The sequence below is a fragment of the Enterococcus sp. C102(2024) genome, assembly GCF_040888205.1.
GTDB classification, from domain to species: domain Bacteria; phylum Bacillota; class Bacilli; order Lactobacillales; family Enterococcaceae; genus Enterococcus; species Enterococcus faecalis.
Window position 1 is genome coordinate 173,015 of the sequence record NZ_JBFOHH010000002.1, and the last position, 57,671, is coordinate 230,685.

A 57,671-nucleotide genomic window follows, 5' to 3' on the forward strand; every position below is an offset into this window, starting at 1 on the left:
CCATTCTGGCAATCGCTCTTGTCGAACAGTTTGGCGTTTCCCTGAATAATTTTGTTGTCGCTGTTTTTGTTTGGTTTGGCTTTGTTTTGCCAATTCTCTGACATGTTCAATTGCTTTTTCTGGTGAATGAATGCCACTTTGTCCCCATTCATTCGCAATTCGATTCACATACTCCGCTTTTAAAGTCGGTTGTTGTTGAATGTTGTAAACATAGTTAATCAAAATATTAATCACACTAGTCGGTAAGCCTGATTTGGCAACCAAATATTTCACTAATGAACGTTCTTGTGGTGTCGTATAGCCGCCTCGACTATTTTTTAAAGCTTCTAAATATTGAATAGGCGGATTCTTTTCACTATCCATAATCATTTGAATATCCAGTTCAGAAAAACCATTCATTTTTAATGTGTTATATCGATACGTTTGTTGCTCTTCCACCGTCAATTGTGCTTGCTTGTTTGTCACTACGTTTGTTGGTTGTGGTTTTTTATCAGGATCAAACGCTTGATGAATCGTTCGCACTAATTCCTTAGGCAAAATTCGACTTGTATAATAGTCAAATGATTTCGAAGCAAAGTCTACCATATCTAACTCATTGATGCCATATAATTGATGAAAAACATAGACTTCTTCTTGAAAACTAGCCTCATCTTCAGGCAGTTGTAAACCTAAACGGTGCAAACCTTCCACAAAATAGTGCCAATCAAAAGAATCCGTTGATACAGAAATTTTCTTCGATTTTTCTTTTTGAGAAAAAGTTTCTTGAATCGTTGTCAATCGGTTCGCTTCGGAAACAATTTGTTCTTCTTTAAAGGCATAAACCTCTTGAAAGCTAGCGGAAACATTTTGATAGCCCTCTGTTTTAGTAGGATGCGGTTGGAACTTTTGCACTAATTGATCAAATTTCCGTTGTCCAACCCGGTTAAATAACACTAAAGCTAACACTTCATCTTTAAAAAAACGAGCGGCTGTTTCAGGTGCTTTTAAATAATATAAATAACAATCTCCTAATTCCCGATCTGTTTTTTTATACGTTTCTAGCAACCCAATGCCTTCTAATTTGTAGCAAGCTTCTTCTAATTGTTGACAACTCAAGTCCAGCAAACTAATTAAATCTGCATGAAACAGCGAGCCATTCTCCTCTGAGTCTGTTGTTTCAGATAACAAAAGCCAATATAAACTAAACGCATTGGCGCCGACAATTGGTTGATATAAAAAGGTTAAAACCTCTTTCTCTTGATCAGAAAGCGGTGAATCAATAACCGCTTGAAAAATATTTTTTGGTTGGATTCTTTGCCGATTTCCTTTCAAAGAAAGACCTCCTTTTTAATTTTCTGAGTCAGGAGAAGAAGATTTTGCTTTGTCGACAATGTCCTGTAACTCTTTCAAAAACACGCTCATATCTTTGAATTGTCGATAAACACTCGCAAAGCGGATGTAGGCAATTTCATCTAGATTGACTAAATCTTCCATCACATATTCACCGATAAGCGTTGTAGAGACTTCATTTTCCCCTAAACTACGCACTCGATTTTCAACATTATCGACAATTTGAACCATTTGTTCCATAGCAACGGGTCTTTTTTCCGCAGAGCGAATGAGCCCACGCAAAATTTTATCACGATTAAATTCTTCACGATCCCCATTTTTCTTGATTACAAGTAATGGCGCCGCTTCAATTCTTTCAAATGTAGTGAACCGATAACTGCAATTTTCACATTCACGACGACGGCGAATTGCACGTCCATCATCTGCTTGACGGCTATCAATAACACGGGAATTATTATGATGACATCTTGGACAACGCATAACGTTCACCTCTTCTATTCTGTATAATTTTTGTTGCCTATATTATAACATGAAATTGCGCTATTACTAGGTCTTTAGAACTGGTTCTTAGTTGAATCTTTGCCATTCTTTAATAAAAACAAAGACTTTCACTGTTTTTTCTGAAATTTTCAAAACATTTTACGCCATTTAAAAAATATTCACTTCTTTCCAGTTTGTTCCTCTAGCCACTTCTTCACTTGTTGTTCCGTTTCTTCTCTAGTTCCTTGGTTATCAAACACGATATCTGCTCGTTCTTTTTTCATTTCAATCGGCCATTGGCTAGCAATTCGTTGTTGCGCTTCTTCTTCTGTTAATTGGTTTCGGGCCATCAGACGCTCTTTTTGAATCTTTTCTGGTACATATACCACAGCAACTTGATCCATAATCGCCTCATAATGAGCTTCATAAAGCAGAGGAATATCAACAATAACCAGGGAGGCTTTCTTTTTAGCTTCTTCAATTTGACGTAAAATTTCTTTTCTTAAAAAAGGTTTCAGCGTTTCATTTAACAGCTCTCTTTTTTGAGGACTAGCGAAAATTAATTGTCCTAATTTTTTCCGATCCAATTCACCAGTTGTTAATACTATTTCTGGTCCGAAAGTTTCAACGATTGCGGCTAAGGCTGGTTGCCCTTTTGCAACAATTTCGCGGGCGATAATGTCGCCGTCAACAATTGGATAACCTGCTTTTTTAAAAAGAGCAACAACCGTACTTTTACCTGTCGCAATCCCTCCTGTAATGCCTAAAACTTTTGTCATTTCAATCGACGACCTTTCAATTGTTGGCATTGTGGACAATAATGCGTACCACGTTGTGCCACTTTTGTTTTAACAATTGGCGTACCACAACGATTGCAAGGTAAGCCTGTTTGCCCATAGACATTCAACGCTACTTGAAAAGTCCCTGCTTCTCCTAACGCGTTTAGATAGGTGCGGATGGTGGTTCCACCTGCTTCAACAGCGCGTGCCAAGACGTCAATGATTGCTTGATACAACGTAGCAACTTCCGCAGGTTTTAAGGAATCTGCTGGTTGCTCTGGATGGATTTGCGCTTGCCAAAGTGCTTCATCTACATAAATATTCCCCAAGCCCGTCACTAGCTTTTGATCTAACAGCAATGGCTTAATTGCTTTATGATGCTTTTTCAAGCCTTGTTGAAAAGTAGCTAATTGGAAAACGTCTGGTGTTGGCTCTGGCCCCAAAGCTAAAATCCCTTTATATTGATGACCTTGATTCTTAGGAACCAATGTCATACGCCCAAATTTCCGTACATCTAAATAACGTAATTGCGTGCCATCTGTAAAAGTAAACATTACATGGGTATGTTTGGCAATTTCATCATCAGCCTGATGAAACTCATATTTTCCTTCCATCCGTAAGTGAGAAATCATATCATTATCAGACAATTTAAAAATCAGAAATTTTCCTCTTCGCTCAATCCCTTCAATCGTTTGACCAGCTAATTGACCTTGAAATACATCAACTTCTGGTGATTCAATAATTCTTGGCCAAAAAACAATGACTTCTTGAATGGTTTTTCCTACAACAAGTTTTTCAAGTCCTTTTCGCACTGTTTCTACTTCTGGTAATTCTGGCATTATTTTTGCTCCTTTATATAAAGAGGTCTGAACGCTTAGATATCAACGTCCAGATCCTACTTATCCTTATTTTATTCATCGTTCTTAATGGGTAAGCTATTATTTTGCTTCATACCACGTTTTTCCCCAACTGCTATCGGTGATAAGTGGCACATGTAAGGAAACTGCGTGCTCCATCACTTCTTTGACGAGTTGATTTAATTGTTCTAATTCTGATTCTGGTACTTCAAAAACTAATTCATCGTGCACTTGTAATAACATTGTTGCTTGTAATTTTTCTTCTTTTAAACGACGCGCCATTTCAATCATCGCAATTTTTAAAATATCTGCGGCACTTCCCTGAATCGGTGTATTAATCGCTGTACGTTCAGCGAACGAACGTAGATTAAAGTTTCTTGAATTAATATCACTTAAATAACGACGGCGATGATACAATGTTTCCACATAGCCTTTGTCTTTGGCATCGCGGACAATCTCTTCCATGTACTGTTTCACGCCTGGATATTTTTCAAAATAGGTGTCAATATATTGTTGCGCTTGCTTTCTAGTAATGCCTAAGTTTTGGGACAAGCCATAATCACTGATACCATAGACAATTCCAAAATTCACCGCTTTAGCTTGACGACGCATGTTAGGTGTGACATCTTCTGCTTTTTCAACACCGAAAACTCGCATTGCAGTGCTGGCATGGATATCTTGTCCTTCCACAAACGCTTCTTTTAAATGCTCATCATTAGAAATATGTGCGAGCACACGTAACTCAATTTGAGAGTAATCAGAAGAGAAAATCAACCAATTATCCTCTCTTGGTACGAACGCTTCTCTAATTTTTCGGCCTTCTTCTAAACGGATAGGAATGTTTTGTAAATTGGGATCTACTGAGCTTAATCGTCCTGTTTGGGTCAGTGTTTGTACATACCGAGTATGAATTTTATTATCTGGCTGAATTACTTTTAAGAGTCCTTCAACATAGGTCGATTGAATTTTGGCAATTTGACGATAAGTTAAAATATCTGCCACAATTGGTGCTTGTTCTTTTAGTTGTTCTAAAACATCCACCGCTGTTGAATAACCAGTTTTCGTCTTTTTGATCACAGGTAAGCCCATTTTTTCAAATAAAATAACGCCTAATTGTTTAGGTGAGTTCAAATTAAATTCTTCGCCAGCTTCTGCATAGATTTTTTCTTCGATTTCTTTCAGACGTTCTGAAAATTCTACCTGCATTTCTTTTAAGCGCGTGGCATCAACACGAATTCCAGTTATTTCCATATCGCCTAAAATACGAGAAAGTGGTAATTCCATTTTATAGAATAAATCAGCTTGATTCTTTTCTGTTAATTCGCTATCTAATTTGCTTGTTAAAAATTGAATTGCTTTAATCTTACGTGCTAAGTGACCAAAGAAAACTTCTTCGTCCTCTGGCAAGCCTTTTTTGGCCCCTTTTCCATAAATGGCTTCATCAGATTGAATCGCATCATATCCGTAATGTTGTGCTACGCCTTCAATATCCGCGTTATTGTCATTGGTATCAAGTAAATAAGCAGCCAATAAAACATCAAAGGCAATCCCTGTCATTTTTCCTACATAGCGATTTAACGCAACATATGTCCGTTTTGCATCGTAGACATTTTTTTTACATGTCTCATCCATCAACCAGTCGATAAATGGCTGACTTTCAAAAACAGCTAAATTATTCGTGGTATAAATCTTCTTGTTATTGCCCCAAGCAAGGCCGACAATCGGTGACGTATGATAGTTATCTTCCATCATCTCAACATAAAGAGCCATATCGTCTGTAAACATTTCATTGGTTAACTGATCTTCGACTACTTCAAATAAAATATCTTCCATTTCAACAGGTTCTTCTGTAATGTCCAACTTAGCTAAAAATTGTTTAAAGTCCATTTCTTTATAAAAAGGAACCAATTTTTCTAAGTTTTTTCCTTCATATGCCAAGTCTTCCACATTGACTTCGACTGGTGCATTGACTTCAATTGTCGCTAAACGTTTAGAAAGAAAGGCTTGCTCTTTATCATTAATCAAGTTTTCTTTCATTTTGCTTTTTTTCATTTCATCAATATTCTCATAAACCCCTTCAACTGAGCCATATTGTTTTAACAGCTTAATCGCGGTTTTCTCACCGATTTTCGTTACACCTGGAATATTATCCGACGTGTCGCCAGCCAACCCTTTCATATCAATAATTTGCTTAGGCGTTAACCCATCATATTTTTCAGCAATATGCTCAGGCGTATATGATTCAATATCGCTAACTCCTTTAACAGTGATATCTACTTTGACAGTGTCCGTCGCTAATTGTGTCAAATCTCGGTCCCCTGATAACACGACAACATCAAATTCATCTTTATCAACTTTGTTGGCTAATGTACCAATAATATCATCTGCTTCATAGTTAGGTAGTTCATAATATTTTACGCCTAAACCTTCTAAAAGTTCACGAATATACGGCATTTGTTCTTTAAATTCCCCCGGTGTTTTTGAACGTCCGGCTTTATATTCTGAATAAAATTCTGTTCTGAATGTGGTTTTCCCTGCATCAAAAGCGACTAAAACATGAGTAGGCATTTCTTTTTGCATTACATTTTCAAACATATTGTTAAATGCATAAATAGCATTTGTATGCAAGCCGTTCTTATTTTTGAATCGTTCTAATGAGTTATGTAGCGCAAAAAATGCACGAAAGGCTACACTGTTTCCATCAACGAGTAATAATTTTTTTTTGGTCATTTTTTTCCCCTCATCTTTAGCAAACTAGTTTCCTTTCTATTTTAACAAAAAACTACAGAATTTGCAGTAGACGGCGATTGCAGAATGAAAGAAAAAGGTATTTGACATAGTTCCTTAGTGACAACTATATCAAATACCAAAATCAATCAGCAATACACGCTGGATCTTCACAAGTATGAAAATCTTTTTACGGCAAAACATTTCCCGCTGCACGATAAATATCGTACCAATCTTCGCGACTAATCACAATGTCTGCTGCTTTAGCAATTTCTTCAATTCTACCAAGATTCATACTTCCTGCGATGACTTGCATATTAGCAGGGTGGCGCAGAATCCAGCTGCTGGCTAAACCAGTTGGCGTTGTTTGATATTTTTCAGCCAATTCGCTTAATTTTTGATTTAACTCAGGGAATTTTTCATTTCCAATAAAGACACCTTCAAAATAACCATATTGGTACGGTGACCATGCTTGAATAGTCATTTGTTTCAACCGTGAATAATCTAAAATACCATGATCATAATCAATGCTTCCTGATATTTCCATATTTGTTTGTAAGCCTTGATCCACCATGCCAGTATGCTTGATGCCAAATTGTAATTGATTAGCTAATAATGGTTGTTTAACAGCTGTTTTTAAAAGTTCAATTTGTCCTGGCGTTTGGTTACTTACACCAAAATAGCGAACTTTCCCTTGTTTTTCTAATAAATGAAAAGCTTCAGCTACTTCTTCTGGTTCCACTAAAGTATCTGGACGATGCAACAATAATGCATCGACTGAATCTACACCTAAACGCTGTAAACTCCCTTCGACCGCTTCTAAAATATGTGCTTTCGAAAAGTCAAAAAAGCCTTGACGAATTCCACATTTTGTTTGTATAAAAATATCTTCACGACGAATGGTACTTTCTTTTAAGGCCTTACCAAAAATGGTTTCGCAGTCGCCGCCACCATAAATGTCGGCGTGATCAAAAAATGTAATGCCATGATCATAAGCAGTTTCAATTACCTGTTGAGGATTTTCAGCACCATTTAAGCGCATACATCCTAAGATAACCGAAGAAACTGTTTCATCACTTGTACCAAATTGCAGTTGTTTCATTTTAATATCCTCCTCATCCATTCCTCTTACTTCTTCATTTTAACACTATTTAGACAAAATTGGACTTCTTACGGTAGATTCGCTTCGACTTTTTCAAAAAAAGCAGGAGATAATTCCTCTGGCAAATAAACCACTGTCTTAGAAGAAAGCGCTACGTTCATCTGAAACAAATGATTGACAATTAAGAGGTGTGCTTGGTGAAGTTGATACGTTGGTTTTCCATGAATAATTGTAATATTCTTTTTTTCACTGAAATAGCTTTTTATAGATTGCCCCAACGCTTGTTCCTTTTCTGGAGGAAAGTCCGTCAATAGGCAAATAATATATTTTTTTTCATATAAAATCGGGTCAAATAAATCTAGGATGTGATAAAAATAGCAACTCGTCAATTCCCTTTCTTTTACTGAAGTAAAGACTGGATACAGGCGTTTTAAAAGCCTAATTAGTTTCTGTAATCTGTGCCAAGTTTGCTGATAACGTACAGCGAGTGTTTGTTCCTGTTTATGAGCTGGCAACCATGCTTGTCCGTCTAATAAACTATTCATATGCGTACTTAAAAATCGACATAAATGAATTTCTTGATAGTTAAAATGATGTTGTGTAAAATTTCTCCTAATTTCTTTCATAATAAAAATAGCTGTTTTTAAGCATAAACTTTCTATTTTCATTTGCTCATGAATAAAATACTTTCGCGCTCTCTTGCCAAAACAACCACCAAAATGTGCTTCAAGAATCACAAATAACGCTTTTTGTTCTTTAAGAGACATAAAAGAAGTGCTCAACACTTCCACACGAAATAAATAAAAAAAAGCACTTGTTTGTTGAAATAAATTAGCATTTGGTACTGAAATTTCATGCCCGCCTCGGTATCGTCTCTCCCAAATATAAATTAGCCAACTAAGATGATTCTGTTGTGCTACATTTAAATCCAACTCAAAAAAGGTAATGATTTTCCGAGTCATTTCTCTGTTTTCTTCCAGACAGCTTTCTTGAAAAAACAAATAAAAACAAAGGATTAACTGTCGAATTTGCCATTCATTGCCAGTTAAATCGTAATGTTTTTGACGTACAATAATATCAAAATTAACTAGCCAACGTCGAATATTAGAAAGTTTCTTCCGAAGAGTTGATTCCTGTAATCCCAATACCTGGGTCAATTGCGCATAATTGATTCGCTCTTCAATTAGACAACGTAAAATATAAAATTCGGGAATAAAATAACAAAATTTTTGTCTAAATCGAGCCAAGCCACAAACGCATAATTCACGATATTTTACAATTCCTTTGGTCGTTGTATAAATCTTACAAAGCCCTTCTATCTTAAACGTTTTCTGCTTTTTTTCAAAACGTTGAATGTAACAATGGATGGTTTTGTCGCTCACCTTTAGTTTTTCTGCAGCCATCAAAACAGAAAATGTCTGCTCTTGTTGCAGTAAATCCAACAATTCCAACATATTTTTATGTTCAAAAGACAATAATTCCTTGAAATCCATATATCGTCCCCTTTCACTCCCTTGTTATAAGAATACGTCAAATAAGGCAAAAATTTTTTTAAGAAGAAAAAAATAGAGAACAAAAAGTATTGATTACTTTCCGCTCTCTACAATTATATCGAATTATTTTTTTGAAATATGCAGTGTCATAGCATTTGCTGCTACAATAATTGTACTTAATGACATCAAGACAGCACCTACAGCTGGATTTAAAACAATCCCAATTGGTGCAAGAACCCCAGCCGCTAAAGGAATGGCGACAATATTGTACCCAGCTCCCCACCAAAGATTTTGGATCATTTTACGTCGTGTTTGTTTGGCTAAATCTAAGAACCTTAAAATATCTTTAGGATCACTATCCGTCAGTACAACATCTGCCGAATCAATTGCTACATCTGTACCAGCGCCTATCGCAATGCCGATTGAAGCACGGGCTAAACTTGGTGCATCATTAATACCGTCTCCTACCATCATGACCTGATGCCCTTCAGTAAGATATTGTTGTACAATTTTTTCTTTATCTTCTGGTAAGAGCTCTGCGTAGTATTCCTTCATTCCTAAATAATTAGCAACTGCACTGGCAGCTGTTTGATTATCCCCTGTTAACATGACTGGCGTAATTCCTTGCGCTTGTAACTCTGCAATAAATGTTTTAGCTTCTGGTTTGACTTTATCTCCTAAAGCAAGCAGTGCGACTAATTGACCAGCGATGATTAAATAGCTCAAGGTGTTTCCTTGCTCTTGATAGTTTGTTTTAATTGTTTCATCGAAGGTTAACTGTAACCGTGCAACTTCTTTTTCATTGACTATTTTGACTTCTTGGTTTTGAACAGTAGCAACCAGTCCTACGCCTGATAAAGCTTGCAGATTATGGGCTTCATAAGGTTGAACGGCTTGTTTATTTAAATAGTTCATGATCCCAATTGCCAACGGATGGTTTGCATTTTTTTCTAATGCTCCAATATATTTAAGTGCTTCTTCTCTAGTGAATTGCTTACTCATTAATTCTAAGCCAGTAACTGTAAATTGTCCTTCTGTTAAAGTACCAGTTTTATCCAGCAACACATATTCAACCTTATTGGCTTGTTCTAATGCGTTCCGATTTTTTAAAAGTAAGCCATTTTTAGCAGCAATGGAGGTACTTCTAGCAATCACTAAAGGAATTGCTAAGCCTAACGCATGGGGACAGGCAATAATAAAAACTGTAACCATTCGTTCAAATGCTAGCGACAAATCTTTCGTTACGAGTAACCAACCGATAAATGCTAACACACCTACGAATAAGGCAATATAGAATAACCACTTGGCTACACGGTCTGAAATGGATTCTAGTTTTGATTTTTCCGATTGCGCTTGTTTAACCATCTCCATAACTTTTGACAGGTAACTATTTTCACCCGTGCCAGTTACCGAAATTTCAATCATTCCGTTGCCATTGACAGCTCCACCAATCACGGAGTCGCCAATGTTTTTTTCTACTGTTTTTGATTCCCCTGTAACCATCGATTCGTCGACTGTTGTGCTTCCTTTCAAAATTTTACCGTCTGTCGGAATTTTATCTCCCGAACGAACAATCAAGCGATCGCCTTCTTGAACATCTTGCAAAGGAATTTCTTCTTCCCCATGTTCAGTCATTCGTTTGACTGTGTCAGGTAACAGTTCAGCCATTTTTTTCAAGGCATCACCAGCATTAGAAATAGCATTCATTTCAATCCAATGGCCTAAAAGCATAATAACAATCAGAGTGGCTAATTCCCAGAAAAAGTCCATCACGTGGGCCTGATTCGTAAAATGATTCATGTAAAACGCATATAAGCTGTAAAAATATGATACCGAAATCCCCATCGCAATTAACGTCATCATTGCTGGACTCTTTTGCTGTAGTTCCATTTTAGCGCCACTTAAAAATGGTTGTCCACCATAAAAAAATAGCACAGTTGCTAAAATTAAGACCAACCAATCAGAACCTGGAAAAGTAAATTGAAAAGGTAATTGAAAACCCATCATTGGTGAAAGAACAATAATCGGAATAGCTAAAATCAATGACAGCCAGAATTTTTGTTTAAAATTCCCCATATGCATTGAATGATCCATTCCCTTCATTCCTTCATGTTGGTGTGACATAGCCATTTGTTCATGCGCCATATCATGATTCATGTGATTCATTTTATCGTGGGACATTGTTGGCTGTTTTTCCTGGTGTTGTTCATGATTATGTTTTGCTGACATATGATCCCTTCTCTTCTTAAGTATTTTCATCTTAAGCATAGCACAAGATGAAAATTGTTAGAAATAATTACTTTTTTTAGTTTAGAAAAAAAAAGAGCCGAATTTTGCGTATGTATATTTTAAGAACACCTTATCCTCATATTTATTACAAAAGGAGTGTTTCAATGAAAATTACTACAAAGCAAGTCGGGGCACGCATGCGTGAAGCTCGAAAAAAGAAGAAGTACACTTTACGTTATTTAGCCAATAAAATTGGTTTATCTAGTGGAAGTACAATTAGTAACTGGGAACTAGGTTTGAATTTACCCAATAAACGATACTTAAAAAAAATCGCTAAAGCCTGCGATACAACAGTAGATTGGCTACTTTATGGTGATTTCGATCGATTTGTGCGCCAGCTATTAAAAGAAAATTTTCAAAATAAACAACTGCTAAAACCACCTTTTTTTACTCAGTTGATGGGACGTTTATCTGAAGAACAGCTATCCTATCACGATTCCTTAAAAATTATGATTCAAGCGCAAAAGTTACAGCAGTCCTTTTATGCTTTTCCTTTAACAGTAGAAGCCCCCTCTCATTCCCAAGAGAGTATTTCTATTTATGATCCAACAACTGCAGAAGAACAGTCTGACCAATCTTATTATCATCCGTTTATTTTGTCAGAACTCCATGAATTATTTACACATTCTCAAAATCCAGAATTGGATTATTCTCTGATTATCGCTTTTCTTCCTTTGTTAAAAGTAAATCAATTAACTGAACCACAAAAAGAAGTCTTACTGGCTATCTTTAAGCGGATGAATTCCTTTAAAGACCAAACGCTTTTAAATGAATTCTTTGTGGAATTACAGTATTTACTCTGATTCTACAAAAAAGATTGAGCCATGTATCTCAAGGACTTAGGCTCAATCTTTTAGTTAAATTTCTTCTATTTATGAACGATTCTTTCGTTCGACTAAGTGCGTTTTCCGTTGTGGGCCAATGATTAAAGGAACGGATTCATATTTGACTTCACTGTATTCCAAGCCAAACCAACTTTCAGGAGAGGTAGTTAAGTTTTTGATAGCTAATTTTGCCTGCATAATTTGTCGATCCCATTTTTTCAGTTCAGAAACGTTAGATAATTCTTCTTGAATTAATACAAATTGGAAATCGCCAACTTCTCTCCCTGGCGTTAATGAATAACGTTGTGGCTGTTTTGGCAAGCGGCCTGTTTTCATCAAGTCATGAACAATTTGTCTTAAATATACATTCACTTCTTGAGAAATATGGAAGCCTAAATATAGCTGAACTTGCACAATAAAATCAGTTCCTAACATATCAACAGAATACTCTTGAGTAAAGGGTTCATCTGTTACCTGAACATTAACAAACCAATAAACATTCGCTCGTTTTGGTTGTTTGTCCAAAATCGAATAAATAATATTACGATTAATTTCGCCGTCCACTCGATCGGAGGTTAAAAAGACCACGTTGGTTTGATACATTGGTACAGATGTATCTTCTTTCAAAGCTTTAAGTTGTGGTACATATTTTTCCAACGACACTTGTTCCGCCGTCGCTTCCTTAATCTCGTTGCCGCGTTCCCAAATAATCATGATGCATAACAAGAAGACTGCCATTCCCACAGCAACATATCCACCATGGAAAAACTTCGCAGCACTTGAAAAGAAAAAGACAACTTCAATGGCAGCAAAGAACAAGGAAATTAGATACGCAGACCAAGCTGGAATTTTATCCAAAAGATAAAACAACAATAAAATGGTTGTCATTAACATCGTAATCGTAATCGATAGACCATACGCAGCTTCCATGTGTGTCGATGTTCTAAAAGCCAGCACGATTGCTGAACAAGCTAACCACAAAATTAAATTTACCGCTGGAATATACATTTGACCGATATTGCTCCCAGGATAAATAATTTTAAGTCTTGGTAATAACTTCAATTTAATCGCTTCAGAAACTAAAGTATACGAACCTGATATTAACGCTTGCGAAGCAATCACTGCGGCGATTGTTGCAAAAACAACGCCAAATACGAGAATACCTTGTGGAATCATTTGGAAAAATGGGTTAATTTCAGCTAATGCCTGCATTTCAGGGTTTTCTTTGACCGTTAACAACCACGCAGCTTGCCCTAAATAATTAAGAATCAAACAAATCTTAATATACGGCCAGCTAATGCGGATATTCATTTTTCCTACATGCCCTAAATCAGAATATAAAGCTTCAGCACCAGTTGTAGCCAAGAAAATATTCCCTAAAATAAATAGACCTAATTTATTTTCTGGACTGACTAGTAATTGCAAAGCATAATATGGATTTAATGCACGAATAACCGTCCAATCTTGGCTAAAATTCATTAAACCAATGATGCCTAAAAAAGTAAACCACAAGAACATAATCGGCCCAAAAGCTTTCCCGACCAATTCTGTTCCAAATCGTTGAACAGAAAAAAGAATTAAAATAATCGTCAACGTAATAACCACTATAATCGTTTGGTCATTGCCAAAACGTTCAAAAAATGCCGGAATCCCCCGTAAGCCTTCAATCGCTGTCGTCACTGTCACAGCTGGGGTCAAAACGCCATCAGCCAGTAAAGCGGCGCCGCCAATCATTGCGGGAATAATCAAATACTTACTTTTTTTACGAACCAATGTATAAAGAGAGAAAATCCCACCTTCTCCATGGTTATCAGCATTTAAAGCAATAACAACATATTTAATCGTGGTTAAGATAGTCAATGTCCAAAAAATTAATGAGACCGAACCTAAAATAAACGATTCAGAGACCCGTGCCAAGCCACCATTATCTCCTACAATGGCTTTCATTACATATAAAGGGCTCGTTCCAATATCTCCATAGACAACGCCCATGGCAACTAAGATCCCTGCCATCGTAAATTTCCGACGATCAAACCCCTCTGCTTTGTGTAACACAATACTTTCCTCCTACAAAAGAAATGACTTCGTTTAGTTTAACCAACAGCTCCATAAAAACTTTTAAAACTCTTTATTATATAACGTTTTATATATCTTTTTCATTAGTCAAAAAGCGCTTTTTGACTAACGATGCTACTCACTATAATACGTTTTAAATCGTTTAGCAAGTCTTTTTATTAGAGAATGTTCATCTTAGATAAGAAACCCACCTATTTTGAAAAAAGGAAAATCAAAAATAAGAGCGTGGGACAAAAATCACTTTGGATTTTTGCTCCACGCTCAAAAACTGATAAACGGCGGGAACAGAAGCAACTCCTTCTTATTTCTCGGAGTTAAACGCTTCTGTCCCGACCTCTTGCTAACTATTAAGATAATTCCCTGAACAAAAGTAGCTTCTTTTATTCCTGTTAAATTTAAATCACTTCTTCTTCCTCTTCAACTTCAGAGAAATGGAACTTAATCATTTCATTGACGAAAATTGGCACAAAGGATAGGAAAATTGCTAACATCCAATGATTTAAACTAATATGCACTAATCCAAATAGTTCTTGTGTGAATGGTAATAAAGCAATGGTTGTGGTAATTAATAATGCTAAAACGACCATTTCAAAGAGCGACTTGTTGCTTGATAATTTTACACGGAAAACAGAGTTCGCACTACGAACATTAAAGACATGTAAGATAGAGGAATAAGCTAAGATTAAAAATGCCACTGTTTGTCCAACTTCATAGCTGTTTGAAACATAGGCTGAAACACCTGGTACAAAGGCACCTAGGTAAAAACCAAACAAAGTAATGACTGTGAACACTGCTGCATTAATCCCAATCTTTTGCCATAAGCCTCGTGCAAAAATCCCTTCGTTTTTAGGGATTGGTGCCTCATCCATAATTCCTTTTTCCGCTGGTTCTTTTCCTAATGCAAAACCAGGTAACCCATCTGCGACCACGTTAACAAACAACAGTTGAACTGCAGTAAATGGCGCACCCCAACCAAGTAACATGGCAATTAAAACAATAAAAATCTCAGAAATATTACAGCTTAACAAGAAGTTAATGGCTTTACGAATATTTCGGTACACGGCACGTCCTTGCGCAACCGCATCAACAATAGTTGCAAAGTTATCGTCCGTCAAAATCATATCTGAAGCGCCTTGGGCCACATCTGTTCCAGTAATCCCCATTGCGCAACCGACATCACTAGCTTTCAAGGCTGGCGCATCATTCACGCCATCTCCAGTCATTGCTACAACAGCGCCAGAACGTTGCCATGATTGAACAATTCGAATTTTATCTTCAGGGGTTACACGTGCATAAACGGATAAATCTTTAACCCGTTTATCTAATTCTTCATCACTCATTTTTTTCAGTTCTGAACCAGATAAGGCTTCACTTTTATCTTTTAAAATTCCTAATTCTTTAGCAATTGCACTGGCTGTTACCACGTGATCGCCAGTAATCATCACTGTTTTAATTCCAGCTTTTTTCGCACGAGCAATGGCGCCCTTACTTTCTGGACGTGGTGGATCAATCATGCCAATTAAGCCTAACAAGCGAAGATTTTTTTCCAAAGCCTCCGATGTAATTTCCTTGGGTGGTTCATCATATACGGCATAACCGACAGCAATAACTCGTAACGCTCGTTTTCCGAAACGATCATTAACAATAGCCGCTTGATCGACATCTCCGAAACCAAAACGAGGTAGTAACACATCAAAGGCTCCTTTAGTAATTGAGATGTACTTTTTCCCCCATTGATGGACCGTAGTCATCATTTTTCGTTCTGAATCAAAGGGAATTTCACCAATACGAGGATATTTTTCTTCAAGTTCTTCTTTCGTATGATAATTTTCTTCGACAGCACGAACAATTGCCGCTTCTGTCGGATTCCCTGTAACAGTTAGTTCATCGCCTTCTTTTTCCACAATGACATCTGTACATAAAGCAGCCATTTTCAGTACTTCCATAGCTTCATCGGTCATGGCATCTTCCGTATCCGTTACTTCATCACCACGATGCCATACTCGGCGGACGCGCATTTTATTTTGTGTCAGTGTTCCTGTCTTATCAGAACAGATAACATTCGCAGTTCCTAGCGTTTCTACTGCTGGCAATCGACGAATAATCGCATGTTTCTTAGCCATTTTTTGAACACCATATGCTAAGGTTAACGTTACAATCACGGTTAGTGTTTCTGGCACAGCTGCCACCGCTAAGGAAACGGCTGTCATAAACATTTCAAGAAGCGGTTCTCCTTGCAGTTCACCAATAATGAAAACAATTGCTGCAGCCCCTAAGGCTAACAAACTAATACGTTTGCCTAATTGATTCAAGCGTTTTTGTAATGGTGTTTTTTGCTGATCGCTGTTATTCAGTAACCCAGCAATTTTACCCATTTCTGTATTCATTCCTGTTGCAGTTACTACTGCTCGTCCGCGGCCATTCACAACGGTACAGCCTTTGAAAATCATATTTATTTGATCTCCTAAGCCATCATCGTCATGCCCCACGTATGTAGGATCTTTTTCAACAGGTTCACTTTCACCTGTTAGTGCTGACTCTTCTACGCGCATTTGAGAAGCTTGAATAAGTCGTGCATCGGCTGTAATCATTGAACCAGCTTCAAGAACTAGAACATCTCCTACTACTAGTTCTTCAGCATCGACTTCGATTACCTTGCCATCTCGTAAGACTGCACTACTTTGCTTGTTCATGTCTTGTAAAGCCGCCAGAGATTTTTCAGCATTTCCTTCTTGAACAATGGCTAAAACAGCATTGATAATCACAATTGCAATAATTAAGATTCCTTCAAAATATTCGCCATGTTCTGTTACGATTGCTGTATAAAACGAAATTGCCGCAGCAACTAATAAAATAATCGTCGTAAAATCAGATAAACTGTGAATGAATTTCTTTAACACAGAATCCTTCTTAGCCTCTTCAAATTGATTGCGGCCATTTTCTTTCAGCCGTTGTTGGGCCTCTTGTTGTGTTAAACCAGTTTCAGTATTGACTGAAACTTCTTTTGTGACAGTATCGACAGATTGCTTGTAAGCTTCCATCCTATTCCCCCTCTAATTTTTTCTTCCTATATAATAGTGTCTCTATTAAATATAACATGATTTTTTTTGAACACGCAACTTTTTTCATCTTTGGCTTAGCGTTCTCTCATATGTATGAAAAAAACTGGTATTTTCGTTGTTGCTACAGCAATGTTTCTATTTGATTATGGGAATTTTATGAAAAAGGAAACGAATTCAGCCAAAAAGCAATGGACATTTTTTTCATTTTGTCTGATAAAAAAATAGTTTATTTCTATATATTCAACACAAAAACAACAAAAAATACAATGTTATTTAGTTCGCACAATTATTTATTTTACATGTTATAAAATAACCAGAAAAATATTATATTTAATCTTATTAATAAGTGTTATAACTTGCAAACGCTTCCAAAAGGTGCTATTCTTTAAGTGTAAGGAGGACATGCAAATCAATTGGTTGAAGATTTTCTCAGTAGATAAAAATCGGTAAACTCAAAGTTGTTAGAATTGCAAGATTCACCTGTAAACAATACGTGTAGAGTAATTGTTAGTGATAACTCGTATCGGAAAATAGGGAAAGGTTATAGAAGGATGGAGTTTCTATAAAGCATTTACCCTATCTGTTATCACCTAACGCAAGTTATCCACCATCCAAGCGTCGAAACTGTATGAAAACAAGGTTTTAGTTTCACCACATCACGTTCACCTTTTGCTTTACATGTATCGCGAAATGTAAACACTTATTCAACCAATTGATGTCTTCCCATTAACAAGGCCGAGCTTAAATTTAAGCTCGGTTTTTTCTTTTAGGCAATAAAATATATTTGTATCAAATAATCATATGTGTTATATTCAAGGTGCACATTCTATTTTATCTTCTTTTAAAGGAGGGAATGCTATGCGAAAAAAGAAAAAATCTTCGTTTGAAAGTTCAATTCATGTTTATCGTGCTATGGCTCGTATGACTCAGCAAGATTTGGCCAATCGAGTCGGTGTCTCTCGACAAACAATTATTCAACTGGAACGAAACAAGTACAATCCTTCATTACTTCTTGCGCATGACATCGCGAACGTCTTTGGCGTAACCATTGATGATGTGTTCACCTTCAAAGAAACACTGAATGACGATGTAGAACAAGAAGCCTAAACAGTATAAGCTGTACTTAACAAGACAATTTTTCTGATTGTACTTGGAGTTGCCGAGGTACAACTTAGTACCGGCAATACGAAGAAAGCACTTCTTCGTATTGTTGTTTCAATAATTAATCTTTGCTTACATAAAAAAAGAACGGCGCAACCGTGGTTGCGTCGTTCTTTTTATTCTAAGATTGTCTACTAAGCATTTTTGCTCTAGTAGCGTTTTGGTTTCTAACTTTATTATTTACAGGGGAAGAAAAAATAAAGCACACCTTTACTGTGATTCCAAAAATCACGTGTTTATCATAATATATTTTTGTTTCAATCCCAAGTATTCTGCTCACAAAGTGTCGCTTATTTAATAAACATTGCATCGCCAAAACTAAAGAAACGATATTTTTCCTCAATAGCATGTTGGTAAGCAGCCAATGTTAAGTCTTTTCCTGCAAAGGCACTCACAAGCATCACTAACGTAGATTTTGGTAAATGGAAGTTCGTTGAAAAAGCCTCTACGACTTTAAATTGATACCCTGGTGTGATAAAAATATCGGTCCAGCCACTGTCAGCCTGGATTTCACCATTAAATTTTGTGCCAATTGTTTCCAACGTACGAATAGAAGTTGTTCCAACCGCAACAATCCGACCGCCTGCTTGGCGCACTTCATTTAATTGCTTAGCCGCTTCTTCAGTTAAACGATAGAATTCGCTATGCATATGATGTTCTTCTATATTATCAACGCTCACGGGACGGAATGTTCCTAAACCGACATGTAAAGTTAAATAAACGAGATGAACACCTTTTGCTTTGATCTCTTCTAATAGTTCTTTTGTAAAATGCAAACCCGCTGTTGGTGCTGCAGCTGAACCATTTTCTTCAGCATAAACCGTTTGATAACGATCTGGGTCATCTAAGCGTTCTTTGATATATGGCGGCAATGGCATTTCTCCTAACGATTCTAAAATTTCTAAGAAAATACCATCATATTTAAATTCAATGATTCGACCACCATGTTCCAACTCTTCTTTAACTACCGCTTTTAGGCGACCATCGCCAAATTGAATTTCCGTGCCGACTTTTGCACGTTTCGCGGGTTTAATCAAGGTTTCCCATGTATCGCCTTCTGTATTTGTTAAAAGTAAAACTTCCAAATGACCGCCTGTTTCAGGTTTTTCTCCATATAAACGGGCCGGCAGTACCCGTGTATTATTCATGACTAATGCATCCCCAGGCTGTAATTCATCAAGAATATCATGGAAATGTTTATCCTCCATGTCCCCTGTTTCTTTATTTACAACTAATAATCGTGAACTAGCGCGATCTTTTAGTGGGGTTTGAGCAATTAATTCTTCTGGTAAATCAAAATCAAAATCTTCTGTACTTAGCATTTCCGTCACTCTTTCTACTAGTTTTTATCTTGGTTATTCTAACACTTTTTCTTGTTTCTGGCTATGTCAGCCTTCTGAATCAAACTAAATAGTTGTCAAAAAATGTCAGAAGCACTATACTTACTTTAAGTAAGTATACATAGTTATTTAGAGGAGGAACTCAAAATGCATGCTCAATTTCATCATGTTTCACTATTAGCGCGTCATGGTCAAGAAAACCAATCATTCTATACAAAATTGTTAGGCTTACGCTTTGTCAAAAATACCGTAAATCAAGACAACAATCGCATGCCTCATTATTTTTATGGCGATTATCAAGGCACACCGGGAAGCTTAGTAACTTTTTTTATCGTGCCCTTATTAGGCAACCGCTATGAAGAAAAAAATTATTTAGCCACGATTGGCTTAAAAATTCCCCAAAACAGCCTTTCCTTTTGGGAACAACGTTTAACAGAAAACAAAATTCCATTTAATAAAAAAGAAAAGAGCCTACATTTCAGTGATCCAGATGATACGCATATTATCCTGACAGAAGTTCCTGAAAATCCATTAAAAGAAACACTCGTTGTTTCTAACGACATTCCAGCAGCGGTTCAAATTATCGGTTTAGCCTCTACTGAATTTCATGTACCAGATTCTGAAAAAACCTTGGCCTTTTTTGAAACATTTCTTGGTTGGCAAGCAGTTGGCAATACGATTATTTTAAGTGAGACGGAAAGCCTTTCTGTTCATCAAACAACGTCGGATAAAACAAGCCGAATGGGGCGTGGCAGTATGGATCATATTGCTTTTTCTGTGGCTGATGATGAAGCATTACAAGAACTACACACGCGCGCTTTAGCGCAAGGCTGGGAGATTGAAATGTATGTAAGTCGTGGATATTTTAAAAGTTTATACATTCGTGAACCAGGCGGGAATCGGGTTGAATTTGCTACTTTGGCTCCTGGCTTTACATTGGATGAGCCTCTGGAACATTTAGGGGAAACGTTGGCTTTACCGCCTTTTTTAGAACCAAAACGGACTGCAATTGAAGCCAACCTCTACAAAGACATGTAACCAACGCTTTAGAAAACAACGGAAGACGGACGTAATAATCGGTGACAAAATTACGTCCGTCTCTCTTCCCCTATGTTTGAATGTTTGAACAAGAGAATAAAAAATGACCTTCAGATTTTTCTGAACGTCATTGCACATTCCATAAAAAGCATCCTTCGTTCTTCCACTTCTTACTTCTTAAAAAAACTGGTAATTTTTTCAAAAATTCAGTAAAATAAAAGTGATCAATGGTTTCCATTGATTGAACGGGCAACTTGATGGTCCACTTGCACAGGTGACTATTCAAGGCTTCGTGATTTAGTTGCCGCTAAATCATGAAGCGCCTTTTTTTATTTTATTCCCTTGTTCTCTTTCCATTCTAATGAAAAACTCAGCTCCCGTCAACTTGCTACAAAGGACACTTTTCTTTGTTATAGCGGCTTTTCCCCCTTCTCAGAACACTCTTTTTAACATCTTGTTTCGTTCAGACAACTTTTACTAAACAATAGTTATCTTTTCTTTTTTTTAGAACGAATTAAAAAAATTTTACCGCCTTCTTTTTCCCATTAAAAATAGATTACATTTGTCGAAATCGCATTTTTATAGCATACTAGTAATAAGATACATTTTCAAAATATTTAGTTGAGGTGAGTAAGTTGATAGAATTTCAGCATGTATCAAAATTTTATAAAGGCGGAAAAGTCGCCGTTGATGACATTAATTTGTCTTTCGATAAAGGTGAATTTATCTGCTTCATCGGAACAAGTGGTAGTGGAAAAACAACATCAATGCGGATGCTTAACCGCATGACCGACCCTTCAAAAGGAAAAATTTTAATTGATGGCCAAGATATTCAAAAAATCAATCCTGTAGAGCTACGTCGCCAAATTGGCTATGTCATTCAAAATATCGGCTTGATGCCTCACATGACCATTCGTGAAAATATCGTTTTAGTGCCTAAATTATTAAAAGTACCTGTGGAAGAACGCAATAAGATAGCCGAAAAAATGATTGATTTGGTTGAGTTACCACGAGAAATGTTGGACCGCTATCCCAATGAACTTTCTGGCGGACAACAACAAAGAATCGGCGTTGTGCGGGCTTTAGCTGCCAATCAAGATATTATTCTAATGGATGAACCTTTTGGTGCTTTAGATCCTATCACCCGTGATTCATTACAAGATTTAGTGAAAGATTTGCAAGAACGTTTAGGAAAAACTATTGTCTTTGTTACCCATGATATGGATGAAGCGTTGAAATTAGCAAATAAAATTGCCATTATGAGCGAAGGCAAAGTGATTCAATTTGACACACCAGATAATATTTTACGTCATCCAGCCAATGAATTTGTAGAAGAACTCATCGGAGAAGATCGCTTATTACAAGCCAAACCTGATTTCACCACAGTGGATGAAGTCATGTTAAATTCAGCAATTACTATCACGCCGGAAAAATCTTTACAAGAAGCGATTAAATTGATGCGTGAAAAACGGGTTGATACCTTATTAGTTGTTGATAATTCCCATGTGCTTAAAGGCTTTATCGATGTTGAAACATTAGATCAGCAACGTGGCAAAGCTTCTAGTGTTGGTGATATCTTGAATAAAGATGTCTTCTTTGTTCAAAAAACCGCTCTTTTACGTGATGCTTTACAAAGAATCTTAAAACGTGGCTTAAAATATGTGCCAGTCGTTGATGAACAAAAACGAGTGGTGGGCATCTTAACACGTGCTTCCCTTGTTGACATTGTTTATGATGTTATCTGGGGCGATGAAACAACGATTAGTGAAGCTGTAGAAGCAAAACAAAGCGAGTCCGAAACTGATAAAGAGGAGGCGTAAGCAATGAGTAGCTTCTTTCAAGAATATGGATCAGAAATGATTTCAAAAAGTATTGAACATATTTATATTTCATTCTTTGCACTTTTATTAGGGGTCGCTATCGCTGTACCCGTTGGCGTTTGGTTAACACGTTTGCCCAAAGTAGCCAATATTGTCATTGGTTTAACAAGTGCCTTACAAACGGTTCCTTCGTTGGCTTTATTAGCTTTGATGATTCCAATTTTTGGTGTCGGCAAAACACCCGCTATTATCGCGCTATTCATCTATTCCCTTCTACCTATTTTAAGAAACACGTATATCGGAATGAAAAATGTCGATGAAAATTACCGAGATGTTGCTAAAGGCATGGGCATGACCAATTTACAGTCTATTTTTAGTGTTGAATTACCCATTGCCATGCCAACAATTATGGCCGGCATTCGTTTAGCTGCTGTCTATGTCATTGCTTGGGCTACACTGGCTTCTTATATTGGTGCAGGTGGTCTTGGTGATATGATTTTCAGTGGATTAAATAACTATCAGCCAGAATTAATCTTTGGCGGGACTATTCCAGTAACTATTTTAGCGCTTTTAGCAGATGTTCTTCTTGGATTATTAGAAAATCGTTTAACGCCAAAAGCTTTAAGGGAGGGCGAATAATGATGAAAAAGAAACTCAAGTTAAGCTTACTCTTCTTAAGCAGTTTACTTTTATTGGCAGGTTGTTCTTTACCTGGTCTCGCTTCAACTTCTGATGATAACACTGTTGCCATTACAGGTGGGATTACTTCAGAAGCGCAAATTTTAGGGAGCATTGTAGCGGATATGGTTGAGCATTACACAGATAAAAAAACAAATGTGATTAACAACTTAGCCACTACGACCATCAATCACCAAGCAATGTTAAACGGAGATGCCTCAATTTCTGCAGCTCGTTATACTGGTACTGACGTGACCACTACGCTTGGCTTACCAGCGGAAAAAGACCCTAAAAAAGCGTTCAATCTAGTTCAATCAGAATTTGAAAAACGTTATCAACAAACTTGGTTCCCTTCATATGGGTTTGAAAATACTTATGTATTCTTAGTTACAAAAGAAACGGCTGAGAAATACAATTTAAAAACAGTCAGTGATTTAGGGAAAGTCGCAGACAAATTAGTTGCTGGTGTCGATACTGCGTGGATCACACGTGAAGGCGACGGTTATGAAGGCTTTAAAAAGGAATACAACTTCCAATTTAAATCTATTTTACCAATGCAAATTGGCTTGGTGTACGATGCAGTCAACGCTGGAAAAATGGACGTCATCTTAGGTTACTCAACAGATGGCCGGATTGGTAGTTACGATTTAGTCATGTTAAAAGATGACAAGCGCTTCTTCCCGCCTTATGATGCCGCTCCTGTGGTTAGTGACAAATTATTAAAAGAAACGCCGGAAATCAAAGATGTATTAAATCGCTTAGATGGTAAAATTTCTACTAAAAAAATGCAAGAATTGAACTATCAAGCAGATAATGATTTAATTGAACCTGCGGTCGTAGCCGAACGTTTCTTAAAAGAAAATAACTATTTTGAGGGGGAGTAACAGATGAATAATATGAATTTATTCCAACAATTTATCTACTATTTCCAACAAAATGGCGGCTACGTCTTTCAACAATTTTTACGTCACTTTTTAATTTCGATTTATGGCGTAATCTTTGCTGCAATTGTCGGGATTCCTATCGGGATTATGATTTCACGTAAACGTAGCTTAGCCAACTGGATTATCCGTTTAGCGAACATTATCCAAACAGTACCAGCTTTGGCAATGCTTTCGATTTTAATGTTGGGGATGGGCTTAGGCGTCAACACGGTAGTTGTAACAGTCTTCCTTTATTCTCTCCTACCAATTATCAAGAATACGTACACTGGCATGATTCAAGTGGATCGCAATATTTTAGATGTTGGTAAAGGAATGGGTATGACAAAAGTACAACTTCTTTATATGGTCGAGTTACCTTTATCTGTTTCAGTAATCATGGCAGGTATTCGAAATGCGTTAGTCGTCGCAATCGGGATTACTGCGATTGGTGCTTTCGTTGGTGCTGGTGGTTTAGGGGATATTATTATTCGTGGAACCAATGCCACAGATGGTGCTTCTATTATTTTAGTCGGTGCCTTACCAACGGCCTTTATGGCGATTATCACAGATTGGGTTCTAGGGATTATTGAACGGCGTTTAGACCCAGCTAGCAAACATTCCAATTAATAAAAAATGCAGAGCAGATCCAACATTGTTTCTTTTCAATGGGATCTGTTCTTTTATCTAGGAGATTAATAATGTCTAACTATACTATTATCGATTTAAACCAACAACCACACTTAATTCCGTCAGCTGCTCAATGGTTTAGCCAAAAGTGGCAAATCCCCGCTGAAGCGTATCAAGCAAGTATGCAGGAAATGCTAACTAGCGAAAACCACGTACCACATTGGTGGGTCTGCTTGAATAAACAGCAGGACATCGTTGCAGGCGTGGGCGTAATTGATAATGACTTCCACAATCGTGCAGACCTTACACCAAACCTTTGTGCATTGTATGTCGAACCAACATTTCGTCACCAAGGCTTAGCAGGAATTCTTTTAACAACAGTTGGTGATTCTCTTGCTAATTCTGGATTTAAAAAGCTTTATTTGCTCACAGACCATACTACTTTTTATGAAAGATATGACTGGGAATTTTTGACAATGGTAACCACCGAAGAGCAGTCTTGCGCTAGAATTTATCAAAAACAATTACGTCAATAAAAAAATCTGCCATCAAAAGATGGCAGACTTTTTTATTTATTTTTTCAAGTGATAACTATAGGTAGCCACAATAATATTTTCCCGCCACGCTAAACGAATCCGCAAGCGTAAACTTGTTTGGTTATGCAAAATATTTTGCCAACGTTTATTCGGTACAAATTGTGGTACTAAAACTGTTGTACTGTAGTTATGCTTCGTGGCATTTTTACTAACCAAATCAACATAACGTAAGATAGGGTTTTGCAGTGAACGATACGAAGAGTGGACAATTGATAGACGAACGTCCGGGAAGTGTTTTTTAAACTCTTCCTGAATTTCTTTTTCCTTCTCAACGTTTTCATCCATTGAGACATGCATGGCAACGACATAATCGCCAATGGAACGCGCATAATTCAAGGCGCCGACATTTGCCTTGGTTACGTTCCCTACTAGAACAATAACTGTATTCCCATCAAACTCATGCAACTGTGCCCCATCTTCTAAACGTAGCTGTTCCGCCACATTCTTATAGTGAGTATTGACCCGATAAAATGCATAAATCAACACTGGCATAATAATAAAGAACGGCCAGATGTCCCCTAATCGATAAATAAACAAAATGGCGATAATCGCGAAAGAGATAAAGGCGCCGACAATATTAGCAATTGATTTTGGCAACCAATTTTTAGTTTCTTTTCGCCATTTTACAACCATCCCCGATTGAGACAAAGCAAACGGAATAAACACACCAATTGAATACAATGGGATTAAACGTTCTGTGGAACCTTGGAAAATCAATAATAAAACAATGGAACCAGCAGCTAAAGTTAAAATACCATTTGAATAGCCTAAACGGTCGCCACGATCCATATACATATGCGGCATAAACTTATCTTTAGCTAAGTTATAAGCCAAAACTGGAAAGGCTGAGAATCCTGTGTTAGCGGCAACCGCTAAAATTAAGGCTGTCGCAAACTGTAATAAATAATATAAAATATTTTGACCAAAGACCGCTTTCCCAATTTGTGAAAGAACTGTCACTTCTTCTTTTGGCACAATCCCATACCAATAGTTAATAAATGTAATCCCCACGAAGAAGAACCCTAAAATCGTTGCCATTAACGCTAACGTCCCAGCAGCATTTTTTGCTCGTGGTTTCTTAAAGAATGGCACTGCATTACTGATTGCTTCGACCCCTGTTAAGGAAGAAGAACCAGATGAAAAAGCCCGTAAAACTAAGGCAATAGAAATTCCTGGAACCACGGCTCCTGGTAAAGCTGTCGCATTTAATGGCTGTACGCCAGTCACAATTTTAAATAGTCCAACAACAATCAGTAAGGTAATAATTGCGATAAAACTATACACTGGCAACATTAAGAACGAAGCAGATTCTCTCAGGCCCCTCAAGTTCATTAAGGTAATCAATATCACAATCCCAATAGAAATTGCTACTTGATGACCATATAACGCTGGAATCGCCGATATAATCGCCTCTGCGCCCGCTGAAACTGAAACGGCTACTGTTAGCATATAATCGACTAACAACGAACCACCAGCCAATAAACCTGCATTTCTGCCGAGGTTTTCACTACTAACAACGTATGCGCCGCCGCCATGCGGATACGCATGAATAATTTGTCGGTACGACAATGTTAAAGAAATAAGTAAAATAATAACAAATGCAGCAATTGGCAATGAATACCAAATCGCAGCCGCCGACAAAGTAACCAGAACCACCACTATTTGTTCTGTACCATACGCAATGGATGAAAGTGCATCAGAAGATAACAACGCAAGCGCTGCAAATCTGCTTAATTTATGTTCATCATTTTCGGCTGATTTCAATGGTTTCCCAATGAACAGTCGTTTTAAATCCGCCATTTTTTTCGACTCCTTTTCTCTAGAGTGACCCGCTCACTTTTTTCATTATTTTTTATCAAACAAATCCATATGCTACGCTTCTCACAATGAAAAGTCAATTGATTTTTGTTACTGAAAAAGATAAAAAAATCACCATCTTTTTTTAATCAGACACTCATTTACAGTCCCCCGCTTCTCTTATCTTATCAAGAGAATCCAGATAACAAAAGGATTTGCATTCTCTAAACAAAAAAGCGAGAGCTAAAAGTCTATTTGACCTTTTGGCTCTCGCTTAAAAACTTAGTTAATTATTCCCTTTTATTGTAACAAGTACGTATGATCGAAGGTAATTTCCACTTTATAACGACCAATTTTTTCATAAACTTGCCGTTGAATTTCCACACCCAGTTCAAATTCAGATAATTTTGATTCTGTAGGCAAAACCAAGTCGAACAAAATCTTCGGCTCTTCGCCATGGGTAACTAAGCGGATATCATGGACTTTTAAAGACGCATCAAAAGAACGAATAATCTTTTTGATTGTTTGATGAACAAATTGTTGTGTTGGGTCATATAAATTCACTGGATCAATATGACAAACAAGATTAACATCCAACTCTTCTTTAAACTTCGCTTCAATCGCATCGATTGTCTGATGGGCCTTATTTAAATCCCAGCGATCATCAATTTCAATGTGAACAGACGCAAACGTTTGGCTGGGACCATAATTATGAATCAGTAAATCGTGATATCCTACGATTGTTTCCATTTTTGATAAGACATTTTTCATTTCATCAATTTCTGTTTGGCTCGGACGCATGCCCATCAACTCATTAATAAATTCGCGAATTAACTGCAAGCCACTATAAATAATATATGCAGCAATTAAAAAACCAATATATCCATCAATTCGCAAACCAGTGACGCCTTCAATAAATGCAGAAACCAAAACAGCTAATGTAGTATAAACATCATTGAAGCTGTCCTTAGCAGAAGCAACTAATGCTTGAGAATCAATTTTTGCTGATACTTTTTTGTAAAACAGCCCTTGCCAAATTTTAATCCCAATTGATAAAGCTAAAACAGCAAATAAAATGGGTGTCACCTTGATTGATTCTGGATGCAGGATGCGATCCACGGAGGTCGTTAGAAACTCAAACCCAATAAACGTAATCACTAATGATACAAGCATTCCACTAATATATTCAAAACGTTCATGGCCATAGGGATGTTCTTTGTCCGCTGGCTTACCGGCAATATAAAAACCGACTAATGTTAAAACTGAAGAAATAGTATCGGACAAGCTATTAATGGCATCTGCCATGATTGAAACACTACCTGAAAGCAAGCCAATCATAAATTTACTAACGAATAAAAATAAATTAGAAACAAGCCCAATCCGCCCGGCAAAAGCACCGAATGCTGTTCGTTTTTCCAATTTACGACGTTCAATTTTTTTCTCATATCGTTGAAGCAATGCTTGAATCATTTTACAACCCCTACCCACTTTTTATTTCTTAAAAAAATACTATAAAACCTTTTTATACATTTGTACACAAAAAACCTCACTTTCTGAGGGAGATTTTATTATTTAGCATTGCCAAAAAGTCAAAAGCAAGAGCCCCCAAAACTTCTTTGTTAGGGTTACCTTGAAAATAAAGAAAAACAAAAAGCCGAAAACGCTAGAGACGTTTTCAGCTTTTTGTTTTTTAATGGAATAAATGGCTCTTTTGTGCTAAAGCCGCAAATTTTTTCGATCTGTGTTCCAGATGTGGATAAAGAATTGCGCCGCCAATACTAAAGACGACTGAAATCCCCACCATAATCCAAATTGCAAACCAAGCATTTGGCCAGTAAATGCCTCCTGCTGATTCCCTTAGCAAGTTCACGGCATGCGTAAACGGCAAGAACGGATTAATCATTTGGAAGAATTTACCTGAGACTTGAATTGGGTAGTTCCCACCCCCACCAGAGATGGATAGTACCAAGATTATTATCGCAATTCCTTTCCCTACATTGCCAAAGAGAGCAACGAGCACATAAACCATTATCATAAACGTAATGGCAATCAATACCGCAAACCAGACACTATACGCTGGATTACGAACATCTACGCCTAACGCAAAGTAATTACCTAAGGTTACAATCAGTGCTTGACCAATCCCCATGACAATGAAGGTAAACATCCGTGCTGAAAATTGTTCCCGTTTAGAGAAGCGTTTTTTATCTTTCCCTTCAAGATAAACATCTGTTGTCGCAACACTTGAGAATAACACAGCGCCAACCCATAAACACAAAGCTGTATAGAATGGCGTACTTGCCGAACCATTATTAGCAATCGGATAAACAGCATGTTCTTTGACTTCAACTGGTTGTGTAAAGAAGTCACTTTCTTTATTGGCATCTAATTTTAGTAATTTAAGAATTTCGCCTAAGTCAACTTCTTTTTCACCTTTACGGATTGCATTCGCTGCTTTGTGTAATCCTGTTTTGATATTTGGCCAATCATTAATAATTAGCTCGTTGGCTTTGTCCAAGGCCGCTTCAACATCTGGCATTTTCTCATTGACTGTTTTCAAGGTATTCGTTAAATCTTTTCGGATACCTGGATAGTCATTTTGCATAAAGGCTGCCGCTTTGCTGACTTTGTCTTGAATGACTGGTAAATCGTTTTTATACAAATCAGCACCACGATTAATGCCATTGACAATGGTTTCCATATTGCCATTCAACATCGTATTCGCATCATGAATTTCTTGTTTAATTGCCGGCATTTCGGCTTGATATTTTTCTAATAAAGAAATCGCATTAGTGACCGTTTGACTTGTTGAGCTCAATAATCCTTCAAAGTCAATTTGTTGTGCTTTGTTTAGTTGACCTTGAGCATTTTGGATGGTAGCAATTAATTTGTCTAAAATCGTTTTTACTGTGTTTTCAACTGCATCAGGGTTAATATTTTTTTCACTTACGAAGTTCGCAATTTGTTGTGCTTCATTTTGAATTTCTTCCAATCGTTTATCAGTTACCGCGTTCACATCAATTCCATCAACAGCGCTCTTTACATTTAATATAGCAATATCTGCTTTACTTAAATTATCAATCGTTTGCTGTAACGCCTCACTACCTGTTGCTTCTTGCATTTGTGTAAACAGTTGAATCAGCTGTTGGATATTTTCATGTTGTTTTCCTAAGCTTTCAGACAGTTGTTGCTTAATCGCTTCTCTTTCTTCAACTGGTAAACGATGATTTTTTAAATCTTCTAGTGCTGTATTTACACCAGCGCTAATTGTTCCAATTGCTTTTAAAATCGTCCCCACACTTTGAGTAATTCCAGGTAACGCCTTTTCCAATTGAGTGGCGCCATCTAATGTAACATTCCCTAAATCATTGGCTTGATCACCTAGTTTACGAATATCTGGTAACGCCGTTTGGACTTGTTGAATGATTTCTAATCCTTGTTTTGCTTCTTGGATTCCTTCGCTCATTGTTTGTTCCACAGAGGCAAAGTCTTCATCAATCATAGCAATTTGTCGGCCAGCGTTTTGAATTTCTGGAATTTTTTCTTGTAACGTCAAAATAACACTAGCTTGTTCTTTGATGCTTGGCATTTTGCCATTTAGCTCAACAATCTTCTCTCCTAAAGCATCAACTTCAGGTAAATATTTCATCGCATCGTTGGCTTTCGCTAATTTTTCTTTTAGCTCAGGCATCTTACCATGTAAGTCTGTGACTTGTTTCGCGTACGTGTCAATGGTTCCAATGTTGGCATCTGTATCTAAAATCATGCTCTTAACTTTTTGAATGCTGACCATGTTTTTATCAATATCATAGCCAATATCATTGAATGTTTTGATTAACGTACTACTTGCCGTTTTAATGAATTCTTCCGAAATTTGTGACTGAATGGAAGAAGCGCCTTTTGACGTAATTTTCGGTGCAATTGCATTAATTTTTTCGTTAATTGAGTATTCAATTTTAGGTTTATTGATATCACCAGAAGTAAAACTTAGCAAATCTTTGGAAAAATCTTTAGGTAAATAAATCCCGGCAAAATATTTTCCTGATTGGACCCCTTTGTCTAATTCCTTTTTCGAATCAACAAAACGCCAACCTAATTGCTTGTTTTTCTTCAAGTTTTTCAAGACTTCATCACCAATATTGACCGATTTATCTTGAAAAGTTGCTGTTTGGTCATCACTATAGACCGCTATTGGTAACTCTCCTGTATTTGAATACGGATCCCATAGTGCTTTAATGTTAAACCATGCATATAATGAAGGAATAATCATTAAGGCAACAATCAAAAATGTTGCTACTGGGTTTTTAAAAATTCTTTTCCAATCTAAAATAAATAGTTCCCATGTATTTTTTATATGTTTCATAAAATCACCTGCTTTTTTTTGTGCCTGAATAACTTTAGCATAAAATACAAGAGAATAACAAACAAAAGCTTGAATGTTACGACACATTTTTAAAATGTCGTAAGTTCAAGCTAAGTTTGTTTATTTCATATTTTTAGAAAATTCCGAAACGACTTGTTTAACTTCATCAATGGCTTCTGGTTTTAAATAAGCCAAAAGTTTTGGTGCTTTTGTCATCAAGTACATTTTATCTAATTTGCCTGTTTGTTGGCGTTCAAACATTTCTGCAAGTAGCGCTTGCATTTTTTCTTTTTTATCTTCTTTTGTTCGATCTAGTATGAACGTTAAGAATTGTTCTTGTCCTTCTTTCATTCCCTATCCCTCCTTACAAACAGATTCTTTTCTATTATAAAACTTCTTTTTTAGAAAGGATAGTCCTTTTTTTAGGATCTATGATTTTGTATACAGACTTAGCATATCTTTTTTGGCGGATAAAGGTAAGCCGAGTCCCTCTTTTAAATAGCCCTCTACCGAACCAAATTCTTTTTCAATCGCCTGTAAAGCGGTCGCTAAGTACTCTTTTTTCACATAAAGCAGCGTTTCTAATTGTTGAATTTCTGCTGGAGGTGTTCCATTTGCTTGGTACTGTGCAATAATTTGCTCGTTAGCAGCTTTTCTTTGCTCGTTCGTCTTTAAATAATCTTCTAAAATATAAGAATGTTCCACACCTAAAGCACTTAATATCAAGGCTGCGCCGATTCCTGTTCGATCTTTTCCTGCGAAACAATGAAATAAAATAGCTTCCTGTGGATAACTTAAAAAGTTTTCAAAAAATTTTTGGTAACCTTTGCGCCCCGAATTGGAAAGAACCATTTCTTTATAAGCCATGTCCATTGCTGCATCGGGTGAACCAACCGTTTTAAGCATTCCTTCTAATGAAGCGGTCTGCGCCTGAATATCGGCCAAAATGTCTATATGTAAATAGTTGGTTCCTTGAATTGAATCATCTGGTCGTTCTTGCGTTTCTGCTGCACTTCTAAAATCATAAATCCGTTTAATATGATAATTCTCTACTAGCATCTGTTGATCCACTTGTGCAATATTGACGAGTTCACCACTCCGAAAAAAATGCCCTGTCTTGACGGATGTACCTTGTTGCGTTGGAAATCCTCCAATATCTCTAAAATTTACTACGCTGTTCATGTTCTGTCACTCCTTCATTTTAATTATTTTGTTGTCATTTAAATACTTTGTTTTTTCTTTTTATTTCTTTTTCTAAATGATAATAAAAAACACTTCAAAAAACAATCTTTTTATCAGTTGTTTATTGCCATTTTATCATAGATACAGTATTCTTAAAAGAGAGGTGAGCAACGATGTTAAAACGAGATTTTTTAGAAAAACCGTATGATTATATGAATGATATTCTATTGTTCCTATATAATAATAAAGGCCAAGCGACACGAAATGAATTAGTAGATTTTTTCAATATTAGTTTACCAACATTGAATGAGTATCTTTCTTTTTTAGAACAATTTTTGAAAGAAGAGCAACTTCAAGAAAGCCTCACCGTGACTGTACTAGGTGATACCCTTTATCTAAATAAAGCGCCAACCTTTTCCATGAAAGCAATGATCATGTTGTTCTTGAATAAATCTATTAAGTTTCACATGGTTCAGCAACTCTTTCATAAAAATAAAATAAATGGCGGGTATTTTCAACAGAATTATGCCATCAGCTCTGCTACCTATTATCGAAAAATCGTTGAATTAAATGACTTACTCAATGAGTTTAATTTATGTATCAAACGAGGAAAACTTATCGGCGAAGAAAAACAAATTCGCTTTTTCTTTTTTAATTTTTTCTGGTTTATCTTTGAAGAAAAAACAGATTTAGAAAAAGAACTGGCCAATCAATACCTAGGATTAATCGAGATATTACAAGAAATCCCCAGAATTACCTTTGACCATACAGAAATTCTTCAAATTAAGCTTTGGATGAAAATTTCTTTTCGTCGTATGGTTTTAGAACCTCTGCCAACGATTAGTCCGCATGATGTCCAACTCGATCGACCTTTATTTGAAGAAATTAATTTATCTATACATACATATATGAAAAGAATCGACCGTCCATATACAATCAATGAAGCCTATATGTTTTATGACTTTTTCTGTTCCATGCATAATTATTCTGCGAATGCTGCTTTCGCCTTTCGTTTAGCAAAACAACAACGAATTGAAAAAACGTATCTTAACGAAATGAACCGGGTTATTTTAACATACCTTAAAGCACGTGGTTATTTAGCCCATTACGCGCTACCTATTCGGCTACTTTATATTGAAAATTTACTTTTCCAATTACATGCGCAACTCTACTATTTTTCTGGATTTATTTTACCCTTTGATTATTGGACGATTCAGTCACTTTTGAAAGTCTTACGTCATCCTTTTAGTGAAAGTGAAGTTTACGAATTAGTGGAAATCGCTACAACGAACTTTGCCACAAAAGCCACTACTTCTAAGTACCAAAATCAATTTACTGAAATTAATTATACGCTTATTTTGAATCACATTGCTGAATTAAATGAAAAAAAAATAACCATTGGCGTTTATCACTCACTGAGCAGTGCTTATAGCGAGTTGGTAGCACAAAAAATACAACAGAGTATCGCTGGAAAATATCCGCTGAAAATTGAGCCTTACAACGCAGAAAACCATTATGATTTGCTTTTAATGAATACCAATAATGAACCGCTCGTTGCCCAGTATGACCATTACTATATTTTTTCGGATATTAGTAATCGTTATGACCTGCAATCAATTGAAAAAATCATTCAATTGTTATTGGGCAAATAATTTCCAAAAAAAAGCTTAAGTACCCTACTCTTAGATGGTTGACTTAAGCTTTTTATTTTACTTTCCCTATTTCCTTAAACGGCGCCATTTTAAATACCACGATTCCTTCAATCGCTTGTATCTCGACAAAGCCGAACGTACGACTATCACTTGAATGCGTACGATTGTCCCCTAAGACAAAGTAATGACCGGCTGGAATCTTCTGAAACAGGCGAAGTTGGGCTGCCGCTTCTTCTGATAAGTCAAAACGACTGGCATTCTCAGGCAGTGCCTCATTATCGCTTGCTATAGGTTCTTCTGAAAGATAAACTTTCCCCTCGTTTACCCAAATTCGATCACCAGGAACCCCGATAATTCGCTTGACGTACGTACCTTTGCTAGCTAGCGGTGCTTTAAATGCAATCACATCGTACCTTGTTACTTGCTTCGTCCGTTGTACTAAGACTCGTTCCCCTGCGTTAAGTGTCGGTTTCATGGATTGCCCAGCAATTGGGTAGCTAGATGTCTTTAACACAAAAAAGAACACAAAAATGGCGAAAAGAATAGCTGGCATAAAAAATTTAACGACTTGGATGCGTTGTTTCTTTTGGTAGGCTTGCCGCTTTTTTTTAATCTCTTCAGCGGTCATTTTTCTTTTCGGTCCTCTTATTGATTGATGGTTATCTGTTTGCTCAAGCAAATATTCCATTGCTGTGTTAGCCTTTTGCTTTTTTAGCTGATATGTCGCAGGCAACTCTTGCTTCAAGAAGGCGCGCTTAATGTGGCGAATTGTTCGCATAACTGACTTTATCCATTCTTCCATCGTTTTCTTAAAAGGAAAAGCTCCTTAAATAAACTTTTCCTTTCTTTACTCCTTTTTTCTATTTGACTAATTGCGTTCCTTTTTTAATATAGCTACTACGTAACTGGTTTTCCTTCATAAACTGATTCAGTGGTTTCTGAGCATCTTGTGCCAGCTCCCAGATACTTTGATTTGCTTGTACAAGATATTCGCTCTTCTCTGTTACTATGTTTTTTCTGACAAGCGGTTGACTTAGCGACTGCTCTTCCTTTGAGACAGCAGCAGCCTGTAATCGTTCTGCAGAGCCACTTAGTGTAACAGCTAAAAAAAGGACCCCAAGACAATGTAGTTTCCTTGCTCCCATTAACTTTTTACTGACCATTTTATTAATAGTTATCTTGTTCAAGACGTGTCAGTTTAGTTAAGCGTTCCTCTAATTCGCGATAAATCTCAAGTACTTCTACTTTTGATGCTTCGACTTCATTCGAAATACTTTTCGCTCGGTTACCAATATTTAACATTTCTAATTCTGCGGAATTGATTAGGTGTTTTGCTTCTACTTTCGCTTCATTAACAATCCGATTAGCTTCTTTTTTGGCAGAAACCATCACTTCGCCAATTTCTTGTTGCGATTTTAAAGCCTCTTCTTGTAATTGCTGATTTTTCATTAATAAATCGTTAATTTGCTGTTTTGCGCGTAGCAGTTCTGTTAACTGCTCACTACTCGGTTCAATATTTTTTGAAACGGCTTGTAGTGTCTTCAATTCTTTTTGAACTTGTTCTAAATTGTCTTCTTTGGCCTCTACTTCTTTTCTTAGAGCAGCTAATTCCCCTTCGTAAACTTGCTTTTCAGCAAGATGTTTGTCATTGACACCTTGTAGTCGACCTAGTTTTACTTCTGCTTCATTTTTTTGTTGTAAACTATTTTGAAGCTCATTCTTTAACTCCTCCATGCGTTGTTGCACAATCACTTCTTGTTGGGCAGCCTCTTGTAAGGTTTGTTTTTCGGCTTCTACTTTTTGTAATTGTACAGTTAGTTTTTCAATTTGTTCCTGCAATGCTTGTTGAGTCATTGTGCTTTCTTCTAATTCTGTCGTTAATGTTTCTACTTGCTTTTCCATTCCTGTAATATCTCCTTTTTTTTCCAACTTTCCTTTTTCTTCTGCTAACTGGTTGCGTAATGTTTGGATATGTTGTTGTTGTTCAGCCGATTCTTTTTCTAATTCTGCCACTTGCTGCGTTAATTCACTTTCTAAACGTTCCATTTGATTATGTACAGTGGTTAATTGTTTTTCTGCGTTTTGCAGATTTGTTTGAAGAGTGGTAGCCTCTGTCGTGGTTTCACTGTTCGTTTCCAGTTGCTCTTCCAATTCAAAAATTTCATGTTCCTTTTGATTTAGTGTTTCAAGTAATGCCTGATTTTTTTCTTCTAATGCTTGTTTTTCCGTTTCTTGTTGGTTCTTTAATTGCTCATTTTCTTCTTGAAGTTTTTTAAAGGCTGTTTCTTTTTTCTGATAGTAGGCGAGCCTTTCTCTTAACGTCGCCATTTCTTTTTCCTGTTGTTCCGGTTTGATTCCGCTAATTATTTTTTCTGGTTCGAATCCTGGCTGAAAAAAGACTTCTTTTTCAAGCGTATCATCCGAAATATCTTTAATTTTTTTAATTAAACGTCTTTTTGTCATATCTATGTCCTTTCTCTCATCCTTTTAACTAATCACGACAGGCTCCAAATTTGTTTCCAACGTCTCACGAGCATACGTATCAATGGATTTGACAAGGGTTTGCTCTTGATCTCGATAAGTAAAATTAAAATCAATCATGGTGATTTCTTTGACTGAATTCAACGCTGCAATAAGTGCTACAATATTGTCTTGGCCTGTTTGAAATTCATGGTAACTTAAGCCGACTGAAAAAACAGAGAGTGTCAAGGTTTGTGTTTTTTCACTTCTAATTATTGTGATGCTCGTCTCTCCGAGGTAAGGACGCCATTCACGCGCTAATTGTAATTCATAATTAGTCAAGACTGCGGCCGATTCTGCCGAAACAGCTTGTTTCCAGGGAAACTGGTTTAAGGCTGTTTTTTTAATTGCTTGTTTTTTTATTTTGTCACCTTGAGTAGCTTGGCCCTGTGCCAAACGCTCGATCCGCTGTTCCATGCGGATATTTCGTTGATTTAATTGATAATATGTATAAACAATTCCTAACAATAATACGCTAAGTAGACAAACACTAAACAATAAATAAATCATTAAACGACTATTTTTCTGATACTTATAGAAATTTATTTTCCTCTTTAATGTCCTGTCCTCTGAATCCAGTTTTTCGACAAGTAATCGCAAATACAATTGATAGCTTACAAATAAAAATAAGCAACTACTCATTAAAAGTACAACAATCATCATACAAATATAATCTCCTTTATGTCATCACTCGACAATCAAAACTTGTAAAATCACCTGTTACGCTCTTTAAAAACTCTATATAGTATTGATTGTAACATTCCGTTTGAGCCTTGCCAACAACTTTATTTAAAATAAGATGATAAAAATTTGAATTTTATATTTATATTTTAATTTTTTAAATACAAAACAAAAAAACAAGAGAGATGCCACTTGGCTATCCCTCTCGCTTTTACTCAAACTATGTTTAGCAAACCAAATTCAATCAGTCGCTTTTTTAAAAATCCAATTCGTCTTTGTTGATTTCATAGTAGCTATCGTTCTTTATGTAGCTGAATTTGCTTTTGCTGGGGCTGAATCGCTACTAAGTCCAACACTGATGCCTAAGGCACGATCAACTTCTTCCATAATATCAAGTCTCAAATGACAAACTTTTTCTTTCAAGCGGCCCTTATCAATTGTTCGAATCTGCTCTAAAAGAATCACTGAATCTTTTTCAATGCCTGTTTCATCAGAATTAATCCCGATATGTGTTGGCAATTTTGGCTTTGCCATTTTGGCTGTGATCGCCGCAACGATAATCGTTGGGCTAAAATGATTACCTAAGTTATTTTGGACAACAAGGACGGGTCTGACGCCACCTTGTTCCGAGCCCACTACTGGGGAAAGGTCTGCAAAATAAATATCTCCGCGTTTGACCATAGTGGAACCTCCTATCTAGTTATATTCTCTGGGGATTCTTTGTGAGAAAGTACATGCAACTTCATAATGAATGGTTTCTAATTTTTCGGCTACCATTTGTAACGTATTTTCTTCATTGCCATCTTTTCCAACTAATGTAACGACTGAGCCGACAGGAACTTCTTCTGCTAAACGAATCATACATTGATCCATACACACTCGTCCGACGATTTCGCAACGCTTACCATTCACGAGCACTGTAAATCCTTGGAGATGACGCAACCAGCCATCTGCATAGCCGATTGGCACTGTCCCAATCCATTCTTCAGCTTCAGTTACGTAGGTTTCGCCATAGCCAATCCCTTCACCAGCCGCTAAGCGTTTTACATGGATGAGTTCACTGGTCAACCGCAAGGCCGGCTTTAACGCATAGCTTGGAGCCAGCTTATTACCTGAAGGGTTCAATCCATACATGGCTACCCCATAGCGAATCATGTTTCCTGGCACATCAGGATGCCATAACGCTGTCGCACTATTGCTAACATGGACATACCGTGGTAACTCTTCTAAAACTGCTAGAACAGCCTTAAAACGCCCTGCTTGTTTTTCAAAATAGCTTGTATCGATTTCATCAGCTGTTGAAAAATGAGTAAAAATACCTTCCCATAAAAATTCTTTGTGGGATTGAACAAACCGCACTGCTTGCTTAGTCTCTTCCGGGGTTAAAAAGCCAATCCGTCCCATGCCAGTATCGACTTTTAAGTGAACACGTAATGGCGTGTTACTCTCAGGCGTTAGTTGTTGAAGAGCAGCTTCTAACCATTCTTGTGTAGCTACCGTTACAGACAAATCATATTGAATCAACAAAGGCACATAAGCTAAGTCTACCACACTCAAAATTAAAATGGGGTCCTGAACACCTGCTTCTCTCAATTCAATTGCTTCATCCAATAAGGCGACACAAAAACCTGTCGCGCCACCTTTTTTCGCCGCTTTGGCGGTTTCTACGGCGCCATGCCCATAGCCGTTCGCTTTTACAACCGCAAATAAAGCAGTTCCTTCTGGCAAACGTTGACATTCCTTTTGGACATTTTCAGTAATTGCTTGCGTATCGATATGTAACCGTGTAGGACGATGCCATCCAACGACCATTGTACATCCTTCTTTCTTCGTTGCTTCTATTATTCGCTTTCTAAAACAATTTGTGCAATCGCCATAGTATCTGTGTGCGTAATCGAGACAAACACTTTACCATTATGGGGCGAGTTTGCTACGTATGGTGCACCTGTTTTTTCAGTCAGCACCTCAATATCTTGTAAACCAACTTTACCAATCCCTGTGCCCCATGCTTTAGAGAACGCTTCTTTACAAGCAAAACGACCAGCTAAAAATTCTATTTGACGTTTTGTAGATAACTTTTCAAAAAGGGTCAATTCGTTAGGTGTTAAAACCCGTTGAATAAACGATCCTTGTTTTTCAACAATCGGTTTTATCCGACTTAATTCTACTGCGTCAATACCAATTCCCTTTATCATTTTCCGCCTTACTTCCTATTTAATATAGTTACTCCGAATTACCTTTCATTTTAACAAAATTTCAAAATTTTTCCACTGATTCGCTAAAAAAATAAAGAATGTTTTACAAGATCTCACACAAATTGAAGTACCATACGTTTTCTTCCTATTTACATTTTTATAAAATTTTTCTGAATTTTTATAAAAGTAAGACAACAACTAAGAAGCATCGGAAAAAAATCAGGAAACTAAGCGGATGTTCTAATATTTTATAGAAAATTTTGGCTACTTATTGGGAGAATAAAAAGAAAAAGGAGAAAAATGTATGACTTTAACTTCTCGGCAAAAAAAGTTACTTCGTTGCGCCCTATTTATTTTTACTTTGTTGCTCTACATATTTCCAATCTTCTTTAAAAATACCAGCCTATTTTTTCTCTTGCAACTGGTTTGGATCGTAACCATTCATTTGCTACAACAAAAACTGAAACTCTTCAATCTAACTTCCCCGTTGAAAACTTGGATAATTTTGGCGTTTTTCTTTTTTTATATCATTTTGATGCCTTTTTTACTTTTTTTGAGTTTTTCTATTTAACGATTATCTACCAAAAAAGAGCGAGTATTCCGTTCATAGACGGAACACTCGCTCTTTTGATTATTTAGCGTTTTCGCGAATGACGAAACCACGTTTTTTATCGTTATGACGTTTACCGCCACGTTGATCTTTATTTTTGCGGTCGCTATTTTTGTAATTACGGTCGCCATCTTTATGGTTTTTGTTGCCACGATAGCTGCCACCTTTACCATTGCCACCACGGTTGCGATTACGGTTGTTCCCACCGCCACCACCACGGCCATTTTTGTTAAAGCCTTTTTTATTTGAAGGCAATGGTCGTTCTGGGGTAATTTTTACAGGAACCGCATCTGCTGGATCTTTCGCTACTGTTTTTAATAATAACGCAGCTAAGTCTGTCGCTGAATATTTTTCTAATAACGCTTCAGCAGATTCTAGATATTTGTCTAAACCATTTTCTTCTAGATCACTTTCGATGGTTTCAACAGCTGCACTTAATTGTCCTTTAAATGCTTCTTTTTCGGTTGGTGGACGTAATGGTGTCATCCGTTTTTTCGTTAGGTTTTCGATGACATGTAAGTAACCCATTTCGTTTGGTGTTACAAACGTCACAGACATACCGCCTTTACCAGCACGACCTGTCCGACCAATACGGTGAACATAACTTTCTGGATCTTGTGGAATATCGTAGTTATAGACATGGGTGACACCTGAAATATCTAACCCACGTGCTGCTACATCTGTTGCCACTAAGATATCTAAGTTACCATTTTTGAATGAACGTAAAACGCTCATCCGTTTTTGTTGTGATAGGTCGCCATGGATGCCTTCTGCTTTGTAACCACGCGCTTCTAACCCGCGGGCAAGTTCATCAACACGGCGTTTTGTCCGACCAAAGACAATGGTCAATTCTGGGGTTTGCACGTCTAGTAAACGTGTCATAATGTCAAATTTTTCAAAGTCTTTTGAACGTACATAATATTGATCAATTAAATCAGCCGTCATTTCTTTGGCTTTAATCTTCACATGTTCTGGTTGTTTCATGAATTTCACGCCAATATTCTTGATTGCTGGCGGCATAGTTGCTGAAAATAGAAGTGTTTGACGTTGTTCTGGCACTTGTGAGATGATTTTTTCAATGTCTTCCAAGAAGCCCATGTTTAACATTTCATCTGCTTCGTCTAAAACTAATGTTTCAACAGTTTCTAATTTCAAGGTACGACGGTTAATATGGTCTAGTAAACGTCCTGGTGTACCTACAACGATATGTGGACGATCTTTTAGTCCACGGATTTGGCGACCGATATCAGCCCCACCGTAAACGGCTTGAACGCGAATCTTTTTATCGCGGCCTAAACGGAATAACTCTTCTTGTGTTTGGATAGCCAACTCACGGGTTGGTGCAATGACTAATCCTTGAATAACGCGGTTGTCTGCGTCAATTTTGTTAAGCATTGGTAAGCCAAAAGCAGCGGTTTTCCCTGTTCCTGTTTGTGCTTGTCCGATTACGTCTTTTCCTGCTAACGCTAACGGAATTGTTTCTGATTGAATAGGGGTTGCTTCCTCGAAGCCTGCGCGTTCTACCGCTGATAATAATTCTGGCGCTAAACCAAGTTCTTTAAATTTCAAATGATATCCTCCTAGATTTTGTTTCGGAAAGAACGATTTCTTCCTAGTTTCAGGTGTCTTCACTTTCAGTTGTTAAAAAGAAATCCATTATAGTGTGCCAACTATTTCTTCTTTCCTGATTTCACCGAAAAATTCACCTTATGGCATTAGAAAAGCCAAACGTGGTCGTTCAGCTTCACATTTATTATTAAACATAGAAATAGATCTATTTTATTTACTACGATTCAATTTTTCTCGTCATCTTCCGGCAATAGGTCATTCTATCATAGAATCCCATTTTCAGCAAGTTTTATGAAACTTATTTACTTTTCCAAAAGTGCATCGATGACTTCACGAAGTCCCATCCCGTTACTTCCCTTTAAAACCACCATGTCTTCTGGCTGTAAGACTTTTTTGACAGCTTCAATCAACTCATTTTTTTCTTCTTTTTTAAAAGAATGAATGTTAGCTGGTGCATAGGTTTCTTGCAATTTATCAGCTAAATAAGCCATTTCAGAACCATATAAAAAGACTTCTTCAATCGCATCTGGGGCTAAATGCTGCGCCATTGCTTGATGCATGCTAGCAGAATCAGGACCTAATTCCAGCATGTCTCCTAAAACAGCAATTCGTTTTCCTACTTTGGACATTTTGCTAAAACTGTCCAGAACAAGACCCATAGCTGTCGGATTGGCATTGTACACATCACTTAAAATCTCGGCACCATTCGCTGCTTTCAGCCATTCTGTCCGATTCTTTGTTAGTTCCGCTGTAGCCAACCCTTTTTGAATCTCACTATCCGTTAATTGGAAATACCGACCAATGCCAATTGCGATTAATGCATTGGTGACATTATAGGTTCCTGGCACTGGAATCGTAAACGTCATTTGTGTATCACTGATTTTGAATGAGGTTTGCTCTTTGGCTTCATTTGTGACGATTCCTTGAAGTTGACTTTCCTGGCTAAAACCAAAAGTAATCACTTGTTGCGTGACTTTTTCCACCAATGGTTCTAGCAAAGGTTCATCGCTTGGCACAAATAAACTACCGTCTTTGGCTAAACCATCTACGATTTCCATTTTTGCTTGTGCAATGCCTGCTCGTGAGCCTAAATTTTCCACATGGGCTTCGCCAATCATTGTGATGGCGGCAACTTCTGGCTGAGCCAGATTGGAAAGGAAAGAAATTTCCTGAGCGTGATCCATGCCCATTTCTAAAATCAGTTTTTCTGTTTCATCAGGCATGTGTAAAATAGTATAGGGCAAGCCAATTTGATTATTGTAATTGCCTTGCGTTTTGTAAGTCACAAACTTTTCAGATAACACAGCAGCAATCAAATCTTTAGTGGTGGTTTTTCCATTACTACCAGTCACAGCGATGACATTCGGTTGCATTTTATTTAAATAATAGGTAGCTAATTTTTGCATAGCAACCAGTGGATCAGTAACATGCAAAACAGGCAATTGTTGCGGCGCATCGACTAAATCCTGTCCCCAAAAAGCGGCCTGACAGCCATTAGCCATGGCACTCTCAATAAAACGATGACCATCATTTTCACCTTGTAAAGGAACAAAGAGGTTTCCTTTCACAATTTTACGACTATCAAATTCAATGCCTGTTAAAGGAAAATCAGGCCATTGTTGCCAATCATTACTGGCTTCAACCGCTTGCGCTACTTCCCAGAAGGTTAATTTCATTATGTTTTGCTCCTCTGACACAGGGACTGGGACATGCCAAAGTCTTGTCATGTCCCAGTCTTGTGTGATTTTTTCTTCTTAGTTATTATAAAATTCTTGGCGTTGTTTAAAACGATTCAAAGCTAACTGAATCAGTTCCTCAATTAAATCACTGTATTTCAAGCCCATATTTTCCCATAGTAAAGGGTACATACTAAAGTCAGTAAAACCAGGCATGGTGTTCAATTCATTCAGGAATAATTCGTTTTTGCTTGTTAAGAAGAAATCACAGCGACTTAAGCCACTTCCATCTAACATAATATACGCTTTTTTAGCGTATTCTTGCGCTTGATGAGCTACTTCTTCTGGAACATGTGCTGGGATTTGCATTTCAATCGTGTTATTGATGTATTTTGCATCATAATCATAGAAAGCGACATCTTTCACCACTTCACCAGGTAAAGTCGTACGGACATCTTCATTTCCTAAAATGGCTACTTCAATTTCACGTGCTTCAATCCCTTGTTCAACAATTGCTCGGGCATCATAACGGAAAGCTTCTTCCAATGCTTCTTGCAATTCTTCACGATTTTCCGCTTTGCTAATTCCGACACTAGAACCCATATTGGCAGGTTTAACAAAGACCGGATAGATTAAAGAACCTTCACATTTTTCAAAGACTTCTTTTGGATTTCCTTTCCAGTCACTTCTTAAAACTGGCACGAATGGTACTTGTGGAATGCCAACAGTTTGTAAAAGATATTTCGTCATGATTTTGTCCATTGCGTTAGCACTAGCTAAGACACCTGCGCCCACATAAGGCATATTAATGGTTTCCATGAATCCTTGAATTGTTCCATCTTCGCCATTTGGCCCGTGTAAAACAGGGAAAACAATCGCTTCTTCTTCATAAATTTCCGAAGGACTGATTCGTTTTCCTGAAAATTCGCCTGTTTCTTCAGGTGTTTGTGCCCAAGTTAAATGTAAAACTTCTTTATTTTGTGGTCGTTCAGATAAGAGAGGGCCTTTTACCCATTGACCATCTTTACTAATAAAGACTAACTGTACTTGATAATATTTATAATAGATTGCATTTAAAACGGAATATGCAGACAAAACAGACACATCGTGCTCTTCACTTCTGCCGCCATACAACAAAATAATCTTCAAATGCTTGTCCTCCTAGTTTCTTTCCTGTCTTTTAGAAAAAATTATTTTTCAAATTATCCTTACTTATTTTAGCATAAAACCCAGTTTCATAATAGAAGCAAATTTAGTGAAGGAAAAATTCTTTGCTTGCCTTTTTCTTACTAAAGACTCCGTTCCACCAGCTCAATAAGGGCTTGTTTAAACGTTGTTCTATCTTTGTCTGTAAAAGGTTTAGGTCCTTTCGTTCGGCCACCTTTTCGCCGAATTTGGCCACTAAAATAGCGTTGTTCTAACAATCCATCAATATTTTCTTTCGTATATTGATAACCCAGTTGATGTAAAACCAACACTCCTTTTGGCAAAACCAAGGAAGCTAAGCCATAATCTTGTGTAATTAAAAGATCCCCCTTTTTTATTAACTGCACAATTTTAAAATCAGCAGCATCCGCTCCTTTATCAACATACACAAAAGAGACATTTTCTGGATAATCTTTTAAGGAATAATGATCTACACTAGTAACAATCACCACATCCAAAGCTTTCTCTACAGCGACTTCAATAACCGTCTCTTTCACAGGTGAACCATCGCCATCGACAAAAATTTTCATTCATTTCCCTCGATTCTTCCTTGCTCTAACCATTTGGGATGACGTTGAAAGTAGTGTTGTAATTCGTCAAAAACGACTTCTTTAACCACTTCATATAACTCTGTATTTCTTAAAATGGTTTTCGTTGCATCCGTGTAGCGGGGCTTTGGTATCGTAATGGCTAAAACAAAATCAAATTCTGCTAAAAAACTATCTGCTGTCACAGATAATGAGTAATGTTGCTCCTCTAAAAATTGATTGAAGGCGGCCACTACGCCATCAAGAAAGCCCTCATAGTGGGTTCCGCCAAGACTGGGATAATGCCCATTAACAAATGTTTTTTGCACTTGCGGCGCATGATTTTTACTCAAAATAAATTGAACAAGGGCCAATTCTGTTTGCTTGGCTTGAATAATCGGTGCAGCTTTTCTAGTTAATGGGTTATCTTTTTCAAATAAATAATTACTTAAACCTTTAGGGTAATAACAAAGATTTTTTTGTTCCTCTTCTTGTGTTAAGAGAATCTTTAAGCCTGGATTCAACATGGCAATCTGTTGACATTGTTGTAAAACACGCATATAAGAAAGTGATTCTGTACCAAAAATTTGCGTATCTGGCCAAAATAAGACTTCAATTCGTTCCTGGGTTTCTTCAATAGGTAATAATAATCGTTTTTTCAATTGCCCTTGATGGTAAATAAAAATAGTCCGCTGTTTTTCTTGATCGATACTGATTCCTACTTGTTTTGAGAAGGCTTGTAAAACAGATAAATACAGAAAAGGTGGTTCTAAATCGACTTGCTTTTGTTCAAAAACAAGCGGTCGTGTGGAAGATACCTGAAAAGAGATTTGTTGACGTGATAACTGTATAGCAATTTTCCCTTGATTCTTTTCAATGAAAAACTCTAATAAACCGTTAATTGTCTGAACAAGTAAATTCTCTAAGCCGACTAAGCCAGTCGTTCCAATGAACGCTTCTGGTCGTTTTTGAATCCGTTCAATAAATTCATCATTTTCTAAAACTGTTAAAAGATGTGCAACACTCATCCTGCTGCCTCCTTTGCAATCTGTTTCTTTTAATTATAATGAAAAAAAGACCAGAAGAAAAGCCACACACGACTTTTCTTCTGGTTTTCTTCTTTAACGAATTAAATCAATATTCGGATGCTCGAGAACATGATTCACTTGTTTGACCGTTGTCAAAGGAATATCTCCTTGAATCGTATGTGCAAGGACCCCATTGACTGTGGCAAAGGTAACCGCCTTTTCTAACGACCAATTTTGGCTATAGCCATATAAAATCCCCGCCGCATAAGCATCACCAGCACCAATTCGATCAAGATTAAGAAGCGGTCTTTTTTCACTCTGTTGGTACTCATTTTGGGTATATAAATACCCACTTAAGTAGTTTTGATTTTGGGAATGACTTCTCGTTGTCCCAGCAAACCATTCCAAATTGTATTGAGACATGAAGCGCTGAATCAGTTCAGTTTCTTGTGCCTCACCTTCTAAATCTTCTCGCGGAATGAACCCTAATAGCTCGACCAAATCACGACGACTGCCAAAAACAATATCACAATAAGGTAAAATGCGTTCGTACTGTTGACGCATAAAGAGTGCGCTATTTGCTGTATTCAAACTAGGTCGATAATTAAAGTCAAAACAAACTTTCTTTTGACAGGCATGCGCCTTTTGCGCAAGTATCAAAGCAGCATCACGAGTTTTTTCAGTTAAACTTAACGAAATACCACAAATATGCACCATATCTATTTCCGCTAAAAAGGCCTCAAAATCGTAGTCCTTCGCCTCGCTGATGCCAAAAGCACTCTGATGGCGATTTTGATAAGTTACTTGTGTGGGGCGGATTCCATAACCCATTTCTGCAAAAAAACTACCAATATGATCGCCCTTTTCTCCTACCCATTGATCTGAAATTCCTAACTTCCTTAACGCTGCTTTGCCAGCTTCACCAAGACGATTGGCAGGTAATTTCGTAATCAATGCTGTTTCTAATTGAAAATGAGCCAAATTTGCTAAGAGATTTACGCCAGTCCCTACAAAGTTCATTCTTAACTGCTCTGTTTGTTCTAACATTAGATACTCTGGCGGAGTGAAACGAAGCATGACTTCACCAAACGCAGCAATTTTCATCTTTGCCACCTACTTATTCAATGTGTTTTTCATCATGGTTAGTAACGTTTTCACGTCTTCTGTTCTAGTGTCCCCTGTTTCTTGATCGATAATTGAGCTGTAAACATGAGGAATGATTTTTTTAACGCCGGCATCCACTGCAATTTGAACAATTTCTTCAAAGTTTTCTAAATCAATGCCCCCTGTTGGTTCTAAATAAAAGTCATACTTGGCACAAGCTGCTGCTACTGCTTGGTATTCTTCTTTGTGAGCCAAGCCTTTCATCGGGAAATATTTAATGGAACTGCCTCCCATGTCTTTCAACAATTTGATGGCGGTTTCGATAGGTACTTCCGCCGCTGGCGCACCAGAGCTTAACGGACCTGTCGCAATGTTGACATAGCCAACTTTGCCTGTGGGTGAAACCAAGCCATTAATCACTGTTTCGTCTTGACGAAGTAAGGCCCGCGAAGCGCCGACACCTGTGAAGACTTGGTTCACGTGTTGCGGTTGTAGAACTTCTGATAAGCGAGCCACCATTTGACTTTGATTAGGATCGCCAGCCCCTAAGCCGACAGATAAAGCGTTGTTGGTTGCTGCTTGGTATTTTTTCATATCGTCAATGGCTGCTTCATCGGTTTCATAGTTTTTTGAAAGGACGCCTAACACAACATGCCCTTCTGCTGCTTCATAACAGGCTTGGGCATTTTCTACTGAATTGGCTAAGACGTTTAAACAAATGCGTTCTTCTAAATAATTAGGTTTTAATGACATGGCTTATTTCTCCTTTGTGTCCATAATTTCTTGTAATCGTTGCACGATTTTGTTCATTTCTTCTTGATTGACAGAACGAATGTCAAATTCAATGATGCCATTGTTGGCTTGATATTCACGCGTATAAATGGCCGGACTTTCTGCTTTTAATGCTTGGATGACTTCCTTAGCGGTTTTTCTGCCGTCCACTTTAACACTGGCGCGATAAATGTCTCGGCCAGCGCCATCTTGGACGATTTTGGCGGTTAAATCTGACAAGTTGTTGATGGCTTCAACAAACGGTTTTAAGCGTTCTTGCATCGAAGCCCCTGACTCACTGCCATGCGCCAAGTATTCTTCCACTGCTTGCGTAAAGCCTAGGATATTGTCTTTGCCAATTTTCATTGCTCGACCAATGCCTTTGCCTTGCAGGCGCACCCAGTCAATGTATTCTTTTTTCCCGACCACTAAACCGGCACTTGGCCCTTCAATGGCTTTGGCGCCGCTGTAAATCACCAAATCTGCGCCTGCTTCAGTGTATTTGAAAAGATCTTCTTCTGCTGCCGCGTCAACAATTAGCGGCACCTTGTGGCGTTGCGCCACTTTGGCCGCTTCGGCCACCGTCAGCATACTTTTTTGCACGGTATGATGGCTTTTGATGTATAGAATGGCCGCTGTTTTTTCGGAAATCATCATTTCCACGTGTTCTGGACTGCACATGTTGGCGTAGCCAGCTTCCACTACTTGGCCGCCGCCTTGCGCTACCATGACTTCTACAGGCGTGCCGTAGTCCACGTTGTGCCCTTTAGGTAAAACAATCTCCCGCTGTTCAATTTTTTCTGTATAGGGATGATACGCGTGGTACAAGCTGCCTTTTCCAATCAGAGCAGCCACCGATTGGGCAATCCCCGCCGAAGCCGAGGAAACGATTTGGGCATCTTCTACCTTCAATAAGTTGGCTAAAAAGGCCCCTGTTTGCACACTAAGTTCACTCATTTCAAAGAAATGTTCACCACCGAATCGTTGAGCCGCGAGGACTGCCTCCGAAACTTTGGAGACACCTAGAATGGTCATTTTGCCAGAAGCATTGATGACTTCTTTCAAGTGGAATTTTTCGTAACTAATTGTCATAGATTTCTCCTCCAATAATTGTTTTGATTGGGCGAATTTGCTCTTTGGCTACTCGTGTAAATCCATTAGAATCAGTCAATGTTTTTTCTTCTGCTTGAATCGTGAAAATCGTTAAATCAGCATCTTTACCTATTTCCAACGTGCCTTTTTGAGCTAAATGGAAATTCTCAGCAGGAGCCTTGGTTACCTTTTCAATAATTTCTGGCCAATCATAGCCGACCACACGGAGTTTTTCCATCGTTGTGGCTAAATCATAAACAGGACCATTTTCTCGGTTACGGATGTAGATATCTGTGCTAATTGATGCAGCTTTCATTCCCTCGCGCAACGCTGTTTCAGCTACGTGAAAATTGAAACTATCCGTACCATGCCCGATATCAAATACGACCCCTTTGTTGTACGCTTGCCAAGCGAAATCTTTTATTTTATCCGTTGCTTGGTCTAAGATGCCATTTTCTTTCCCATTAAAACAATGGGTTAGGACATCCCCTTTTTCCATCAAGGCTAAAATTTCATCTAAATGAGGTGGTGCTGATCCAATGTGAACCATTAAGGGAATTTCTTGGTTTTCTTGCTGAATCTGTTTGGCCAATTCTAAAGGCGTAATGCCGTTATCGCCAATAACGGTCCTACTCATACGGGCTTTAATCCCTACAACAAAATCTGGTAATTCTTGAATCGCTTTTTTGACTAAACTCGCTTGTACTTTACTTAAATCTGCGAGTTCGTCCTGAGCAACGATGCCCCATTTAGAAATATTGACTAATCCAAAAACATTTGTTTTTGCTTGCTGCGCTAAGTCATAAAATTCATGAATGTTTTCAGCACCTGTTGTCCCAGCATCAATCACTGTCGTAACACCCTTTTTGACCCCAATTTCATCTGGATAATCATAATAAAGAGCCATTTTTTCAAAACAATGAACGTGATCATCTATCCAGCCTGCGGATACATAAGTACCTGGTTCTAAGTGGATAGTTTCTTTTGCAGAACCTGAAATAGTTGCTGCAACAGCAGCTATTTTTTTCTCTTTAATTGCAATTTCAACAGGCATACCATCTACTGTCTGTCCATTTTTTATAAGTAAATCGTAGTCCATATTCTTCCCTACTTTTCTATAAATCTAAATTTTGTCCAAGGCTTAATGAATTCTAATAATACAAGTTCTTCTTCTATAATACGCCCTACTCGGTTTTTGCGTGAGTCTTGATGTGGTTCTAAAACGACTTGTAATTCATTTTTGTATTTTCCAAATGCATCATTTCCCACAACAACATCTCCAGGTTGTAGCATTGCTTGATTATCATGTGGGGGATTAGCTTCATTCTTATATTTTTTACGCACTTCTGTGGAGCGAATCATCTGCTGAGTGATATCTCCACGGCGAAAATGTTGATTTTTTGTTACGATTTCTTTTTCAATTTCAGAAGTCGCTTCTTCAAAAGCAATGGTCAATTCTGTTTGATAACGATTCAACTGACCCAATGCTTCTAATTCTTCGTTGGAAGCATAAGCATTTCCGATAACAACATCATCAATTAAATTTGTTGCAAATAAATGTTTAGCTTGAACAGCGACTGGCAACTGTCTATGCATTTCTAAAGTAGGTAGCCCATCATTCACATCCCAAGGACCAATTTCACCTACCTGTGATGAAATAAAAGCAGCTGTCCGAATTCCTTCCTTTTTAAAGCGGATGCTACATTTTTCAAAGAAATCATACGGCAATGCAGTTCCCGCTTGTGGATAAAAGTTATGACAACCATATAAGAAAGGTCGATTCGCTTCATACGTCAAAATGTTATCAAGATAAGCAACATCATTACTCATATTCAGCTCAATAGCCACGCCGAATGGATTAAACGTCAACATGGCTTCTTTATTTCCATCAAAACCTGTATCCAACCGAATCCCGTCAGCTCCTAATTCGCTGAAAAAAGTCAAATCATCATATGAAATTTCCAATTCATCAAAGATACTTGGAACGACATCTAAAATTGTTTCAAATCCTAAATTTTTCGCATAACTAATTAATTCTTTAAATTTTTTCTGAACCGCTTCTTTGCCATCGGTCACTTCTAACATACTCATAAAAATTCGAGTAAACCCACATTCGCTGGCTTTTTTTAAATACGCTTTATCTTGATTGATATCACTATGATCTGGATAAACTGATACACCTAATGCTCTTTTCATCTTCGTTCTCACACTCCGCTATTTTCAAATTTATTTCGAAATTTCCAAGCAATCACCGAGCTACACAGGATTGTTGTAGAGCCAACGAGCAATACTGGTTGATTTAGAAATCCGCCAATTATCATGGAAAGAGTAATACAAACTGCCGTAAAAACCAACGTCTTTACTAAACCAAGTTGATAAACAACAGTAGGCAACTGCCCTTTTTCTATAATAATTTGACTAACGATAAAAAAGAAAATGAACCAAATAATCATCTTATACGCTCCTGACTTTCTTCTCTGACTTAGAAGGGGCAGGATATTCATATCAGAACACCCGCCCTAACATTTTTTAATTTTTCGCTGCTTGTTCAGCTGCTAATTCTTCTGCTTCTTTATCCAATTGTTGTTTTTCATAAACTTTGAAAAATGGATAGTAGATAGCTATTGTAATTAAGAAGTTAACAATCACTAATACTGCGGCCGAAAAACTCCAATTGGTACTCATCCAAGCAGCAATTGGTGCTGGAATAGCAAACGCTAAACGAGCAGCCATCATCGGAATTATATTAGCGACTGTTAAGAAATAAGATAGCGTTGTTGTAATTAACGGTGCCACGATAAACGGAATACCTAAAATAGGATTCATTACGATAGGCGTTCCGAAAATAACTGGTTCATTAATATTAAACAAGCCTGGTAAGAACGATAAACGGCCAAGACTTTTCAGATACGTTGATTTAGAAAACATCATTAAAACAACTAAAGAAAGCGTAGTTCCAGCGCCACCAATCCAGATAAACCATTGTAAAAACTGTTCTGTAAAAATATTAGGTAACTGATGAACGTTTGCACCATTGGTAAAAGCTTCAAGGTTTTCTGCAATCGACATATCCCAGAAAGGACGAATAACTGGGCCCATAATCGCTGGACCATGAATCCCTAAAACCCAAAAGAAACAGATTAAGAAGACTGTTAGTAAGCCGCCAAATAAACTGTTACCAGCAAGGATACCTTTAAGTGGCATTAATAACGTACTCAAGAAACCATTCAAATCAAAACCAATTACGTGGCGAATAACCCAGAATAATAAAAGAATAACTGCTCCTGGAATTAACGCAATAAATGAATTTGACACTTCAGGCGGTACGCCATCTGGCATCTTAATCATAATATCTTTTTCGATAAAGAAGCGATAAATTTCAACAGATAACAGCGCTGTTACAATCGCACCAAATAAAGAAGCTGAACCTAAATTTGCTAAATTAATATAGCGCCCTGCTGTAATGACGTTGTCAACATCTTCAAAGACACGTGTTGGTGGTGCCGCTGTTACTAAAAAGGCCATTAATGCTAAAATTCCGCACGTCAAAGAGTCAAGCTTATAACTTTTGGCCAATGATGAAGCAATCCCAAATGTTGCATAAAGTGCAAGTAACCCCATCGTATAGCGGGAAGGAATATCTAAAATTGCTTGATAAGGTTCAATCAATTTTGTGTATGCCTCAATTGGAATATTTTGAAAAATTGTAAAGAATGAGCCCACAATTGTTAAAGGCATCGTTGCAATTAATCCTTTTCTAATCGCTGTCATATGGCGTTGCGAACCAAATTTATTCGCAATCGGCATTAACTTAACTTCCATCCACTGTACAAAACCATTCATTTGTTAATTCCTCCGTTCAACTAATAAAAATAATAATTATTTCGCATTTATAATAACATAGTAACATTATAATGTAAACGCTTATTCTTATTTGTGACAGAGAAAGTGCAAAACAAAAGGCTTTTTCTGATTATAAAGAAACCGGGAATATTGCACCAAAAATCATTGCGCCTAAAATTGCGCCCCCAGCGATTGGTTTTTTCCAAATGTAAAAACCTAACGCTCCTAATGTAGCACCAATCCCAATAGGAATCGAAGCACCCGCCGCACTCAAAATAATTAACGGGCCTAAGAAACGTCCTGAGGCATTACCAGCACCCATCATCACATCCGCACCAAAAGTGGAATTTCCTTGATTGATAGTAAATTTCCGAATCAACACAATTACGCCACCAACCGCTAACCCTAGTAGCGCACCTGTTAAAAGTGCTAAGCCAAAGTTTTCTACAGGTGCTTTAATACCCATGCTGAGGAAAATTGCAGGTACGCCAATCCCGATCCCCGTTAAAATTGAGCCACCTAAATCTAAAATCCCGACTAAAGAACCTTCTAAAATTCGTGCAAACAGGAAACTTGCACCGAATGCTGCGGCAGCGCCATAAGAACCACCATCTAAACCAGCTTTTAGCATCGCAACAATTGAAACTTCATTAAAGGCGCCCACACCATAAACTACATACATATGTGTTCCTGCAAAAATTGCCGCTGACATAATCCCGACTAAAATGGGAAAGCCCCAATCAGCATACCAAAAACTTTTGCCTTTTAAACCTTCTTGAATTTCTTGTTCTTGTTGTGCCCATTCATTTTTTTCTTGCTGTTCCATCTATGAGACCTCCTTTTTTCTATTTAACGGTGAAGACATTGTGTAAATTATTTAACCATTGAGGAATAGACAAGCGGAAACTTTCGATCATTTCTAAGTCGAACCCTCGGAAGAAGCCACTTAAAATAAATAATAAGATAATGGCACCAAGCATGCCGCGTGTCATTCGGGTCCACCCTAAATCATCGACACCTTTACCGATTAAGATCCCTAATACAACTCCTGGGACAGCATTGCCCATGACTAATTGAGATAATCCGCCAAATAACGTTCCCCAGAAACCCGTCCGTTTTCCTGCATCTAAAGCCGCTAGCCAGAATAAAACAGGCATCACAGTATTGATTAAAATCGTTGCTGCAGGTACCAACACCGCAACTGCTGTTACTTGTAGCGATTCTGGAATTGCTGCAGCTGTACTATTTAAGAAAGCCACAGTCGCCATTCCTACAAAGGCCCCGACAATCCCCATTTTTTTGGGATTATGCATCGTTTTAGTGACATCTTTATCCTTTACCAATAAAATTGCTGCAGCCCAGTTAGGCACAATCCGGTGGGTCACATCTTGTGTAAAAGCCCCTGCTCCGACGGCCGAAGCCCAAGCATTAAAGAAAAAACCTAAACCAAAAGAAAAGTGTGATGCTGGATCTCCTTGTGCCGCGTTCATTTCTCCTAATGTTCTAAATGCCCCTAACCCTTGCGTTTGTGGTGCATGAAACATCCGAGCAGCGCCTGCGCCAGCTGCAAAACCTAGTAAACCACCAATAAGCAATGACTTCAGCAAAATGATTACAAATTCCATTCCTTCTTCCTCCCTTTATACGCCTCTTTTTGAAAGAAACGGAACTACTACTGCGTTCGGTTCTTTAATTGTTTCCGTTAAAAAATCAACTTCTTCGACTGCAATGGCTTGGATTTCCACTTCTACAGCTAGTTCGACATGATAAATCACTCTCTTTCTAGGAAAGAAGAAGAACAGAAATTTTTCTGTATAAACTTGTTCTTTTGCCTGACGAATAGTTACTTCTTTCGGTTCAATCCGGATGAGGACCTCTGTTGTTTCTTTTAATACTTTTTTTGAAACATCATTCAACGCACTTGCAAAAGCTTCATTCTTCTTATTACCTTTTCCAGAAACAATCACGGTTTGTGTTGACCGTTTTGTGGCATCCATAATTACCGCTCCTTTCTAAGTTACTACTTTCTATGCTCCGTGTTTCTTAATAAATGCTTCAGTTACTCGTTTACCAAGTTCTTCCTGATCCATAAAACCAAATCCAAGAACAGTTTTCCCATCGTTAATTGCTGTTACCCCTTCTTCGATTGATCGCATGCCATGTCTTTCGGGATACCCGTATTTAGTAGCAGCCGTTAACGCCCCTGCACCACCACTGCCACAGAAAGAAATGCCTAAATCAGCCTTTTCTTGTTGCATCACATCTCCTAAACGCATATCAGCGCCCATTCCTGGAACAACAACCGCGCGACCACCGGCTTGCTCCACTCCTTTTGCAACATTTTGTCCTTTTCCTAAACGATCTGCGATAACTACTGTAATCATAACTTTTCCTCCTATTAATTGTTTTGTTTAGCAACTTCAAAATGAACAGCTAAAACATACCATTCATCTTCTGATAACTGACCAATTGCTTCTGTTGTTTCTTGTGCAATTTTCAACGTTTCTGGTGTTAGTTCCTTAAATAACGTCCGATCAACACCAGCTAATGTCGTTCCTTCTCTTGAACGATTCAGCATCTCATTGAGATGGTTGATCAAAATCGTCCACTGTAATTCCGTTGGTTCAATTTGTGCTTCTGCTAATCGCGCGCTGGTTTGTTTGATAATCGATTGTAGCTTTTCTGGTTCAGCACTTTGTCGAATGATCTCCTGTGCTTCCATTGCTAGTTCCATCCTCTTCCTCCTTTGGTTGTTCTAAATAATTAAGTAATGCTGAAATTTCAGCATGATTGACAGGTAACTCATTTTTAGCAAATAAACATTCAATTTGCCGAATTTCTTCTTGCCTTTCGTGAGATACTTCTCTATTACAAGGAATCTCTTCGTATTGTTTATTAAACGTAATCCGATGTGTCATTAATAAAACGTGCAGTAAAAAGGCTTCTTGATATTCGCTCAGTAACTTTGTTTGAAACATTCGTTTTAACTCTTCATAAATAATATACGCTTTTACTAACAAATCTTGGCTTTGTATCCGTTCATTTTTTTCAATTACATCAGATTTCGTGGAGCGAGCGGTACCTTTTCCTTGACGTTTCCCTAATAAAATTTTATCGACCTCTTCCCGAATCAAACTTAAGTCTGTGTCCGTCAACAATGGACTAACTTTAATAAATGGGTATGTCATTTCTTCAATTGGGAAAATACTCAATACCAAATCGGGCTTTTCTGCTTGAATCACTTCAGTTGCATTTAAAACAGAAGCAAATCCTGCGAGTTCAACGTTTGGTACTTCCTCTAAAATTTTTTGTTCAATTAAACTGGTCACACCTAAGCCCGTCGAGCAAACATACACAATCCTAACAACTTTAGCTTCCTGCTGTTGTCGTTCCTGAGCTGCCAAAAAATGCAACGCAATATATGCGCAGAAAGAATCGTTGACTAACAAAACAGAACGTTGAATTAATTGTTTACAGGCACTTTGAATAGCTAAAAATAACGCTGGGTGTTTTCCTTTGATTTCTTCAGAAAACGGATTGTATTCATTAATAAATAAATGTTTCTTTGTAAAACGTAAGGACAGGTGTGCAAACAAGTTCGTAAATAATTGACGATCATTTACAAAAGGATAATTCAGCTCTTTTGAAACGCTTTCAATCACTTGCTTTGTTAATTGAACCATATCTTGCCGTTGATGGGTTCCGAATAAATCACTATAAATATAAAAATATTCATCCGCTAATAAAGGCAAGTCATACCGTTCAAACACCTCTTGTAAAAGTAAAAGTGGTACTTCGTTCCGTTGTTCAAAGCGTGTTTTTTGCGATAACACTCGGTAAGTCCCAATTGTATGTGCCATCTGCATACGTGCTGCGGCAATTGCCACTCTCAACGTAATAGATAATATTTCGGCATAATCAAATTGATTTTGATCGAGTGGATTAATTAAATTTCGCATTTTTTTCAATGCACTACGATAACAACCTTGAAACAATGTCCCTGACCCAAATTTAATTTTAGGGATTTTTTCAGCCCCTTTTGTCTTTGTCACATAGTTCATAATTTGGTAAATATCGTATTCTGTAAGTTCTTTTTGAGTGATAAATTCCATCAGTAAGCGTACATTGCTTTCTTCACCACTGATTGTAAAGCCTTGCCGTGCTTGGCGAATTAAGGTTAAATCATATGCTTGCAGCAACCGTTCGACCTGTTCCAAATCACTGACAATTGTGTTTCGACTCACTAATAATTCATCTGCTAGCTGCTGTGCCGTTAAGTACCCTTTGACTGACAATAACTGAAAAATCAATACATTGACTCGTCTTTTTTGATCAGGATAGGTTTCAAATCGATCGACATCGATAATTTCATTTTTTAACAGTAAGCGTTTAGAGTCAGGTAAGTCTAGCCAGATTCCCTTATTTCGTTTTGAATAAAGTGTCTCATCGTGCTGTTCAAACCAAGCACGAATATCTTCTAAATCATACTTAATTGTTCGAACGCTGACAGTAAAGTTCTCAGCTAATTCTTGCGTGGTAATACTCCCTTCCAAATCCAAAAGCATCAATAAAATATTTATCGCTCTTTTGGACAACAACACGGTCATGCCTTGTCACCTCTTTTCTTTTCCCTTTACACTTAAAACTATAGCGT

Annotated in this window: 51 protein-coding genes (1 of these 51 cut by a window edge); 10 read left to right on the top strand and 41 right to left on the bottom strand. The window is 37.5% G+C overall.

Annotation, left to right across the window (positions count from 1 at the left end; genetic code table 11):
* From AB3I34_RS05480 to AB3I34_RS05515, 8 genes are all read right to left on the bottom strand, one after another.
* On the bottom strand, positions 1-1,311 hold the 5' portion of the coding sequence (locus AB3I34_RS05480) for a replication initiation and membrane attachment family protein (RefSeq protein WP_002358810.1). It extends 99 nt beyond the left edge of the window; the window shows 1,311 of its 1,410 coding nt (coding positions 1-1,311); the start codon lies at positions 1,309-1,311; the stop codon falls past the left edge of the window.
* A gap of 15 nt (positions 1,312-1,326) precedes the next feature.
* A complete protein-coding gene (gene nrdR, locus AB3I34_RS05485; protein WP_002381296.1) occupies positions 1,327-1,809 on the bottom strand; it encodes a transcriptional regulator NrdR in 483 nt (160 codons plus the stop codon).
* Between the two features lie 179 nt (positions 1,810-1,988).
* Positions 1,989-2,588 (bottom strand): dephospho-CoA kinase, encoded by a 600-nt coding sequence (gene coaE, locus AB3I34_RS05490; RefSeq protein WP_002358808.1) that lies wholly within the window; start codon positions 2,586-2,588, stop codon positions 1,989-1,991.
* Complete coding sequence (gene mutM, locus AB3I34_RS05495; RefSeq protein WP_002355756.1) at positions 2,585-3,427, bottom strand: DNA-formamidopyrimidine glycosylase; 843 nt, start codon at positions 3,425-3,427, stop codon at positions 2,585-2,587. The genes coaE and mutM overlap by 4 nt, the downstream gene beginning before the upstream one ends.
* A 99-nt stretch (positions 3,428-3,526) precedes the next feature.
* Positions 3,527-6,175 carry a DNA polymerase I gene (polA, locus tag AB3I34_RS05500; protein ID WP_085444099.1) on the bottom strand — a complete coding sequence of 883 codons (2,649 nt, stop codon included), beginning with the start codon at positions 6,173-6,175 and terminating at the stop codon, positions 3,527-3,529.
* A 187-nt stretch (positions 6,176-6,362) separates the two neighbouring features.
* Positions 6,363-7,274, bottom strand: a complete 912-nt coding sequence (locus tag AB3I34_RS05505) for an aldo/keto reductase family oxidoreductase (protein WP_002355754.1) — start codon at positions 7,272-7,274, stop codon at positions 6,363-6,365.
* Positions 7,275-7,342: 68 nt separating this feature from the next.
* On the bottom strand, positions 7,343-8,767 hold the full coding sequence (locus AB3I34_RS05510; RefSeq protein ID WP_010712078.1) for a helix-turn-helix domain-containing protein: 1,425 nt from the start codon (positions 8,765-8,767) through the stop codon (positions 7,343-7,345).
* Positions 8,768-8,890: 123 nt separating this feature from the next.
* On the bottom strand, positions 8,891-11,035 hold the full coding sequence (locus AB3I34_RS05515) for a heavy metal translocating P-type ATPase (protein ID WP_002361337.1): 2,145 nt from the start codon (positions 11,033-11,035) through the stop codon (positions 8,891-8,893).
* A 125-nt stretch (positions 11,036-11,160) separates the two neighbouring features.
* Between AB3I34_RS05515 and AB3I34_RS05520 the strand changes: the two genes are divergently transcribed.
* Complete coding sequence (locus AB3I34_RS05520; RefSeq protein ID WP_010712077.1) at positions 11,161-11,859, top strand: helix-turn-helix domain-containing protein; 699 nt, start codon at positions 11,161-11,163, stop codon at positions 11,857-11,859.
* A 69-nt stretch (positions 11,860-11,928) separates the two neighbouring features.
* Here AB3I34_RS05520 and AB3I34_RS05525 read toward each other — a convergent pair whose 3' ends face one another.
* Together AB3I34_RS05525 and AB3I34_RS05530 are read right to left on the bottom strand one after the other, a co-directional pair.
* Entirely contained in the window at positions 11,929-13,935 is a 2,007-nt protein-coding gene (locus AB3I34_RS05525) for a KUP/HAK/KT family potassium transporter (protein WP_010712076.1), read from the bottom strand.
* Positions 13,936-14,351: 416 nt separating this feature from the next.
* Positions 14,352-16,997, bottom strand: a complete 2,646-nt coding sequence (locus AB3I34_RS05530) for a calcium-translocating P-type ATPase, PMCA-type (protein WP_002355749.1) — start codon at positions 16,995-16,997, stop codon at positions 14,352-14,354.
* Between the two features lie 822 nt (positions 16,998-17,819).
* Here AB3I34_RS05530 and AB3I34_RS05535 point away from each other — a divergent pair.
* On the top strand, positions 17,820-18,125 hold the full coding sequence (locus tag AB3I34_RS05535; protein ID WP_002355748.1) for a helix-turn-helix transcriptional regulator: 306 nt from the start codon (positions 17,820-17,822) through the stop codon (positions 18,123-18,125).
* 344 nt (positions 18,126-18,469) lie between these two features.
* Here the strand turns inward: AB3I34_RS05535 and queA are convergent, their stop codons facing one another.
* Positions 18,470-19,501, bottom strand: a complete 1,032-nt coding sequence (gene queA, locus AB3I34_RS05540; protein ID WP_002355747.1) for a tRNA preQ1(34) S-adenosylmethionine ribosyltransferase-isomerase QueA — start codon at positions 19,499-19,501, stop codon at positions 18,470-18,472.
* Positions 19,502-19,666: 165 nt separating this feature from the next.
* Here queA and AB3I34_RS05545 point away from each other — a divergent pair, with 165 nt between their 5' ends.
* From AB3I34_RS05545 to AB3I34_RS05570, 6 genes are all read left to right on the top strand, one after another.
* Positions 19,667-20,557: a ring-cleaving dioxygenase gene (locus tag AB3I34_RS05545; protein WP_010712075.1), complete on the top strand. Its 891-nt coding sequence runs from the start codon at positions 19,667-19,669 to the stop codon at positions 20,555-20,557.
* A 626-nt stretch (positions 20,558-21,183) separates the two neighbouring features.
* Positions 21,184-22,377, top strand: coding sequence for a betaine/proline/choline family ABC transporter ATP-binding protein (locus AB3I34_RS05550; protein WP_002355745.1), 1,194 nt, complete (start codon positions 21,184-21,186; stop codon positions 22,375-22,377).
* A 3-nt stretch (positions 22,378-22,380) separates the two neighbouring features.
* Positions 22,381-23,016, top strand: a complete 636-nt coding sequence (locus AB3I34_RS05555; RefSeq protein ID WP_002355744.1) for an ABC transporter permease — start codon at positions 22,381-22,383, stop codon at positions 23,014-23,016.
* 2 nt (positions 23,017-23,018) lie between these two features.
* Positions 23,019-23,939: an osmoprotectant ABC transporter substrate-binding protein gene (locus AB3I34_RS05560; protein WP_002355743.1), complete on the top strand. Its 921-nt coding sequence runs from the start codon at positions 23,019-23,021 to the stop codon at positions 23,937-23,939.
* A 3-nt stretch (positions 23,940-23,942) separates the two neighbouring features.
* Entirely contained in the window at positions 23,943-24,605 is a 663-nt protein-coding gene (locus AB3I34_RS05565) for an ABC transporter permease (protein WP_002363261.1), read from the top strand.
* A 71-nt stretch (positions 24,606-24,676) separates the two neighbouring features.
* Entirely contained in the window at positions 24,677-25,141 is a 465-nt protein-coding gene (locus AB3I34_RS05570; RefSeq protein ID WP_010712074.1) for a GNAT family N-acetyltransferase, read from the top strand.
* Positions 25,142-25,177: 36 nt separating this feature from the next.
* On the opposite strand, the gene AB3I34_RS05575 is transcribed toward AB3I34_RS05570, so the two are convergent.
* The 5 genes from AB3I34_RS05575 to AB3I34_RS05595 form a co-directional block, all read right to left on the bottom strand.
* Positions 25,178-27,001: an APC family permease gene (locus AB3I34_RS05575; protein ID WP_002409014.1), complete on the bottom strand. Its 1,824-nt coding sequence runs from the start codon at positions 26,999-27,001 to the stop codon at positions 25,178-25,180.
* A gap of 297 nt (positions 27,002-27,298) precedes the next feature.
* The gene (locus AB3I34_RS05580; protein WP_002391646.1) at positions 27,299-28,468 is read right to left on the bottom strand and encodes a cation diffusion facilitator family transporter; all 1,170 of its coding nucleotides are present in this window, start codon (positions 28,466-28,468) and stop codon (positions 27,299-27,301) included.
* Between the two features lie 220 nt (positions 28,469-28,688).
* Positions 28,689-31,361 carry a YhgE/Pip domain-containing protein gene (locus AB3I34_RS05585; RefSeq protein WP_010712073.1) on the bottom strand — a complete coding sequence of 891 codons (2,673 nt, stop codon included), beginning with the start codon at positions 31,359-31,361 and terminating at the stop codon, positions 28,689-28,691.
* 120 nt (positions 31,362-31,481) lie between these two features.
* Positions 31,482-31,712 carry a hypothetical protein gene (locus AB3I34_RS05590; RefSeq protein WP_002355737.1) on the bottom strand — a complete coding sequence of 77 codons (231 nt, stop codon included), beginning with the start codon at positions 31,710-31,712 and terminating at the stop codon, positions 31,482-31,484.
* Positions 31,713-31,790: 78 nt separating this feature from the next.
* The gene (locus AB3I34_RS05595) at positions 31,791-32,543 is read right to left on the bottom strand and encodes a tyrosine-protein phosphatase (RefSeq protein WP_010712072.1); all 753 of its coding nucleotides are present in this window, start codon (positions 32,541-32,543) and stop codon (positions 31,791-31,793) included.
* Positions 32,544-32,716: 173 nt separating this feature from the next.
* Here AB3I34_RS05595 and AB3I34_RS05600 point away from each other — a divergent pair, with 173 nt between their 5' ends.
* Complete coding sequence (locus AB3I34_RS05600) at positions 32,717-34,195, top strand: helix-turn-helix domain-containing protein (protein ID WP_002376058.1); 1,479 nt, start codon at positions 32,717-32,719, stop codon at positions 34,193-34,195.
* Between the two features lie 52 nt (positions 34,196-34,247).
* Here AB3I34_RS05600 and lepB read toward each other — a convergent pair whose 3' ends face one another.
* The 7 genes from lepB to acpS all read right to left on the bottom strand — a co-directional run bounded on the left by lepB (position 34,248) and on the right by acpS (position 39,591).
* Positions 34,248-34,997: a signal peptidase I gene (gene lepB, locus AB3I34_RS05605; protein ID WP_025189319.1), complete on the bottom strand. Its 750-nt coding sequence runs from the start codon at positions 34,995-34,997 to the stop codon at positions 34,248-34,250.
* A 58-nt stretch (positions 34,998-35,055) separates the two neighbouring features.
* The gene (locus AB3I34_RS05610) at positions 35,056-35,382 is read right to left on the bottom strand and encodes a hypothetical protein (RefSeq protein ID WP_002376056.1); all 327 of its coding nucleotides are present in this window, start codon (positions 35,380-35,382) and stop codon (positions 35,056-35,058) included.
* On the bottom strand, positions 35,363-36,658 hold the full coding sequence (locus AB3I34_RS05615; RefSeq protein ID WP_010817094.1) for a hypothetical protein: 1,296 nt from the start codon (positions 36,656-36,658) through the stop codon (positions 35,363-35,365). Before AB3I34_RS05615 ends, AB3I34_RS05610 begins: the two co-directional genes overlap by 20 nt.
* A gap of 24 nt (positions 36,659-36,682) precedes the next feature.
* Positions 36,683-37,378: a hypothetical protein gene (locus AB3I34_RS05620; RefSeq protein ID WP_002376052.1), complete on the bottom strand. Its 696-nt coding sequence runs from the start codon at positions 37,376-37,378 to the stop codon at positions 36,683-36,685.
* Between the two features lie 321 nt (positions 37,379-37,699).
* Positions 37,700-38,077 carry a type II toxin-antitoxin system PemK/MazF family toxin gene (locus AB3I34_RS05625; RefSeq protein ID WP_002355729.1) on the bottom strand — a complete coding sequence of 126 codons (378 nt, stop codon included), beginning with the start codon at positions 38,075-38,077 and terminating at the stop codon, positions 37,700-37,702.
* Positions 38,078-38,092: 15 nt separating this feature from the next.
* Positions 38,093-39,208: an alanine racemase gene (alr, locus tag AB3I34_RS05630; RefSeq protein WP_010712068.1), complete on the bottom strand. Its 1,116-nt coding sequence runs from the start codon at positions 39,206-39,208 to the stop codon at positions 38,093-38,095.
* 29 nt (positions 39,209-39,237) lie between these two features.
* Entirely contained in the window at positions 39,238-39,591 is a 354-nt protein-coding gene (gene acpS, locus AB3I34_RS05635) for a holo-ACP synthase (RefSeq protein ID WP_002355727.1), read from the bottom strand.
* A 304-nt stretch (positions 39,592-39,895) separates the two neighbouring features.
* Between acpS and AB3I34_RS05640 the strand changes: the two genes are divergently transcribed.
* A complete protein-coding gene (locus AB3I34_RS05640) occupies positions 39,896-40,162 on the top strand; it encodes a hypothetical protein (RefSeq protein WP_025189318.1) in 267 nt (88 codons plus the stop codon).
* Between the two features lie 60 nt (positions 40,163-40,222).
* Here AB3I34_RS05640 and AB3I34_RS05645 read toward each other — a convergent pair whose 3' ends face one another.
* The 18 genes from AB3I34_RS05645 to AB3I34_RS05730 form a co-directional block, all read right to left on the bottom strand.
* The gene (locus AB3I34_RS05645) at positions 40,223-41,770 is read right to left on the bottom strand and encodes a DEAD/DEAH box helicase (protein WP_002355724.1); all 1,548 of its coding nucleotides are present in this window, start codon (positions 41,768-41,770) and stop codon (positions 40,223-40,225) included.
* A gap of 302 nt (positions 41,771-42,072) precedes the next feature.
* Positions 42,073-43,446, bottom strand: a complete 1,374-nt coding sequence (murF, locus tag AB3I34_RS05650) for a UDP-N-acetylmuramoyl-tripeptide--D-alanyl-D-alanine ligase (protein WP_002366255.1) — start codon at positions 43,444-43,446, stop codon at positions 42,073-42,075.
* A 78-nt stretch (positions 43,447-43,524) separates the two neighbouring features.
* A complete protein-coding gene (locus AB3I34_RS05655) occupies positions 43,525-44,595 on the bottom strand; it encodes a D-alanine--D-alanine ligase (protein WP_002355721.1) in 1,071 nt (356 codons plus the stop codon).
* Between the two features lie 140 nt (positions 44,596-44,735).
* A complete protein-coding gene (locus AB3I34_RS05660; RefSeq protein ID WP_002376042.1) occupies positions 44,736-45,182 on the bottom strand; it encodes a YaiI/YqxD family protein in 447 nt (148 codons plus the stop codon).
* On the bottom strand, positions 45,179-46,207 hold the full coding sequence (locus AB3I34_RS05665; protein ID WP_002363239.1) for a hypothetical protein: 1,029 nt from the start codon (positions 46,205-46,207) through the stop codon (positions 45,179-45,181). The genes AB3I34_RS05660 and AB3I34_RS05665 overlap by 4 nt, the downstream gene beginning before the upstream one ends.
* 93 nt (positions 46,208-46,300) lie before the next feature.
* A complete protein-coding gene (locus AB3I34_RS05670; protein WP_002376041.1) occupies positions 46,301-47,311 on the bottom strand; it encodes a sugar kinase in 1,011 nt (336 codons plus the stop codon).
* A gap of 9 nt (positions 47,312-47,320) precedes the next feature.
* Positions 47,321-48,064: a KDGP aldolase family protein gene (locus AB3I34_RS05675; RefSeq protein WP_002361094.1), complete on the bottom strand. Its 744-nt coding sequence runs from the start codon at positions 48,062-48,064 to the stop codon at positions 47,321-47,323.
* 3 nt (positions 48,065-48,067) lie between these two features.
* Complete coding sequence (locus AB3I34_RS05680; protein ID WP_010707792.1) at positions 48,068-49,174, bottom strand: DgaE family pyridoxal phosphate-dependent ammonia lyase; 1,107 nt, start codon at positions 49,172-49,174, stop codon at positions 48,068-48,070.
* The gene (locus AB3I34_RS05685; RefSeq protein ID WP_010712066.1) at positions 49,164-50,273 is read right to left on the bottom strand and encodes an amidohydrolase/deacetylase family metallohydrolase; all 1,110 of its coding nucleotides are present in this window, start codon (positions 50,271-50,273) and stop codon (positions 49,164-49,166) included. The genes AB3I34_RS05680 and AB3I34_RS05685 overlap by 11 nt, the downstream gene beginning before the upstream one ends.
* An 8-nt stretch (positions 50,274-50,281) precedes the next feature.
* On the bottom strand, positions 50,282-51,370 hold the full coding sequence (locus AB3I34_RS05690; RefSeq protein WP_010712065.1) for a DUF871 domain-containing protein: 1,089 nt from the start codon (positions 51,368-51,370) through the stop codon (positions 50,282-50,284).
* Between the two features lie 8 nt (positions 51,371-51,378).
* Positions 51,379-51,678, bottom strand: a complete 300-nt coding sequence (locus tag AB3I34_RS05695; RefSeq protein ID WP_002384997.1) for a hypothetical protein — start codon at positions 51,676-51,678, stop codon at positions 51,379-51,381.
* Positions 51,679-51,703: 25 nt separating this feature from the next.
* Positions 51,704-53,017, bottom strand: a complete 1,314-nt coding sequence (locus tag AB3I34_RS05700) for a PTS sugar transporter subunit IIC (protein ID WP_002383077.1) — start codon at positions 53,015-53,017, stop codon at positions 51,704-51,706.
* Between the two features lie 130 nt (positions 53,018-53,147).
* Complete coding sequence (locus tag AB3I34_RS05705) at positions 53,148-53,843, bottom strand: DUF4310 family protein (protein WP_002361314.1); 696 nt, start codon at positions 53,841-53,843, stop codon at positions 53,148-53,150.
* Positions 53,844-53,862: 19 nt separating this feature from the next.
* Complete coding sequence (locus AB3I34_RS05710; protein WP_002355709.1) at positions 53,863-54,642, bottom strand: DUF4311 domain-containing protein; 780 nt, start codon at positions 54,640-54,642, stop codon at positions 53,863-53,865.
* Between the two features lie 15 nt (positions 54,643-54,657).
* The gene (locus AB3I34_RS05715; RefSeq protein WP_002355708.1) at positions 54,658-55,014 is read right to left on the bottom strand and encodes a DUF4312 family protein; all 357 of its coding nucleotides are present in this window, start codon (positions 55,012-55,014) and stop codon (positions 54,658-54,660) included.
* Positions 55,015-55,044: 30 nt separating this feature from the next.
* On the bottom strand, positions 55,045-55,401 hold the full coding sequence (locus tag AB3I34_RS05720; protein WP_002355707.1) for a glycine-rich SFCGS family protein: 357 nt from the start codon (positions 55,399-55,401) through the stop codon (positions 55,045-55,047).
* 14 nt (positions 55,402-55,415) lie between these two features.
* Complete coding sequence (locus tag AB3I34_RS05725) at positions 55,416-55,739, bottom strand: PRD domain-containing protein (protein WP_025189316.1); 324 nt, start codon at positions 55,737-55,739, stop codon at positions 55,416-55,418.
* Positions 55,705-57,624 (bottom strand): transcription antiterminator, encoded by a 1,920-nt coding sequence (locus tag AB3I34_RS05730; protein ID WP_002388793.1) that lies wholly within the window; start codon positions 57,622-57,624, stop codon positions 55,705-55,707. Before AB3I34_RS05730 ends, AB3I34_RS05725 begins: the two co-directional genes overlap by 35 nt.
* Positions 57,625-57,671: the final 47 nt, after the last annotated feature.

Bases quoted from the DNA above. Each gene is read 5' to 3' on its own strand.
- nrdR (WP_002381296.1), bottom strand. From the start codon at position 1,809: ATGCGTTGTCCAAGATGTCATCATAATAATTCCCGTGTTATTGATAGC.
- coaE (WP_002358808.1), bottom strand. From the start codon at position 2,588: ATGACAAAAGTTTTAGGCATTACAGGAGGGATTGCGACAGGTAAAAGT.
- mutM (WP_002355756.1), bottom strand. From the start codon at position 3,427: ATGCCAGAATTACCAGAAGTAGAAACAGTGCGAAAAGGACTTGAAAAA.
- polA (WP_085444099.1), bottom strand. From the start codon at position 6,175: ATGACCAAAAAAAAATTATTACTCGTTGATGGAAACAGTGTAGCCTTT.
- AB3I34_RS05505 (WP_002355754.1), bottom strand. From the start codon at position 7,274: ATGAAACAACTGCAATTTGGTACAAGTGATGAAACAGTTTCTTCGGTT.
- AB3I34_RS05510 (WP_010712078.1), bottom strand. From the start codon at position 8,767: ATGGATTTCAAGGAATTATTGTCTTTTGAACATAAAAATATGTTGGAA.
- AB3I34_RS05515 (WP_002361337.1), bottom strand. From the start codon at position 11,035: ATGCTTAAGATGAAAATACTTAAGAAGAGAAGGGATCATATGTCAGCA.
- AB3I34_RS05520 (WP_010712077.1), top strand. From the start codon at position 11,161: ATGAAAATTACTACAAAGCAAGTCGGGGCACGCATGCGTGAAGCTCGA.
- AB3I34_RS05530 (WP_002355749.1), bottom strand. From the start codon at position 16,997: ATGGAAGCTTACAAGCAATCTGTCGATACTGTCACAAAAGAAGTTTCA.
- AB3I34_RS05535 (WP_002355748.1), top strand. From the start codon at position 17,820: ATGTGTTATATTCAAGGTGCACATTCTATTTTATCTTCTTTTAAAGGA.
- queA (WP_002355747.1), bottom strand. From the start codon at position 19,501: ATGCTAAGTACAGAAGATTTTGATTTTGATTTACCAGAAGAATTAATT.
- AB3I34_RS05545 (WP_010712075.1), top strand. From the start codon at position 19,667: ATGCATGCTCAATTTCATCATGTTTCACTATTAGCGCGTCATGGTCAA.
- AB3I34_RS05555 (WP_002355744.1), top strand. From the start codon at position 22,381: ATGAGTAGCTTCTTTCAAGAATATGGATCAGAAATGATTTCAAAAAGT.
- AB3I34_RS05560 (WP_002355743.1), top strand. From the start codon at position 23,019: ATGAAAAAGAAACTCAAGTTAAGCTTACTCTTCTTAAGCAGTTTACTT.
- AB3I34_RS05565 (WP_002363261.1), top strand. From the start codon at position 23,943: ATGAATAATATGAATTTATTCCAACAATTTATCTACTATTTCCAACAA.
- AB3I34_RS05570 (WP_010712074.1), top strand. From the start codon at position 24,677: ATGTCTAACTATACTATTATCGATTTAAACCAACAACCACACTTAATT.
- AB3I34_RS05575 (WP_002409014.1), bottom strand. From the start codon at position 27,001: ATGGCGGATTTAAAACGACTGTTCATTGGGAAACCATTGAAATCAGCC.
- AB3I34_RS05580 (WP_002391646.1), bottom strand. From the start codon at position 28,468: ATGATTCAAGCATTGCTTCAACGATATGAGAAAAAAATTGAACGTCGT.
- AB3I34_RS05585 (WP_010712073.1), bottom strand. From the start codon at position 31,361: ATGAAACATATAAAAAATACATGGGAACTATTTATTTTAGATTGGAAA.
- AB3I34_RS05590 (WP_002355737.1), bottom strand. From the start codon at position 31,712: ATGAAAGAAGGACAAGAACAATTCTTAACGTTCATACTAGATCGAACA.
- AB3I34_RS05595 (WP_010712072.1), bottom strand. From the start codon at position 32,543: ATGAACAGCGTAGTAAATTTTAGAGATATTGGAGGATTTCCAACGCAA.
- AB3I34_RS05600 (WP_002376058.1), top strand. From the start codon at position 32,717: ATGTTAAAACGAGATTTTTTAGAAAAACCGTATGATTATATGAATGAT.
- lepB (WP_025189319.1), bottom strand. From the start codon at position 34,997: ATGGAAGAATGGATAAAGTCAGTTATGCGAACAATTCGCCACATTAAG.
- AB3I34_RS05615 (WP_010817094.1), bottom strand. From the start codon at position 36,658: ATGACAAAAAGACGTTTAATTAAAAAAATTAAAGATATTTCGGATGAT.
- AB3I34_RS05620 (WP_002376052.1), bottom strand. From the start codon at position 37,378: ATGATGATTGTTGTACTTTTAATGAGTAGTTGCTTATTTTTATTTGTA.
- AB3I34_RS05625 (WP_002355729.1), bottom strand. From the start codon at position 38,077: ATGGTCAAACGCGGAGATATTTATTTTGCAGACCTTTCCCCAGTAGTG.
- alr (WP_010712068.1), bottom strand. From the start codon at position 39,208: ATGGTCGTTGGATGGCATCGTCCTACACGGTTACATATCGATACGCAA.
- acpS (WP_002355727.1), bottom strand. From the start codon at position 39,591: ATGATAAAGGGAATTGGTATTGACGCAGTAGAATTAAGTCGGATAAAA.
- AB3I34_RS05640 (WP_025189318.1), top strand. From the start codon at position 39,896: ATGACTTTAACTTCTCGGCAAAAAAAGTTACTTCGTTGCGCCCTATTT.
- murF (WP_002366255.1), bottom strand. From the start codon at position 43,446: ATGAAATTAACCTTCTGGGAAGTAGCGCAAGCGGTTGAAGCCAGTAAT.
- AB3I34_RS05660 (WP_002376042.1), bottom strand. From the start codon at position 45,182: ATGAAAATTTTTGTCGATGGCGATGGTTCACCTGTGAAAGAGACGGTT.
- AB3I34_RS05665 (WP_002363239.1), bottom strand. From the start codon at position 46,207: ATGAGTGTTGCACATCTTTTAACAGTTTTAGAAAATGATGAATTTATT.
- AB3I34_RS05670 (WP_002376041.1), bottom strand. From the start codon at position 47,311: ATGAAAATTGCTGCGTTTGGTGAAGTCATGCTTCGTTTCACTCCGCCA.
- AB3I34_RS05675 (WP_002361094.1), bottom strand. From the start codon at position 48,064: ATGTCATTAAAACCTAATTATTTAGAAGAACGCATTTGTTTAAACGTC.
- AB3I34_RS05680 (WP_010707792.1), bottom strand. From the start codon at position 49,174: ATGACAATTAGTTACGAAAAATTCCACTTGAAAGAAGTCATCAATGCT.
- AB3I34_RS05685 (WP_010712066.1), bottom strand. From the start codon at position 50,273: ATGGACTACGATTTACTTATAAAAAATGGACAGACAGTAGATGGTATG.
- AB3I34_RS05690 (WP_010712065.1), bottom strand. From the start codon at position 51,370: ATGAAAAGAGCATTAGGTGTATCAGTTTATCCAGATCATAGTGATATC.
- AB3I34_RS05695 (WP_002384997.1), bottom strand. From the start codon at position 51,678: ATGAATATCCTGCCCCTTCTAAGTCAGAGAAGAAAGTCAGGAGCGTAT.
- AB3I34_RS05700 (WP_002383077.1), bottom strand. From the start codon at position 53,017: ATGAATGGTTTTGTACAGTGGATGGAAGTTAAGTTAATGCCGATTGCG.
- AB3I34_RS05705 (WP_002361314.1), bottom strand. From the start codon at position 53,843: ATGGAACAGCAAGAAAAAAATGAATGGGCACAACAAGAACAAGAAATT.
- AB3I34_RS05710 (WP_002355709.1), bottom strand. From the start codon at position 54,642: ATGGAATTTGTAATCATTTTGCTGAAGTCATTGCTTATTGGTGGTTTA.
- AB3I34_RS05715 (WP_002355708.1), bottom strand. From the start codon at position 55,014: ATGGATGCCACAAAACGGTCAACACAAACCGTGATTGTTTCTGGAAAA.
- AB3I34_RS05720 (WP_002355707.1), bottom strand. From the start codon at position 55,401: ATGATTACAGTAGTTATCGCAGATCGTTTAGGAAAAGGACAAAATGTT.
- AB3I34_RS05725 (WP_025189316.1), bottom strand. From the start codon at position 55,739: ATGGAAGCACAGGAGATCATTCGACAAAGTGCTGAACCAGAAAAGCTA.
- AB3I34_RS05730 (WP_002388793.1), bottom strand. From the start codon at position 57,624: ATGACCGTGTTGTTGTCCAAAAGAGCGATAAATATTTTATTGATGCTT.